Here is a 56,781-nt window from a genome sequence, read left to right as displayed (position 1 = left end):
GCGGTGGAGATCAAGGCAAAAATCCTGCAGGCAAGGGCGCGGAGCGCAAAAAGGGCGCGATTGTAGCGCTTTGTCGCGCGCCTGGCACGGCAGGATGTGTCAGGGGTAGTCGATGGCCACGATATACCAGGTGCGCAGGCCGCCCGGAGCCTGTACCTGCACTTCGGCATCCAGAGGCTTGCCGAGCAGCGAGCGGGCCAGGGGCGAGTCGATGCTGATCAGGTTGAGGCGCAGATCCAGCTCGTCAGGGCCGACGATGCGGTAGCGCTGTTGTTCACCGTCTTCGTCTTCCAGGGTTACCCAGGCACCGAAATACACCTTGCCGGTGTCGCTGGGGCGGCTGTCGACTACCTGGAGCTTTTCCAGGCGTTTGCTGAGAAAGCGCACGCGGCTGTCGATTTCCCGCAGCATCTTCTTGCCATAGGTGTATTCGGCATTTTCCGAGCGGTCGCCCTGGGCGGCGGCTTCGCTCACCGCCTGGGTGACTTGCGGACGGCGCACATGCCACAGCTCATGCAGCTCGGCACGCAGGCGCGCCTCGCCCTCAGGGGTGATCAGGGCGGTGCCGGCAGGGCGTGGTGGGCGGTAACGACTCATCGGGGGTTCACTGCTATTGGCCGCGCAATACGCTGAGCGGCGTGGCCTTGAGGGTTTCACGGGTAGCCAGGACGCCTACGCTAGCGATCAGCGCGGCGCCGAGCAAGGGCAGCAGCAACAGCCAGGGATGCGGCTGCCAGTGCAGGTCGAGCACCTGGGTGTAGAGCAGCGCGCTGACCAGCTCGCAGCCCAATGCCGCAAGCAGGCCGCTGAGTCCGCCGAGCAGGGCGAATTCGCGGCGCCGGGCCTGCAGCAGCAGGCGCCTTTCCGCGCCCAGCGCGCGCAGCAGCGCCGACTGCCGGGTGCGCTCGTCGAGGGTAGCCTGTAGTCCGGCCAGTACGACCGCCAGGCCGGCGGCGAGGACGAAGAGCAGGACGAACTCCACGGCCAGGCTGACCTGGGCAAGAATGCTGCGTAGCTGATCGAGGATTGCCTCGATGGGCAGCAGGGTAACCCCGGGGAACTGGCGGGCTAGAGGCAGTAACTGGTCAGCCTGCGCACTGGGCAGGTAGAAGCTGGTGATGTAGCTGGCGCTGTGCTGCTGCATGCCGCGCGGGTCGAAGATGACGAAGAAGTTGGGTTGGAAACTGTCCCAGTCGACCGTGCGCAGGCTGCTGACCTGCCGGGTGATCTCGCGGCCGGCCAGGTTGAAGGTCAGTTGGTCGCCCAGCGCAATGCCCAGGCTGCTGGCCAGCTCGGCTTCCAGGGATACGCCCAGGCCCTGGGTGTCGGCCTCGTCCCACCAGCTGCCCGCGGTGATCTGGTTGCCACTGGGCAGTTCGGCACTCCAGGTCAGGTTGAGATCGCGGCGGGTGGCGCGCTCACCACGGCTGTCTGCCTCGACCTGATGGGCCACCGGCTGCTGGTTGATGGCTACCAGGCGCCCCGGCAGCATCGGGTAGAGCGGACTGGATTCGGCCTTGAGTTGCTGCAGGGCATTTGCCCAGGCCTGCCGCTCGGCGGGTTGGATGTTCAGGGCAAAGTGGTTGGCGGTGCGTTCGGGTAGTTGCGCTTGCCAGGTGTCCAGCAGTTCGCCGCGTAGCAGGGCAACCAGGGCCATGACCAACAGGATCAGGCCGAAGGCGAGCATTTGTCCGGCGGCAGCCAGTGGCTGACGGAGCAGTTGGCCCAGCCCCAGGCGCCAGGCCAGGCTGGCCTTGTGCAACAGGCGCCGCAGGTTGCGCAAGCCGAGCAGCAACAGCCCGCCGAGCAGCAGGCAGGCCAACAGGCCGCCACCGAGCAGGCTGAGGGTGAGCGCCAGATCGAGGCTTAGTCGCCACATGATCAGGCCGAGTGCCAGCAGCGCGCAGGCGTATACCAGCACCGCGCGCATGGCCAGGGGTTGCAAGTCGCTGCGCAGCACGCGCAGGGGTGGCACGCGGCCCAGCGCGGCCAGCGGCGGCAGGGCAAAGCCGGCCAGGGCCACCAGCCCGGTGGCAACCCCGGCCAGCAGGGGGTGTACGCCCGCCGCCGGAAGCTCGGCCGGCAGCAGGCCGGCGAGCAGGTGCAGCAGCAGCAGATGGCCAAACCAGCCGAGCAGGGCGCCGAGTAGGCTGGCCAGCAGACCCAGTACTGCCAGCTGCATGCCATATAGGTAGAGGGTTTCCCGTGCGCTCAGGCCCAGACAACGGAGCAGGGCGCTGGCGTCGAAACGGCGCCGCGCATAGCGGTTGGCGGACAGGGCCACAGCGACTCCGGCCAAAAGTACCGCGGCCAGGCTGGACAGGTTGAGGTAGCGCTCGGCGCGTTGCAGCGCCTTGCCTACCTGGCTGTTGCCATCGCGCGCATCCAGCAGGCGCTGCTGTGGCAGTAACTGGCCCTGCAGACTGTCGCGCAGGGCGGCCAGTTGTTCAGGATTGCCCTGCCAGAGCAGGCGGTAACGTACCCGACTACCCGGCTGGATGATCTGCGTGGCGGCCAGATCATCCAGGTGCATGAGCAGGCGCGGCGTCAGGCTGTAGAAGTCGCTGGAGCGATCCGGCTCATGGGTCAGTACTCGGCTGATACGCAGGCGATGCTGGCCGAGCTCCACGCTGTCACCCACGGCCAGGCCCAGCGCGAGCAACAGGCGCGGCTCGGCCCAGGCTTCGCCGGGCAGCGGGCCGTCGCCAGGTTGCTCTTCGGCAAACGGGCTGGCGGCGCTTTTCAGCTCGCCACGCAGCGGATAGGGATTGTCCACCGCCTTGACGCTGGCCAGTTGTACGGCCTCCTCGCCGATCAGCACGCTGGCGAACTCGACGCTTTGCGCCTGGCGCAGGCCCAGCCGGACGGCGCTGTCGCGCTGTGCCTGAGTGGCCGGCAGCGAACTGTCGAGCACCAGGTCGGCGGCAAGAAATTCGCTGGCGCGCAGCAGCATGGCGTCATTCAACCGCTGGCTGAGATAGCCGATCGAACTGCTGGCCGCTACGGCGATGAGCAGGGCGATTAGCAGGGTACGCAACTCGGCAGCCCGGCGTTCACGCCACAGTTGGCGCAAGGCCAGGCGCAGCAGGCTGGACAGTGACAGGCGACGCATCAGTGAGTGTCCTGCAACAGGCGGCCATCCTGCAGGTGCAGCTGGTGCTGGCAGCGTGCGGCCAGGCGCTGGTCGTGGGTGACCAGTACCAGGGTGGTGCCGTGCTCACGGTTGAGGGCGAACATCAGCTCGCAGATATGCGCGCCGGTGTGGTCGTCGAGATTGCCGGTCGGTTCGTCGGCAAACAGGATGTCCGGCTCGGCGGCAAAGGCCCGGGCCAAGGCTACACGTTGCTGTTCGCCGCCGGAGAGTTGCCGAGGATAGTGATGCAGGCGCTGGCCCAGGCCGACTCGCTCAAGCAGTGCGCGGGCCTGCTGGCGGGGATTGGCGTGGCCTTCCAGCTCCAGGGGCAGCATGACGTTTTCCAGCGCGCTGAGGCTGTCGAGCAGCTGGAAAGACTGGAAAACGAAGCCGACGTGCTCGGCGCGCACCTTGGCCCGCTGGTCTTCGTCGAGGTGTGTCAGTTCATGGCCGGCCAGTCGTACGCTGCCGCTGCTGGGGTTGTCCAGCCCGGCCAGCAGGCCCAGCAGGGTGGACTTGCCCGAGCCGGAACGACCGAGCAGGGCCAGGCTTTCGCCGCGTGTCAGGTCCAGGTCGATGTCGTGCAGGATGGTCAGTTCACCTTCCGCGCTGCCGACCACTTTGCTAAGGTGCCGCGCACTGAGAATACTTGAGCTCATGGGGTGTCCGATGCGTGCCTGGTTGATCCGCAGTTGCCTGGTTCTGTTGCTGTGCACGGGAAATGCACTGGCCGGCACCCTGCTGGTTGTTGGCGATAGTATCAGCGCCGCTTTTGGCATGGATACCGCCGAGGGTTGGGTGGCTTTGCTGGAAAAGCGCCTGGCCGAGCAGGGCTATGTGCACCGCGTGGTGAATGCCTCGGTGAGCGGCGAGACCAGTGCTGGCGGGGCTTCGCGGCTGCCGACGCTGCTCGCCGAACACCGCCCGAGTCATGTGCTGATCGAGCTGGGAGGCAACGATGGGCTGCGTGGTCAGTCCCTCGAACAATTGCAACAGAATCTTGCCGGGATGGTCGAGAAAAGCCAGGCCGCCGGTGCCAAGGTGCTGTTGCTGGGTATGCAGTTGCCGCCCAACTACGGGCCGCGTTATACCCAGGCGTTCGCCGCCGTCTATCCGGCGCTGGGTGAGCGTTACCGCGTGCCGGTACTGCCGTTCCTGCTGGAAGGCGTGGGTGGTCAGGCCGAGCTGATGCAGGCTGATGGCATTCATCCGCGCAGCAGCGCACAGCCGCGCCTGCTGGAGAATGTCTGGCCGCTGCTGCAGCCGCTGCTGTAACGGACGGTTGTCATGTCACGTCGGGTCTGGTCGCTACACGCCTACTACCTGCTGCTACCCGGCGAGCAGCTGGATCTGTTCGCCTGCCAGGAAGTCCGTGTGCACTTGCTCGCTCGCCAGCTGGCGCTGGATAGCCAGGTCGACCATACCTTGTGCGGCGGTTTGTTGCCGGCCCAGCCCAGCTATCGTCTGCTGGATGCTGCCGATCTGCGTGATCGTCGGCTATGTCCGCTCTGCCTGCAACGCCTGCAGGCGCAGAGGCGCGGCGAGCTTCCCCTGTAGCCGGGAAGCGTTACCTGATGTGATAGCCACTGGCGTGGCGTAGAGGCACGTGTACAATTCGCCGCATCAATCTTTCTTGAGGATTCACCCGCCATGTCGCTGCGTTTGCGCGCTGTCGCCCGCTATTTGCCACTTTCCGCTCTGGCACTGAGCACATCGCTGGCAGCCCTGGAGCTGCCCTTGCCGCCCCCGGGTGAAGACATTGTCGGCCAGGTCCAGGTGATCAAGGCCAAGTACGAAGATACCTTTGCCGACCTGGGCAAGGTGCATGACCTCGGCTACCTGGAGATGGTTGCCGCCAATCCCGGGGTGGATGCCTGGTTGCCGGGCGAGGGAACCGAGATCATCCTGCCGACGCGCTACATCCTGCCGCCGGGGCCGCGTGAGGGGGTTGTCATCAACCTCGCTGAGTACCGCCTGTATTACTACCCACCGGGTGGCAAGGTAGTACACACCTTCCCGCTGGGTATCGGTCGCGAAGGCTGGGGTTCGCCGGTGGCCAACACCACCATTACCGGCAAAGTACCCAATCCCGGCTGGACACCGCCCAAGTCGATTCTGGAAGAGCATGCGGCCAACGGTGATCCGCTGCCCAGCTATGTGCCGCCGGGGCCGAACAATCCGCTGGGGCCGTTCAAGTTCAATCTTGGTGTGCCGGGTTACCTGATTCATGGTTCGAACAAGAAGTTCGGTATCGGCATGCGGGTCAGTCATGGTTGCTTCCGCATGTACAACCATAACGTGCTGAAACTGGCGGACATGGTGCCGGTAGGGACCAAGTTGCGCATCATCGATGAGCCCTACAAGTTTGGGGTAAGTGGCGGCAAGCTGTATCTCGAGGCCCATGCGCCGCTGGATGATCAGGGCGTGCCCTCGGTTGTCGACAAGCATGCTGCGGTGATCAATGCGCTGCTCAAGCGTGAAGATCTGGCGGCCAATGTGCGCATGGATTGGGAAGTGGTACGTGAGGTCGTGGCAGCCGAGGACGGCCTGCCGGTGGAAATCGCCGAGCCGCGTGAGGCGATTGCCAGCAACGATGTGCAGTTGCCTTACTGAATCCGCTGTTTAACCCGCTGTTTAACCCGCTGTCACACCCCGCCAGTGCTCACTGCGCGGGGTGTTTTTTTATCCGCAAGTAGCTGGAAAAAAGAAACCCCGCCGAAGCGGGGTTTCTTTTGCCTAACGGATGAGTCTTAGACCTGTACGCTCGGGATGATCGCTTTGGCCGCGGCGTCGCGGTACTCGGCGATCTGGTCGAAGCTCAGGTAGCGGTAAACGTCGGCAGCCATGCTGTCGATGTTCTTCGCGTACTCCATGTACTCCTCGACGGTCGGCAGCTTGCCGATGATCGAAGCGACCGCGGCCAGTTCGGCAGAAGCCAGGTACACGTTGGTGGCGTCGCCCAGACGGTTGGGGAAGTTGCGGGTCGAGGTGGAGACCACGGTCGAACCGGTCTGTACGCGAGCCTGGTTACCCATGCACAGCGAGCAGCCCGGCATTTCCATGCGCGCGCCAGCCTTGCCGTAGATGCCGTAGTAGCCTTCCTCGGTCAGTTGGTGAGCGTCCATCTTGGTCGGCGGAGCCAGCCACAGACGGGTCGGAATGCCACCCTTGACCTTGTCCAGCAGCTTACCGGCAGCGCGGAAGTGACCGATGTTGGTCATGCACGAACCGATGAACACTTCGTCGATCTTCTCACCGGCAACGGTGGACAGCAGACGGGCGTCATCCGGATCGTTCGGTGCGCAGAGTACCGGTTCCTTCACGTCGGCCAGATCGATTTCGATCACGGCGGCGTACTCGGCGTCGTTGTCGGCTTCCAGCAGTTGCGGGTTGGCCAGCCAGGCTTCCATCGCCTTGGCGCGACGCTCCAGAGTACGGGCATCGCCGTAGCCTTCGCCGATCATCCAGCGCAGCATGGTGATGTTGGACTTCAGGTACTCGGCGATGGCGCTTTCCGGCAGCTTGATGGTGCAACCGGCAGCGGAACGCTCGGCCGAGGCGTCGGACAGCTCGAAGGCCTGTTCAACGGTCAGGTCGTTCAGACCTTCGATCTCGAGGATGCGGCCGGAGAAGATGTTCTTCTTGCCTTTCTTCTCGACGGTCAGCAGGCCAGCCTGGATCGCGTAGTAAGGGATGGCATGAACCAGGTCACGCAGGGTGATGCCCGGCTGCAGTTTGCCCTTGAAGCGCACCAGTACCGACTCCGGCATGTCCAGCGGCATCACGCCGGTGGCAGCGGCGAAGGCTACCAGGCCCGAACCGGCCGGGAAGGAGATGCCCATCGGGAAGCGGGTGTGCGAGTCGCCACCGGTACCGACGGTATCCGGCAGCAGCATGCGGTTCAGCCAGCTGTGGATGATGCCGTCGCCCGGACGCAGGGATACACCGCCGCGGGTCATGATGAAGTCCGGCAGGGTGTGGTGGGTGGTGACGTCGATCGGCTTCGGATAGGCCGCGGTGTGGCAGAAGGACTGCATCACCAGATCGGCGGAGAAGCCCAGGCAAGCCAGGTCTTTCAGCTCGTCACGGGTCATCGGGCCGGTGGTGTCCTGGGAACCGACGGTGGTCATCTTCGGTTCGCAGTAGGTGCCCGGACGCACGCCTTTGCCTTCCGGCAGGCCGCAGGCGCGACCGACCATCTTCTGCGCCAGGGTGAAGCCTTTGCCGCTGTCGGCCGGAGCTTCCGGCTTCTTGAACAGGGTGGACGGAGCCAGACCCAGCTCGGCACGGGCCTTCTCGGTCAGACCACGGCCAACGATCAGCGGAATACGGCCGCCAGCGCGGACTTCGTCGAGCAGGACGTCGGTCTTCAGCTGGAAGGTGGTGACCAGCTCGTCGCTGCCGTTGCGGCGCACTTCGCCCTTGATCGGGTAGACGTCGATGACGTCGCCCATGGCCAGGTTGGTGCAGTCGAATTCGATCGGCAGGGCGCCGGCGTCTTCCATGGTGTTGTAGAAGATCGGGGCGATCTTGGTGCCGAAGCAGAAACCACCGGCGCGCTTGTTCGGCACGTTGGGGATGTCGTCGCCGAAGAACCACAGCACCGAGTTGGTGGCGGACTTACGGGAAGAACCGGTACCCACCACGTCACCCACATAGGCAACCGGGAAGCCTTTGGCTTTCAGGGCTTCCATCTGCTTGATCGGGCCGACCGAACCCGGTACGTCCGGGTTGATGCCGTCGCGGGCCATCTTCAGCATGGCCAGAGCGTGCAGCGGGATGTCCGGGCGCGACCAGGCATCGGGTGCCGGCGACAGGTCGTCGGTGTTGGTTTCACCGGTGACCTTGAACACGGTCAGGGTGACTTTTTCCGGCACGGCCGGGCGGTTGGTGAACCACTCGCCGTCAGCCCAGGACTGCATTACGGCCTTGGCGTTGGCATTGCCGGCCTTGGCTTTCTCGGCAACGTCGTGGAAGGCGTCGAACATCAGCAGGGTGTGCTTGAGTTGCGCGGCGGCCACTTCGGCCAGCTCGGCGCTGTCCAGCAGCTCGACCAGGGTGGCGATGTTGTAGCCGCCCTGCATGGTGCCCAGCAGCTCGACGGCGAGGGTCTTGCTGATCAGCGGGGAGGTCGCTTCGCCCTTGGCGACGGCGGACAGGAAGCCAGCCTTGACGTAGGCCGCTTCGTCCACGCCCGGCGGAACACGGTTGGTGATCAGATCGACCAGGAAGGCTTCTTCGCCAGCCGGCGGGTTCTTCAGCAGCTCGACCAGGCCTGCGGTTTGCTCGGCGTTCAGCGGCTGGGGAACGATCCCCAGCGCGGCGCGCTCTTCTACGTGTTTGCGATAGGCTTCAAGCACAGTTTTACCCTCATCAGTGGTCCCAACAGGTTGTCCGGGACGCTCATCCAGGAAGCCTGCACACCCTGCGCCGCAGGGAGATATGAACCCTCAGGCCAGGGTTGCGCAGGTTCCATCCAGAAGAAGCTGTTTTCAAAGTTTTACGCCGCCAGGCGGTTGATGAGGGTTGGCGAGACAGGGACACCCTGCGTCGCCAACGGACTCTGGCGAAAAACTGTGCTCGTGACGCTTTGAAAACAGCTTCGTGCGGACAATTTTGCCTGTCTGCTGCTGCGTCTACCGGCCTGGCAAAGCGAGGTTGCCGGCGTCGGCTGGTGTGTCGGCAGTCAGTCAATGGCGCAACGATTCTACTGGAATCGCCCGGCAAAGTTAAGCGTGGCGCAGGCTCTGGATGGCCGGTCGGGGGTGTCTGGCGGATTATTCCAGAGCGGCTATTCGTGGCTATCTGGAAGTCAACGGTGTTGATCGTGCAGGTTTATGGCGATGCTTGAGTAAGGGGTGTGGTGTTTGTGGCGTGGTCGTTGGCTTAGACAAAGGGCTAAGATGGCGTTTTTTGACAGCCAACCGGGGAGTGTGTGGTATGTCCAGCCTGGCGGTGAAAACACCTTGTGTCGGCCTGTGCTCCACAGTGTATGGCGACCTGGTGTGTCGAGGCTGCAAGCGTTTTTGTCATGAGATCATCGACTGGAACGGCTATCCCAACGAACGCCGCCTGGCTATTTGGCAGCGCCTGGAGCAGTTGCAGGTGCAGGTGCTGGCGAGCAAGTTGCTGATCGTCGACAGCCAGCGCTTGCGTGAGCAGTTGGAAGCGCGGCAGATTCGTTTCGTGGCCGAACAGTCGCCGTATTGCTGGGCTTATCAGTTGTTACGGCGTGGCGCCGGGCGGATGCGCAATCTGCAGGCTTATGGTTTGGCCTTGCAGCCGGCTTTTGCCGGCATGCCGCTCGCTGAGCTGCTGGAGCAGGTAGAGCAGGCATATTTTCAGGCCTCGCTGGCCTGCTACGCGGCACTGATGGAGCAGGCCTGAATATGCTGGCCGTCTATTTGCGACGCCTGCTGGGTAGTCGGCGTACCCGCAGTGGCAATCGTCAGTTGGGGCTGATCCTCGCCGGGGTGGCCGGCGCGATCAACGCCGGAGGCTTTCTGGCAGTACAGCAATACACCTCGCATATGACCGGTATCGTGTCCTCGATGGCTGACAATCTGGTGCTGGGGGCTTATTCGCTGGTGTTGTCTGGACTGGGTGGGTTGCTGTGCTTCCTGTTGGGGGCGATCTGTTCGGCGATGCTGGTGCATTACGCGCGGCGGCGCCGGCGACATAGCGAGTTTGCCTTGCCGTTGCTGCTGGAGGCACTGCTGTTGCTGGGGTTTGGTCTGCTGGGTGCGCGCCTTTCGAGTATCGAAGGGCTGTTTGTGCCGCTGACCGTGATGCTGTTGTGCTTCATCATGGGCTTGCAGAATGCGCTGATTACCAAGCTTTCGCATGCCGAGATTCGTACTACCCACATCACCGGGATCGTCACTGATATCGGTATCGAGTTGGGCAAACTGTTCTACTGGAATCGAACCCAGCTGCCGCCAGGGCGGCGGGTGCAGGCCAATCGCCAGCGGCTGCTGTTGCACAGCGCACTGGCGTTGAGCTTCTTCGTTGGTGGCGTGCTGGGTGCCCTGGGCTTCAAGCACCTGGGCTACAGTGCCACGTTACCACTGGCGCTGTTGCTGGTGATGCTGGCCAGCGTGGCGATGACGGATGACTGGCGTTCGTGGCAGCGCCGTCGCCAGCGCCGCCGTTGACAGGCTGCGTTTAGAAGCGGTCGCGGCGTACGACTTCGTCGAACGGTAGACGTCCCACGCGAGGCTTGTGTTCGACGTTGCGCTTGCCAATCGCCACCATCAGGCCGATCAGATGATTTTCTGGAAGATTGATCAGGCGACCGACAGCCTCGAAGTCAAAGCCGTCCATAGGCACTGAGTCCAGATCCTTGCCGCGGGCGGCGAGCATCAGCGTTTGTGCGACCAGGCCGCAGCTGCGCAGGGCTTCGTCGCGCTGTACTTGCGGTTTGTCGCGGTAATAGCCATCGATAGCGCCGACCATGAACTGTGCAACGTCTTCCGGGGCGCCTTCCCAGACGCGGCTGGCATTGCATTGCCAGCTGTCCACGCGGGCACAGATAACCACCAGCATCGAGGCTTCGCTGACCTGGGCCTGATCCCAGGCTACGGCACGAATTTGTGCGCGCAGTTGCGGGTCCTGGATATCGACCAGGCGGACATGTTGCAGATTGAATGCGGTGGGAGCGAGTAGGGCCAGTTCCAGCAGTTCCTGGCGATCACTGTCGCTCAGCACATACTGGCTGTCATAGCCGCGCACGGCACGGCGGCTACGAATGGCATCAAGCGTATCCATATAAATCTCCGGTAATTCGCGGTTCAGATAGACCGTTTAAGACGGTGCAGATGCTCAACGACATCGGCTGCCCCTGCCAGGCGCAGGCCTTCTCCGAGGGCATTGGCGAGTGGCTGGTTGCGAGGCAGGAGCAGGGCTTCCGGGCCGCCGCTGGCATCGCGCAGACTCAGGCGTGCATAAGGCAGGCCGGTGTCCAGCAGCAAGCCCATGAAGGCAGGGTCGCTCCAGGCTTGTGCCGGCATGGCCAGCATATGGTAATGCAGTTGCAGCTGTTCCAATGCCAGGTCGTCGATATGGTAATGCGCCAGACGCGCTGGCAGCAGTACCGGCAGTTCACGCCGGCGCGCGTAGGCCACCGCGCTAATGAAGGCCTCCAGCTGCTGCTCACCTGCCCAGAACAGCCGTTCGCCACGCCAGTCGGCGCGGAGCAGCTGGATGGGCTCGCCTTGCAGGAAGTGTGGCAAGGGCAGGCACACTGCGCGCAAGAAATCCTTGTAGCTGATGATGCGTACGTTGCGCTGCGGCTTGCTGGCCAGGTAATCCTCGAAGCTGCGTGCCTGCAGGTACACGCTTTCGGCGGCGTTGATGCCGTCGATTTGTCGCAAGTCGACTTCATCCAGGCTGTATTGCTGCAGGGTGACGATGCGGCTGAGGGCGGCGTGGGCTGCGGCCTTATCTTCTTGCACGGGGCCTGACAGGGCGCTGCGTGGCAGGTCGGCCAGGCGCTGCAAGGGCGGGCCGGCCTGCCAGCTGATGCTGTCAGGGTGGCTCGGCAGGGTTTGGAAAGGTAGTTGCAGCTGGCTGGCGCGTTGCAGGATATGCCGTGCCTGGCGCCCACCCACGCCCAAGCGTCCCAGCAGGGTGGCCAGGCGGCTGCTCAGCGGTGCGGACGGTTCGCTCAGGCTCATGGGGGTACGATCAGTGGCCGGCTGTCAGTACAGTGTGGCAGAACTTGCCGCGAGCTGTCTGGCGCTGCGCATGGCGAGTTGTATGCAAGAATGAATCGTTCACCATAAAGGATGCCTCCATGCCCAGCCTGATCCTGGATATCGCCGTGAGTTCCGACCTCTACCTGGCGGTATACCAGGGGCGTGCGAACCGGATATTGCTGCGAAGTCGCGACGGGCGCAAGGTCAGTTTGCCAGCTGCTCGCCTGCAACCCTACCTTACCCATGCCGGTATCCATGGCAGTTTCGAGCTGGAGTTCTCCAGTGACGGCAAGTTGCTGCGCCTGTCGCGTTTGACGGGAGGCTGAGCCAAGCGCGTCGCTTTCCCGGCGCATGGCAAGAAACTATACTGCCTGTCCTTTTCCCAAGCCGATGCCGACCATGTATACCCTGGCCCGTGACCTGCTGTTCAAACTTGCCCCGGAAACCTCCCATGACCTGTCCATCGACCTGATTGGCGCGGGTGGGCGGCTTGGCCTGAATGGCCTGTTGTGCAAGGCGCCGGCCAGCCTGCCGGTGCGCGTCATGGGCCTGGAATTTGCCAATCCGGTGGGGTTGGCGGCGGGCCTGGACAAAAATGGTGATGCGATTGATGGCTTTGCCCAGCTGGGCTTCGGTTTTATCGAGATCGGTACCGTTACCCCGCGAGCCCAACCGGGTAACCCCAAGCCGCGGCTGTTCCGTCTTCCGGAAGCGCAGGGCATCATCAATCGCATGGGCTTCAACAACCTGGGCGTGGATCATTTGTTGGCCAGGGTGCAGGCAGCGCGTTATCGCGGCGTGCTGGGCATCAATATCGGCAAGAACTTCGACACGCCGGTTGAGCGTGCGGTGGATGATTACCTGATCGGCCTGGACAAAGTCTATGCGCATGCCAGCTATGTGACCGTCAATGTCAGCTCGCCGAACACGCCTGGGCTGCGCTCGCTGCAGTTTGGGGATTCGCTACGGCAGCTGCTCGAGGCGCTGCGTCAGCGCCAGGAAGACCTCGCTGTGGTGCATGGCAAGCGCGTACCGCTGGCCATCAAGATTGCTCCGGACATGACCGATGAGGAAACCGTGGATGTGGCGCGCGCCTTGCTCGATACCGGCATGGATGCGGTGATTGCCACCAATACCACGCTCTCGCGGGAGGGCGTCGAGGGTTTGCAGTATGCCGACGAGGCAGGCGGGTTGTCCGGCGCGCCGGTGCGCGACAAGAGCACTCATACGGTCCGCGTGCTGGCTGGCGAGTTGCAGGGACGGCTGCCGATCATTGCCGTGGGCGGTATCACCGAAGGCCAGCATGCGGCGGACAAGATCGCCGCTGGAGCCAGCCTGGTGCAGATCTACTCCGGGTTCATCTACCAGGGGCCTGCGCTGATTCGTCAGGCCGTGGATGCCATTGCCGCCTTGCCGCGCAGCCAATAAAAAGGGCTCCCGTTGGGAGCCCCTGGGCTTGCGCCCGCCGCTCGAATGGAGCGGTCTGGAAAAAACGATGTGATCCTGAACGGTCAGCCTACGGCGTGCAGTTGATTGAGTCGATGAATGCCGGCGGTGCCGGTAAAGCCATCCCACTGGTCGCCACGACCTTCACGCCAGCCATTGAGCCAGGCCTGACGGGTGGAGGGGGTGGTAAAAGGACAGAGGTCGCGGGATTTGCCATGAATGCCGTGCTGATAACCACGCAAAAAGGCTCGTTCCATCGGATCACGCTTGAGTCTTCTCATAGGGTGTAGCCCTCACTTGTTGACTGTTATGTCCCGGTGGCCCGCTGCTGGGGCCGGGCAGAATGGTCGCTGCCCACGGAGCTCGCTGCCGGCGTGGCGAGGTTCCTGCCGTTACCTTTGCGGTTACGGTTGCTAGAGTTCTAACCAATGCGTGGCGAGCTGTGAATGACCGTTTTGTCATAAGCAGGTCATGTATGTATGGATGGGGCGATAAGCCCATGCACCTTTCTGGTTGCTGGGCCATGCCCTGGCCTTGTGTGCCGCGGATTTGCCAGCAACCCATGGCGATGAACCGGCCGTGCCGTACATCGCCATGTCTGTACTAAATTCCGACCAAGGGTGTTGTGCTCGGGTCGTTGTGTTTCGTCGAGCCTGCGGGCTCGCTTTTGGCCCTTGGGGCACTGGATGTCTGTGATGTCGCAACAGTTTGAGCTGTACCTGACTTGCCCGAAAAGCCTTGAGGGCCTGCTGCTGGAAGAGGCGCGTGGGCTCGGCCTGGAAGAGGCCCGCGAGCAGGTGGCAGCGGTGCGTGGCCAGGCCAGCATGGAAACCGCGTACCGGCTGTGTCTGTGGTCGCGTCTGGCCAACCGTGTGTTGCTGGTGATGGCGCGCTTCCCACTGAGCAACGCCGAAGAACTCTACCAGGGTGTACATGCGATTGACTGGCATGAGCATCTCTTGCCCTCCGGCAGCCTGGCGGTGGAGTTCAGTGGGCGTGGCGCGGGCATCGACAACACCCATTTCGGGGCGCTCAAGGTCAAGGATGCCATTGTCGATAAGCTGCGTACGGCGCAGGGTGAACGCCCCTCCGTGGACAAGCTGAACCCGGATTTGCGTGTGCACCTGCGCCTGGAGCGTGGTGAGGCGATTGTCTCGCTGGATCTTTCCGGGCATAGCCTGCATCAGCGTGGTTATCGCTTGCAGCAGGGCGCCGCGCCGCTCAAGGAAAACCTGGCCGCTGCGGTGCTGATCCGTGCTGGCTGGCCGCAACTGGCTGCCGAGGGCGCGGCCCTCAGTGACCCGATGTGCGGGGTCGGTACATTGCTGATCGAAGCCGGGCTGATGGCCGCCGATATAGCCCCCAATCTGCGTCGCCAGCAGTGGGGCTTTACCCACTGGCTGGGACATGTGCCGGCGCTTTGGCAAAAACTGCATGAAGAAGCGCAGGCGCGGGCCCAGGCCGGCCTGGCCAAGCCGCCGCTGTGGATTCGTGGCTATGAGGCTGACCCGCGTCTGATTACCCCGGCACGCAACAATATCGAGCGGGCCGGACTGGCTGACTGGGTGAAAATCTACCAGGGCGAGCTGGCTACCTTCGAACCGCGGCCGGATCAGGGACAGCATGGTCTGCTGGTATGCAACCCGCCCTATGGCGAGCGGTTGGGTGATGAAGCCAGCCTGCTGTACCTCTACCAGCATCTTGGCGAGCGCTTGCGCCAGTCCTGTCTGGGCTGGCAGGCGGCTATCTTTACCGGCGCACCGGAGCTGGGCAAACGCATGGGGCTGCGCAGCCACAAGCAATACGCGCTGTTCAACGGCGCCTTGCCATGCAAGCTGCTGCTGATGCGTATCGAACCGGAGCAGTTTGTCACTAGCGCACGGCCTGCCGAGAACATGCCGCCACTAGCCGGTGAAAGCAACACGGCGGCCCGTCTGGCCGAGGGTGGCCAGATGTTTGCCAACCGCTTGCAAAAGAATCTCAAGACGCTGGGCAAGTGGGCGAAGAAGGCCGGGGTCGAGTGTTATCGACTGTATGACGCCGACATGCCGGAGTACGCCCTGGCTATCGACCTGTACCGTGACTGGGTGCACGTGCAGGAATACGCGGCACCGCGTTCGATTGATCCGGAAAAGGCGCAGACGCGCCTGCTTGATGCCCTGGCGGCTATTCCGGTGGCCCTGGGGATACCCAGCGAACGGGTAGTGATCAAGCGTCGTGAGCGTCAGGCAGGCACTCGCCAGTATGAGCGGCAGGCTGCGCAAGGACAGTTCATGGAGGTGACCGAGGGGGGGGTACGCCTGCTGGTCAACCTGACCGACTACCTGGATACCGGGCTGTTCCTCGACCACCGGCCCATGCGTCTGCGTATCCAGCAGGAAGCCGCCGGCAAGCGCTTCCTCAACCTGTTCTGCTACACCGCGACAGCTACCGTGCATGCCGCCAAGGGTGGTGCGCGTAGCACCACCAGCGTAGACCTGTCGAAGACTTACCTGGACTGGGCACGGCGCAACCTGGCGCTCAACGGTTTTTCCGAGCGCCATCGTCTGGAACAGGGTGATGTCATGCACTGGCTGGCCGAGGATCGTGGCGAGTACGAGCTGATCTTCATCGACCCGCCGACCTTTTCCAACTCCAAGCGCATGGAAGGGGTGTTCGACGTGCAGCGTGACCACGTGCAATTGCTCGACCTGGCAATGGCCCGCCTGGCGGCGGGTGGCACCCTGTACTTCTCCAACAACTTCCGCAAGTTCCAGCTCGATGACAGCCTGCAGCAACGCTACGCGGTGGAGGAGATCAGTGCGCAGACCCTGGATGCCGACTTCGCGCGCAACCCGAAGATCCATCGCGCCTGGCGCCTGCGCACCCGCTAGGGGGCGGCGCCGCTCTGTACAGGGCCACGCCGATCACTGCGGGTTCTGATGGAGCTCCAGTAGCAGCTGATCGAGAATCGACGAGGCACCCCAGGGGCGCGGATGATTGATGATGGCCACCACCGCCCAGCTATGGCCGTTGCGGTCGCGGCTGTAGCCGGCGATGGCGCGCACATTGTTCAGTGTGCCGGTTTTGATGTGTGCCTGGCCGCGCATGGGTTGTGCGGTGAGGCGCCGCCGCATGGTGCCGTCGATGCCTACCAAGGGCATGGAAGCGATGAATTCTGCCGCATAGGGGCTATCCCAGGCGGCCTTGAGCAGAATGGCCAGTTCGCGGGCACTGACCCGTTCGTTGCGTGACAGCCCCGAGCCATTTTCGATGACCAGATGTGGAGCGGTAATGCCCTTGCGTGCTAGCCAGTCGCGGATGACCCGCTGGGCGGCGCGGGCATCGTCGGGGTCGGCCGTGCTGCGGAACTGCGCGCCGAGGCTGAGCAGTAACTGCTGGGCCATGGTGTTATTGCTGAATTTGTTGATGTCGCGGGCCACTTCGCTGAGGTCGGGCGAGAAGGCGCGGGCCAGCAGGGTGGCTTTGGCCGGCACGCTGTCCTGACGGTCCTGGCCGAGGATGCTGCCGCCCAGCTCTTTCCAGATGCTGCGGATGGCGCCGGCTGCATAGCCGGGGTGATCGAGCAGGGCGATGTAGTTTTGTGCGTGGCAGCCGTCGGGGAGCTGCCCGCTGACGATCAGCGTAGTGCCGTCATATTCGCTGACCGGGTTGAAGCGCACATCCGGCCAACCAGGGCACTTGCCGGCCTTGAGTACTTTCAGGCGGTTATCGATGCGTACGTTGCTCAGTGGCGGCTCCATGGCCACCAGGGCCTTGCCGTTCTGCGCGCGACTGATCATGCGTACTGCCTTGAGATTGACCAGCAGGGCGTCCGGGCCGACCAGGTAGGGCTTGCTGGCGTCGCCGCCGTCGTCATTGAAGGCCGGTAACTGCGGCTGGTTGAAGTAGTTGCGATCGAGTACCAGGTCGCCGGTGACTTTCTGCACGCCGTTGGCGCGCAGGTCGCGCAACAGCAGCCAGAGTCGTTCCATGTTGAGTTTGGGATCGCCTCCACCCTTGAGGTAGAGGTTGCCGTGCAGGGTGCCGTCGCGCAGCGGGCCGTCGCCATAGAATTCGGTGCGCCACTGGTAGTTGGGACCGAGCAGCTCCAGGGCAGCGTAGGTGGTGACCAGTTTCATGGTCGAGGCGGGGTTGACCGACAGATCGGCATTGACCAGGGTGGGACGGCCGGGGCCGTTGAGGGGCAGCAACACTACCGAGAGCGCATGGGCTTCGATCTTGTTGGCCTTGAGGGCCTGCTGCACCTTGGCGGGCAGTTGGGTGTTGACGCTGCTAGTGGCGGCCAGCGGCAGTGACAGGGGCAACAGGCACAAGGCCAGGCCGAGGCGGCGCAGGGAACTGAGCATGGGCGGCTCCGATACTGAAAAAGGCAAGCTAGGGCCGGTGGCAGGCCCTTTTAGGTGCGGCATTATGCCCGATGGCCAGGTGCTTGCCAGTCTGTCGCTGCGGCAGACGAGCAGGAAAACGCGGAAGCTGCTAGAGTGCCGCCGGTCATTTGCTTAGGAGTGCGTCACCATGGCTACCAATCGTTCGCGTCGCCTGCGGAAAAAACTGTGTGTGGATGAGTTTCAGGAGCTGGGCTGCGAGCTGACCCTGAGCTTTGTCGAGAATATCGACCAGGCAGCCATGGATGCCTTCCTCGATGCTTTCCTGCTGGACGCCATGGACGCCAACGGCCTGGGTTATGTCGGTGGTGAAGACTACGGCTTCATCTGCCTGGCCAAGCGTGGCTCGGTGAGCGCCGAGCAGCGTGCAGCGGTAGAAAGCTGGCTGAAGGGGCGCAGTGAGCTGAAGGGCTTCACCCTGAGCCCGCTGCTGGATGTGTGGTATCCGGAGAACACCGTCAACGCCTGAGGCGCTGACCGTGTGATCTGCAAAAGGGGCGCCAATGGCGCCCCTTTTGCATTCTGCTACTGCTCAGGGACTTATTAGGCCGGCGCGGGCCAGCAGGCTTTCGGGGGCTATCGCGTCGATCTGCTCGCTGCTGAGAAAGCGCCGCGCATAGTCCTCGTAGACCTGAGCCTCGATGAACAGGCGGAACAACTCCGGGTCGATATGTGCCTGGCGACACATGTCGGCCATGATCTGCAGGGCCTGGCTGAGTGTTTTGCCGACCTTGTAGGGGCGGTCGACTGCGGTGAGGGCCTCGAAGATGTCGGCAATCGCCATCATGCGTGCCGGCAGGCTCATTTGCTCGCGGCGCAGGCCGCGTGGGTAACCTGTGCCGTCCATTTTCTCATGGTGGCCACCGGCAATTTCCGGTACCTGGCGCAGGTGCGGCGGGAACGGCAGGCGTTCGAGCATGATGATGGTCTGCACGATGTGCTGGTTGATCAGGAAACGCTCTTCGCTGGTCAGTGTGCCGCGCCTAACGCTGAGGTTGTACAGTTCGCCGCGATTGAAGCGCCAGGCCGGTACTTGCAGGCGGAAGCCCCACGGATTGTCGTCGCACAGTTGTTCGCTGGGGTTATGGGCTATCAGGTGGTCGTCGCGATCGGCCAGCAGCGGCTCGCTGCAGGGTAGCGTGGCGGGCGCTGTACGTAGCTTGCGCTGGGTTTCTTCCCAGGACAGCCCGAGACGATCATCCAGGGTGCGTACCCAGCGTTGCTCGGCAATGCGCTGCAGGCGCTGCAGGTCGGCGTCGGCCATGTTCTCGCTGCCCAGGTTGCAATGTGCAACGAAGGCGAAGTCATCATCCAGTTCGGCCAGGCGGGCATCGCGTCGCGCCGCCAGCTCTGCGCTGGCGCCGCCGGCATGGCAGGCCTGCCAGTAGTCGATCCAGGCGTCGCGCTTGAGTACCTCGAAACGCATGCGGATCTCATGGATGCGGTCATAGAGGGTTTCCAGCTTGCTGGCCTTGTCCACCACATACTCGGGCGTGGTGACCTTGCCGCAATCATGCAGCCAGGCGGCGATATGCAGGGCCTCCCACTGTTCGGCATCCGGACGGAACTGGGCAAAGGCCGGCTGCTCGCTACTGGCCGCGGCGCGCGCAAGCATCAGGGTCAGCTCCGGTACCCGCTGACAATGTCCGCCGGTATAAGGACTTTTCGCATCAATGGCCCCGGCCATCAGCTGAATGAAGGCGTCGAGTAGCTGTTTCTGGCGAACCAGTAGGCGCTGGCTGTCCAGGCATAAGGCTGCAACCCCGGCCAGTGCCTGGACGAAGGCCACGCGGGCAGCTTGCCAGAGGCTCAGTTCCTGTTCGTCCAGTTGCTCCTGCTGCAACAGCACCAGCACGCCCAGTGCCTCGCCCTGACGGTTATGCAGGCCGACAGCCAACAACTGCACGCGGGGGGCCTGCAGTCGGCTGAGCAGCGGCGCATAGTCACCCGCCTGCTCGTAACTGAGGGTCTCCTGGCAAGGTGCCTGGCCGGCTTGCAGGGCTCGGTCAAGCCAGCTTGGCAGCGGCTTGTGCAGCTTGTAGTGGTCAAGTCCCAGCTCGTGGGGCTGGAACTGTTGTTTGCCAAGCTGCACGGCACTTGGGCTGAGTTGCTGGTTGTCGTCATCCAGCAGGTAGATCAGGCCGCCACTGGCTTTGCTGCTCGCCAGGGTTTCCTGCAATACGCGTTGCAGCAGGGTGTCGAAGTGTTTTTCTGCCGACAGGCTGGCGGATATTTCCATGAAGCTGGCCAGGCTGTCCTTCATCCGCGCCATGCTGCGCGCCAGTTGGTCGACTTCGAGAATCAGCGAACGCCCGCTGGCCGGGTAGTTGAAGTCGAAGCGGCGGATCGCTTCGGCTTCCCGTAGCAGGCTGTGCAGCGGCCTGACCACCAGGCGCGAAGCCATCCAGCCGAGAGGAATACACAGCAGCAGGATGAGCAGGGTTAGTACGGCACTTTGCCAGCGAATGCGGTGAGCATCGGCGAGCAGCTCGTCTTCCGGTGCCAGCAGCAACAGGCGCAAGCCACGCGGCCCGCCTTCGCTGATGCGCGAGTAGGAGAGCTGCCAGGCGCGCCCGGCCAGGGTCAGGCTTTGTTCCTGATCACGGCGTAACTGGCCGAGCTCCAGGGCCGCCAAGCTGGGGCTGAGCTGGCCGAGTTCGCTGAGTGGCTGCAGGCTACCGGCCGGCCGTGACTGCTGCAGGGTGCCCGGGTAGGCAATCACCCGGCCGTTGGGGTCGAACAGCACCACCTCGGTGGATGGTGTGATGCGGTGCCGGGCCAGGCTGTCGTTGAGCTCGGCGAGGGTCAGGTCGGCCGCGATGACCCGGTCCATGCCGCTCAGACGAGCCAGGGTCGTGCCGAGGTCGCCGCTGGAGAAAAATACATAAGGTTCGGTGGTGATCGGCATGTCGCCCGCGCGTGCGCTGCGGTACCAGCTGCGTTGGCGGGGGTCGAAGCGCTCCTGCGGGTTGTCGCGTTCGGCCAGTTTCTGCAAGCCGGCATCGTAGAACTCGTGGCGTGAGCGCAGGCCTTCGCTGTTGCGCTCGATCAGCCACAGCTGATACTGCGCTTCGGCCGGCGCGGCAAATCGCTGTCTTAACGCATCGTTGCGCAGGGCGCGCAGCATAAGAAAGTTGCCCTGGTCGTCACCGATATACAGGGCGGCCAGTTGCGGGTGTGCGCGCAGGCCCTGGGCAAGGCTGGGCAGCAGGCTATGACGCTGCTCGGCAGGGTGACGGGCGATGCGCGGGTCGAGCGCCAGTTGCGCGAGCAGGTCGCGGATTGGTTGATAGGTGTTGTGCAGATCCAGCTGCACTTCCTGGCGGAATTGCTGGAACAGCTGTTGGCTGCTGCTGAGGATGATGCGGCTGGTCTGCTGGTAGTTGAACAGTGCCAGCACGCTACCGCTGATCAGTAGCAGCAAGGTAAACAGCAGGCTGATGTGCAGGTGCAGAGGAAAGCGGCGCGTGGCCGTAGGCTGCGTCATTGATGGACTCCGGGCATTCCCTGTCATGCTGCCATCCGGGCGTAGGCAGCGTTGCGCAAGCCTAGCAGGCGGTGACCTGGCGTGATGTCAGGTCACGCAAAAAAACCTCAGACAGGGCTCGATCGACCGGTCATTTCCCTGGCCATTTCCGTGGCATAGCTGTCGGTCATGCCGCCGATAAAGTCGATCACCCGCTGGAAGGACTGGTAAAGCGACCAGCTAGGATCTGGCGCGTTGTGTCCAAGCAGGTCGAGGATGCGCCGATTCTTGAAAGAGGGGCTGTGCCCGCCGTGTTGTTCCAGGGCGGCACCACAAAAGGCGTTGAGAAGGATTTCCAGGGTGGTGTAGGCGCCGATCTCATGCAGGGTCTTGCGCTTGTCGTGGAAAATCTTCTCGCGCGCCAGGCATTTCGCCTGTTGCACGCAGCGCTTGGCCGGGCCATGCAGGTGTTCGACCAGATCACCGCTCAGCTGGCCGGCGAGCAGGGCGTGTTGCTGTGCGACAAAGGCGTCGGCGGCAGCATTGCTCAGGTGCTCGATGGCCTTGCCGCGCAGGATGGCCAGCTTGCGCCGCCGCGAGTCCTGCGGGCCGAGCTGGCGGTAGGTTTGCGGCAGGTCGTCGCCGACCAGATCGAGCAGCAGGGCCTCCACCTCGCTGTAGTCGAGCAGCTCCATTTCCAGGCCGTCTTCCAGATCGATCAGCCCATAGCAAATGTCGTCGGCCGCCTCCATCAGATAGACCAGCGGGTGACGTGCCCAGCGCTGTTCTTCCAGCTGTGGCAGGCCTAGTTGCCGAGCGATCTGTTGCAACAGTGGCAGCTCGCTCTGATAACAGCCGAACTTGTGTTTCTTGTAGCCCAGGGCGTCGGCGTGGCGGGCCGTCCAGGGGTATTTCAGGTAGCTGCCGAGGGTGGCATAAGTCAGACGCATGCCGCCGTCGAACTGGTGGTATTCCAGTTGGGTCAGTACGCGCAGGCCCTGGGCGTTGCCCTCGAAGCTGAGAAAGTCGGCACGTTCTGCCTCGCTCAGGTCATCCAGCCAGCCGCGTTGCAGGGCCTGGCCAAACCAGTGGCGAATGGCATCCTCGCCGGAATGCCCAAAGGGTGGGTTACCGATGTCATGGGCCAGACAGGCCGACTGCACGATAACGCCCAGGTCGGCGGGGCTGCACCACTCTGGCAGGGTGTCACGCAGGCGTTCGCCAACCCGCATGCCCAGCGAGCGGCCGACGCAGCCGACCTCCAGGGAGTGGGTCAGACGCGTATGGATATGGTCATTGCTGGACACCGGATGGACCTGGGTCTTGCGTCCCAGGCGGCGAAAGGCGCCGGAGAAGATCACCCGGTCATGGTCCTTGTGAAACGGGCTGCGCCCCAGCTCTTCGGGGCTTTGCGCGGCCTTACCCAGGCGTTCGCGGCTCAACAGGCTGTCCCAGTGCAAAAGCAGTCCTCGTCACAGGTGGTCAGGCGGCTTGCCTGTCAGGGCTTGTGACACTACGGCCTTGCCCATGAGCGGTGCAAGAGGGGGCGACGCGCCCAGCGCTGGCGCACAAGCTGGTACGCACCTTGCTTTGCCGTGGGGCGCGCAAGCCTTGGTGTGCGCCATTGCTGTGCTGCGGATAACCATCGAATGCCTCGCGTTCGATCTAACCTACTGAAATAAAAGAATTAAGCGCCAATCTTGCAAGCCTGGAGAAGGAGTTCGGGGATAAGAGGTGAGCGGTTTTTACGAGTCCCTGGGCTGCATGTTGGTGCGTTCTGGGTGGTGAGTGAGCTGCTTTGGTGCTTTTTCGGGAGTCTGTTTTCACCATGGATAACCTCAATGTTGCGGTGCTCAATCTGACGCACAGCGCCAACACCCTGTTCATCCTGCTGGGCGCGGTCATGGTCTTGGCCATGCATGCCGGCTTTGCCTTCCTTGAAGTGGGGACGGTGCGTCAGAAGAACCAGGTCAATGCCCTGTCGAAGATCATCAGTGATTTCGCTGTTTCGGCATTGGCTTACTTCTTTGTCGGTTACTGGCTGGCTTACGGGGTAAGTTTCTTTGATCCAGCGGCCAGTCTGGTGGAAAACCAGGGCTATGCGCTGGTCAAGTTCTTCTTCCTGTTGACCTTTGCCGCGGCTATCCCGGCCATCATTTCCGGTGGTATTGCCGAGCGCGCGCGTTTTTATCCGCAACTCTGCGCCACCTTGCTGATTGTCGCGCTGGTTTATCCCTTCTTCGAAGGGCTGGCCTGGAATGGCAATTTTGGTGTGCAAGACTGGCTCAGTGAGCGTTTTGGCCATCCTTTCCATGATTTCGCCGGATCGGTCGTCGTGCATGGCATGGGCGGCTGGTTGGCCCTCGCCGCCATTCTTCTGTTGGGGCCGCGTGATGGACGTTACCGTGATGGCCGCTTGGTGGCTTTCGCGCCCTCGAGTATTCCGTTCCTGGCGTTGGGCTCCTGGGTGCTTATCGTTGGCTGGTTCGGTTTCAACGTGATGAGTGCGCAGACCCTGGAGGGCATCAGCGGCCTGGTGGCGGTCAACTCCTTGCTGGCCATGGTCGGCGGTACATTGGCGGCACTCCTGGTGGGGCGTAATGACCCGGGCTTCCTGCATAACGGCCCGTTGGCCGGACTGGTGGCGGTATGTGCCGGCTCCGACCTGATGCACCCGCTGGGCGCACTGGCCACGGGGCTGGTGGCCGGAGCGTTGTTTGTCTGGGCGTTTACCGCGACTCAGGTGCGCTGGAAAATCGATGACGTGTTGGGCGTCTGGCCGCTGCACGGCCTGTGCGGGTTGTGGGGTGGTATCGCCTGCGGCGTATTTGGCCAGCAGGCGCTGGGTGGGCTGGGTGGCGTGAGCCTGGCGAGCCAGTTGCTGGGCAGTCTGGCCGGGTTGCTGATCGCCCTGGGCGGTGGCCTGCTGGTCTATGGCCTGCTCAAGGTGAGCATGGGGCTGCGCCTCAGTCAGGAAGAGGAGTATTACGGCGCCGACCTGTCGATCCACAAAATCGGCGCCAACGGTCACGACTGAGTAGTGCTGGGGCCGCCTACTTGTCGCTGGGCGGCTCGACGCTGGTCGGGGTGAACACCATCACCTGCAGCACCTTGGAATGGAACTCGCGACGGTAGAGCACCAGTACCACGCCGGTGGTTGTCAGCATGAACAGCCAGGGATTGATGAACCAGGCCAGCATGGCCAGGCCGAAGTAGTAACTGCGCAGGCCCTGGTTGAACTGGTGCGCCGCCAGGGAGATGACCTGTGCGGCGCGCTCGGCGAAATGCTTGCGCTCGATTTCGCTGACGTTGCGCTCGCCCATCATCGGCGCGGCACCGATCAGAACCGAGGCGAAGTTGTACTGGCGCATGCACCAGCTGAAGGTGAAGAAGGCGTAGACAAAGATGGTCGCCATGCCAAGCAGCTTGAGCTCGGAAATACTGCGTGTGGCCGGCTGGACCAGTGGCAGGTCGGCGAGCACCGAGACCGCGCGATCGGTGGCGCCGAGTACGGTGAGGATACCGGCCAGGATCAGCAGCGTGCTGGAGGCAAAAAACGAGGCATTGCGCTCCAGATTGCCGATCACGCTGGCATCGGCAATGCGGTTTTCCCGCAGCAGCAAGCGACGCATCCAGTCCTGACGATACAGGTGCAGCACCGAGGCCAGGCAGGCGGTATCGCGCCCGCGCCATTCGGCGTAGTAGCTGTAGCCGATCCAGCAGGCGAGGAACCAGCCTAGGGCAAGAAAATGCGCGGCGTGTGAGGGCAGGGTCAGCATGCGAACTCCTTGGTCAGACAAGGCGCCAGTATACCCCTGCGCCCCTTGTAGAGTTCAGCCGGGTGCGCTGGCAGGCTATGATGCGCGCCTTTTCCGCAATCGCCAGGAGTAACGACGATGAGCGAGCAGGATATGCGCGCCCGCGCCGAGCGTTTTTTGGGTGCGCTGCGCCATTGCCAGGTGCTGGGTATGCGTGTGCATGAGGTCAGGGCGAGCGGCCTGACCCTGTTGTTGCCGTATAGCCCGCATATCGTAGGCAACCCGGAAACCGGGGTGATTCATGGGGGGGCCTTGAGCGCGCTGCTGGATACCACCTGCGGTATTTCCACCGTCTGTGTGCTGCCAGAGTTCGAGATCTGTCCGACCCTGGACCTGCGTATCGATCATATGCATGCCGCCGAACCGGGTAAGGACGTCTACGGTTTTGCCGAGTGTTACCGGGTGACGCCCAACGTGATCTTTACCCGTGGCTATGCCTATCAGGATGATCCGGCACAGCCCATTGCTCACGTGGTCGGGGCTTTCATGCGCATGGGCAAGGGGGCGCAGGGTGATGGCCTGCTCAAGCAACAGATCCAGGGAGGTGGCCAATGACGCCGCTGGAACTCAACGCGCTGGTGCGCCAGGCGCATACCGACAACAACTACGACAGCCTGATCAGCATGATTCCCTATGCCCGGCTGATCGGTATCCAGTGCCTGCGCCTGGGGGACGACATGGTGTTCCGCCTGCCGGCCAGCCAGGACAATATCGGTAATCCGATCCTGCCGGCCATCCATGGCGGGGTCATCGCCGGGTTCATGGAACACTCCGCCATGCTGCACCTGGTGATGTTCATGGAAATTCCACATTTACCGAAAATCATCGACTTCTCGATAGATTACCTGCGCGCCGGCCATTATCGTGACACCTATGTGCAATGCCAGGTGTGGCGCCAGGGCCGCCGTGTGGCCAATGTCGCCATCACCGCCTGGCAGACTACCCAGAGTGAACCGATTGCCACGGCACGGGCGCACTTCAAGGTGGACGAACCCTGATCACGACCTAGGACCGAATGGATGGATGCCCTGCTGATTCTCGCTGGCCTGATGCTCATGTTGCTCGGGTTGATCTGGCTGATACGCATGGCATTCTCCACCAGCCTGTTCTGGGGGCTGGGTAGCCTGCTGCCGCCGATTACCCTGATCTATCTGCTGCGCTACTGGCGGCAAGCCCGCAAGGCTGTGCTGCTTGGCGCGCTGGGGATTATCCCGTTGATTGTCGGCGTGACCCTGCTGGCCAGCCAGGATGCCGAGCGCCTGCAGGCCATCCTCAGCCTGCAGTGGATGGAAGCGGAGCAACAGGCACCTGGCAGCCTGGATATCCGCCTGAACGGCGAGCTTAATGGTCAGCCGTTCCGTCCCCAGCATGCCGAACTGATCGATGGTGTGCTCAGCCTGCGCGAAGGCGGGGATTTCTTCGCCCGTCGTGAGGTGCAGATTCGTCTGGATGGCCAGCCTGGCCCGCAGCTTAAGCTGAGCCTGCTGCCGGATGACCCTGCGCCTCGGCCGCTGGTGGAAATCAGCTGGCTGCTGCCCGAACAGGACCTGCCCGAAGCGCGCATGTTGCAACGCGGCTACACCCTGCACCTGGACTTGCAGGCGCAGGCACCCAATCGCTACGTTGGCGACTTCCATCTGGTCTTGCCGAGGTCGCTGGCTACCAATCTCAGCGGGCGGATCGAGCTGTACAGCGATCGGCTGCGTTACCGGGATGGCCGGGTTGATCTTAGCCATGACAGCGAAGACACCCTGGCCTATGTGCTGCGTGATTACCTGCAGCGCCGCTTTGCCACGCGTGCGGTGAGCCTGGCCGACCTGAATGTCAGCGATTTCTCTGCGGGCAAGCTCGATCTGCCGGTAACCGCCCTGGTCGACGGGCAAAGCCAGCAGCTGCAGGTGCAGCTAAGCAAGCAGGCGCGCGGCTGGCAGGTGCTCGATGACCATTACCCGGCGCTGCCGGCGGCACAGGTAACACCCACAGCGCCAGCGGCTGCACAGCTGCAGGTCGCGCCACGGGTACAGCGCTCGGTCGATCGGCGCCTGCGTTTCACCCTGCAGCGTCTGCTGCTCAACCCCAATCACTACCACAACCTGCAGGTGCGGGCGCGGACGCTTACCGGTCGTCAGGCGCAGGGGCGCTTCGATGGCGTCAATACGCGCGGTGAGGTGGTGATTCGCCAGACCCTCAGCGGTACCGATGAGGCGACTTTCCAGTTGCGTCCGGAAGACATCCGCAGCATCGAATTGCTCGAGCCCTGAGCCTTGAAAAAACTCGGCTAGCCCCCATTTGCATGACATCCGCCGCAGAAGCGGCTTTGTCATCGTGGAGTTAGACGAGCATGAGTGTGGAAACTCAAAAAGAGACCCTGGGCTTCCAGACCGAGGTGAAGCAGCTGCTGCACCTGATGATCCATTCGCTGTACTCGAACAAGGAAATCTTCCTCCGTGAGCTGATTTCCAATGCCTCCGATGCGGCCGACAAATTGCGCTTCGAAGCGCTGGCCAAGCCTGAGCTGCTCGAAGGCGGTGATCCGCTGAAGATTCGCCTGTCCTTCGATAAAGAGGCCAAGACCGTCACCCTCGAAGACAACGGTATTGGCATGAATCGCGAGGAGGTGATCGCCCACCTCGGCACCATCGCCAAGTCGGGTACCGCCGACTTCATGAAGAACCTTACCGGCGACCAGAAGAAGGACTCGCAGCTGATCGGCCAGTTCGGCGTGGGCTTCTATTCGGCGTTCATCGTTGCCGAGCAGGTCGATGTGTACAGCCGGCGTGCCGGCAGTCCGGCCAGCGAGGGTGTGCACTGGTCGAGCAAGGGGGAAGGGGATTTCCAGGTTGCGACCATCGACAAGCCCGAGCGTGGCACGCGCATCGTCCTGCACCTGAAAAGTGGCGAGGAAGAGTTCGCCGACGGCTGGCGCCTGCGCAATATCGTCAAGAAGTATTCCGATCACATTGCCCTGCCCATCGAGTTGCCGAAAGAGCACTACGGCGAGGAGAAGGACAAGCCGGCTGAGCCGGAGTGGGAAACCGTCAACCGTGCCAGCGCGCTGTGGACGCGTCCGCGCAGCGAGGTCAAGGACGAGGAGTACCAGGAGTTCTACAAGCATGTCGGCCATGACTTCGAGAACCCGCTGAGCTGGAGCCACAACAAGGTCGAGGGCAAGCTGGAGTACACCTCGCTGCTCTACGTGCCGGCCCGCGCACCGTTCGACCTGTACCACCGCGAAGCGCCCAAGGGCCTCAAGCTGTATGTGCAGCGCGTGTTCATCATGGACCAGGCCGACCAGTTCCTGCCGCTGTACCTGCGCTTCATCAAGGGCGTGGTCGACTCCAACGACCTGTCGCTGAACGTCTCGCGGGAAATTCTGCAGAAGGACCCGGTGATCGACTCGATGAAGTCGGCGCTGACCAAGCGCGTGCTGGACATGCTGGAGAAGCTCGCCAAGGACAAGCCCGACGATTACAAGACCTTCTGGAAGGCCTTTGGCCAGGTGCTCAAGGAAGGCCCGGCGGAAGACTTCGCCAACAAGGAAAAGATCGCCGGCCTGTTGCGTTTCGCCTCCACCGCCGGCGACGGCGAGGAGCAGTGTGTGGCGCTGGCCGACTATGTGGCGCGCCTCAAGGATGGTCAGGACAAGCTCTACTACCTGACCGGCGAAAGCTACGCACAGATCAAGAACAGCCCGCACCTGGAAGTGTTCCGCAAGAAAGGTATCGAGGTGCTGCTGCTCACCGACCGCATCGACGAGTGGCTGATGAGCTACCTGACTGAGTTCGACGGTAAGCAGTTCGTCGATGTGGCGCGTGGTGATCTGGACCTCGGCTCGCTGGACTCGGAAGAGGACAAGAAAGCCCAGGAAGAGATCGCCAAGGCCAAGGAAGGACTGATCGAGCGCCTCAAGGGGGTGCTGGGTGAGCAGGTCGCCGAGGTGCGTGTGTCGCATCGCCTGACCGATTCGCCGGCCATCCTGGCCATTGGTGAGCAGGACCTGGGCTTGCAGATGCGCCAGATCCTCGAGGCCAGCGGGCAGAAGGTGCCCGAGTCCAAGCCGATCTTCGAGTTCAACCCGGGGCATCCGTTGATCGAGAAACTGGATGGTGAACCGGACGAGGATCGCTTTGCCGACCTTTCGCACATCCTCTTCGATCAGGCAGCGCTGGCGGCGGGCGATAGCCTGAAGGACCCGGCCAGCTACGTGCGTCGCCTCAACAAGCTGCTGGTCGAGTTGTCCGCCTGACCGTCAGCCTGTACGAGAAAGCCCGCTTCGGCGGGCTTTTTCATGCCCGGCGGCTGGCGCCAGGGCGCTGGCGTGCGGACTGCTCGCGCTGGTAACGCCGCGGCGCCAGGCCTTTCCAGCGCTTGAAGGCATGGATGAAGTTGGATACCTCGCCGTAGCCCAGGCGTTCGGCAATCTCTTCCAGCGTCAGCCCGCCGGTGGCGAGCAGTTCTTCGGCGAGGGTCTGGCGCACTTCGTCGAGCAACAGGCGGAAATGGCAGCCTTCTTCGTCCAGACGACGGCGCAGGGTGCGTGAGCTGATGTGCAGGGTGGCGGCCAGCTGCTCCATGCTCGGCAGGCGTCCGGGGCGCTCCAGCAGCAGGCGGCGGATCTGCCCGGCCAGTCCGCTGTGCTGGCTGCGTTTGGCCAGCAGGCGCTGACAATGTTCTTCGCAGAGCTGCACGGTGTGCGGGTTGGCGGCGGCCAGCGGACGGTCGAGCAGGGCGCGCGGAAACACGCAGCGGTTTTCGGCCTGGGCAAACAGCGGCAGCAGGCCCAGTTCATGGCGATAGCGCTCCGCGTTGTCCGATGCCGGCAGGCGCAATTCGATGCGCAGCAGGGGTGGCTCCCCACCCAGTACCTCGCGCAGCACCTGGAGCATGCCGGCCAGGTCGCGCTCCAGTAAAAAACCGCGCAACGCTGCGGGAATATCCCGGTCATCGAGCAGCAGGTGCGCTTCATCGCCGTGCACCTCCAGCTGCATGGCATGGAAGGCGTAGGTCAGGTCCAGGTAACGCAGCCCCAGGCGGGCAGCGTCGCCATAGGTGGGGCTGGAGAGCAGGGCAAAGCCCCAGATGCCATAGCTGTTCAGCGGATAGCGGCGGCCCAGCGGCAAACCAAAACCAGGCCCGGCCTGGCACCCCTTCAGCAGGTTGGCGACCAGCTGCAACTCCTGCTCGGCCTCGACTTCCGCAGAGGGGTCGGCCAGTTGCTGCCAGTCCAGGCCGGTTCCCTGCAGGCAGGCTTCAAGAGGCAAACCGTGGTCCAGGCCATACTGGATGAGCAACTGCACGCTGACGGCACTGCGGCGAGGGCGGGGCATAGGCTGTCCGAAAGTCACAATCTGGTGGCCGACTATGCCATAAACCACTGCCCGGGAAAGCCCTAGCATGTGTTGACCATGCATGGAGAAAACAATGAACAACAAGACTCCTGAGCAGACCCCCTGGCGCGTGCTGATTATCGGCGCCGGTTTTGCGGGTCTTGGTCTGGCGATGCAGTTGCGCCGCCAGGGCCATGACGACTTCCTGATCCTCGAACAGGCTGATGAGCCTGGCGGTACCTGGCGGGATAACCATTACCCGGGTGCGGCCTGTGATGTGCCCTCGCACCTGTATTCCTTTTCCTTCGAGCCCAAGCTCGACTGGAGCCGGCGTTTTGCAGCGCAGGCGGAAATCTTTGCCTATGTGCGCCAGTGCATCGAGCGCTACCAGCTGGCAGAGCGCATCCGCTGCCGCAGCGAAGTGGCCGAGGCGAGCTTCGATGAAGCCGCTGCGCTGTGGCGGGTCACCACCCGTGATGGCGCGCAGTTCACGGCACGGGCGCTGGTCAGTGCCTGTGGTCAGCTGAATCGCCCGCTGTATCCGCAGTTGCCGGGGCTGGAGCGTTTTGCCGGTGAGCAGTTTCACTCAGCCCGCTGGCGACACGATGTGGCGCTGAGTGGCAAGCGGGTAGCGGTGATCGGCACCGGAGCCAGTGCCATCCAGTTCGTGCCACAGATCGTCCCCCAGGTGGCGCGCCTGCACCTGTTCCAGCGCACCCCGGCCTATGTGATGAGCAAGCCGGACCGTGCCTACAGCCGTTTCGAGCTGGCGCTGATGCGTCGCTGGCCCTGGACGCAGAAGCTGGACCGGGCCTGGCAATACCTGTTCCACGAGGTGCGTGGGGTGGCCTTCTTCCTCTGGCCGGCGCTGATGAAGCTGCAGCGCCAGCGCGTGCTGCGCCAACTGGCCCGGCAGGTGCCGGAGCCGGCCTTGCGGGCGCGGCTCACCCCGGATTATCCGCTGGGCTGCAAACGCATTCTGATCAGCAATGACTACTACCCGGCGCTGCGCCAACCGCAGGTGGAAGTGGTCGACACGGCGATCCGTGAGGTGACCGAGCAGGGCATCATCACGGCCGACGGCCAGCTGCGCGAGGTCGATGTGCTGATCTATGGCACCGGGTTTGCCGCCAGTGATTTCCTGGCGCCCATGCGCATTCGCGGCCTGGGCGGGCTGGAGCTGAACCAGGCCTGGCGGGAGGGTGCCGAGGCGTACAAGGGGATCAGCGTCAACGGCTTTCCCAACCTGTTCATCCTCTACGGGCCGAACACCAACCTGGGGCACAACTCGATCATCTACATGCTGGAAAGCCAGTTTCCCTATGTGCTGGCCTGCCTGGACAAGCTCGATCAGGGCGTCCGTTATCTGGATGTACGCAAGCCGGCGCAGGACGCCTGGAACCGTCAGGTGCAGCAGGCAATCAGCCAATCGGTATGGGAGCAGGGTTGTAGCAGCTGGTACAAGAATGCCGCCGGCAAGCACACCAACAACTGGTCCGGCTTTACCTTCAGTTATCGCCGGCAGACGCGCCGGCCGCAGTGGGCTGACTATGAACTGGTGCGTTGAGCTGCCGCCGGCCAGTCGGGCTCAGCGCCTGCTCAGCGGGCTGTTGCGTGGCGTGACCCGTGTGCTGTTCCGTGGCCTCATGCGGCCCGCTGTGCCGTTGCTGATGCAGCGTGCGCTATTGCGCCTGGCCACCCTGTTGCCGCCCCGTGCGCGCGGCGTGGCTATTCGCCCGGGCAGGCTTGGCGAGGTGCCCTGTGAGTGGCTGCAGGGGGCGCGCGACAATGGCTGGGTAGTGCTTTACCTGCACGGCGGTGCCTTCGTACTCGGCTCGCCGCGCACTCACCGGGCGATCACCAGCCACTTGGCCAGCCTCAGCGGGGCGCGGGTCTGTGCGGTGGATTACCGTCTGGCACCGGAGCACCCCTGGCCGGCCGCGGTCGATGATGCGTTGAGTGCCTATCGCGCCCTGCTGGCGCAGGGGCGGCCGGCTGACCAGCTGGTGATCGCCGGTGATTCGGCGGGTGGCCAGCTGACCCTGAGTCTGGCGCTGCGCCTGCGTGAGGCGGGCCTGCCGCTGCCGGCCGCGCTGGTGTGTTTCTCGCCGGTCAGCGACCTCAGTGGTGCAACCTGGCATGAGCCGCCGGCGGGAGACCCGCTGCTCGGGCGTGCGTGGCTGGAGCAGGGCGTACGCAGTTACTGTGCGGGGCAGCCCGACCTGTGTGCAGCGTGGCTTTCTCCACGCTATGCCAGCCTGCACGACCTGCCACCTCTGCTGGTGCAGGTCGGTAGCGACGAGCACCTGTTGACCCAGAGTCTGGCCTTACAGGAGCACGCTGAGCTGGCCCTGCGTCTGGAGGTTTATCCCGGGCAGTGGCATGTCTTTCAGATCAACTGCGGATTGCTGCAGGTCGCCAGGCTGGCCATGCAGCGTGTCGCTGCCTTCCTCAAGGAACAGGGTTGCCAATGAAACATATTCTGATCACCGGGGCTGCGTCGGGAATCGGTGCGGCCAGCGCTCGGTTGTTTCATGCGCGGGGCTGGCGGGTGGGTCTGCTGGGCCGCGATGCCGAGTCGCTGGCCGCTCTGGCCGGGCAACTGCACGGCGCCTGGCAGCGGGCGCTGGATGTCACCGACGAACAGGCGGTAGCTCAGGCATTGCAGGGCTTCTGTGGCGAGGCTGGTGCGTTGCATGTGCTGTTCAACTGTGCGGGACTGCTGCGTTTTGGTTACTTCGAGGCCATCTCCACGCAGGAGCATGCGCAGATTCTCCAGGTCAATGTGCTGGGCTTGCTGCAAGTCACCCATGCTGCCTTTCCTTACCTGAAGGCCGCGCAAGGCCAGGTCATCAACATGGGCTCGGCGTCCGGGCTGTATGGCACGCCGCACATGGTCAGTTACTCGGCTTCGAAGTTTGCCGTGCGCGGATTCACCGAGGCGCTGGAGCTGGAATGGCGGCGCCATGGCATCCGCGTCGGTGACCTGATGCCGCCATTCGTGGCCACGCCGATGGTCGACAGCCAGAGGTTCACACCGCCCACCCTGCGTCGCCTGGGCGTGGCGCTGCGTGCCGAGGACATCGCCCGGGCGGCCTGGCGGCAGGTGCATGCGCCCCGTGTGCACCGGGTCATTCATTGGCTGTTCACGCTGATGTACTGGGCCGGGCAGCTGTCGCCACCGCAGGCCAATCGTATGCTGATGGCCTGGCTGTCGCGTGAATGACCGCCTGCCGTGGCAGGCATGTCAGACAATGCCCGGGCATGCCGCCGGGCGGTCGCGCTGGCCGCTGCGCAGGTATGGCTTGACGCTATCACGGCGGGTGTATTTAGTGAGGGACTTGGTCGCTTACTGATCCCTGTCGAGTCGCTGCATGTCCGTGTTTTCCCGCTTCTTTGTCGATCCCCAGCAGACTGCCGAGCTGCTGTCGATGCAGCACAGCCATGCTTTGGTGCTGGTGTCCATGCTGGTGGCCGTGCTGACCTCGTGCATGGCACTGCAGATTGCCGGCATGGCGCGCCTGAGCCGCTCGCCGGCTTCACGGCAACTGGCCATCGCTACTGGCGCACTGGCTCTGGGCGGTGGCGTCTGGGCGATGCACTTCATCGGTATGCTGGCTATATCATTGCCGGTCAAGGTCAGCTACGACCCCTTGCTGACTGGCTTGTCCATGCTGCCCAGCCTGGCGGCCTCCTGGGTGGCCCTGGGCTTGCTGGCACGCCGCCAGATCAGTCGCTGGCAATTGGTCAGTGGCGGCGTATTGGTGGGCGCAGGTATCGGCCTCATGCACTACAGCGGCATGGCGGCCATCCAGATGCAGCCATTGCTGCGCTATGACCCCTGGCTGTTTGCCCTGTCCATTGTGGTGGCGGTGTTGCTGGCAATCATCGCTTTGTGGGTGCGCTATGGCCTGCGTGGGCGTATGACCAGCCTGGCGGCCATTGCGGCCGGCGGCACGGTGATGGGCCTGGCCATCAGCGGCATGCACTACACCGGAATGGCCGCCGCCCGTGTGTTGGGTAAGGTCGAGTTTGCCGTACCACAGCCCATGGAAGGCAGCTTTTACCTGGCCAGCATGATTGCCATGGCCACCCTTAGCCTCAGCGTGCTGGTTGGCGCGGTCAACGGCCTGCTGCGTTATCGCGATCTGTACCGTCAGCGCCTTGCCGGCCAGACGCGCATGGCCGCGGTGCTCAATACCGCGGTCGACAGCATCATCATCATTGACCAGTACGGCGTGATCCAGGGCGTAAACCCCTCGGTGGAAAAGCTCTTTGGCTGGCGTGAGGATGAGTTGCTCGGCGAGAACATCCGCCTGTTGATGCCTGAACCACACCGTGGCCAGCATGATGACTATTTGCGCCGCTTCCGCCAGGGCGGACAGGCCAAGATCATCGGTGTGGGGCGCGAGGTCGAAGGCTTGCACAAGGATGGCCGGCTCTTGCCGATTCGCCTGGCCATTGGCCGCGCAGAGATTCCCGGGCAGGTCATGTATGTCGGCTTCATCAGCGATATCAGTGAACGCAAGGCCATGGAGCAAGCCCTGCGTGACAGCGAGCGGCAATATCGCTCGCTGATCAGCAACATCCCGGGTGTGTCGTTCCGCTGCCTGCTGGATGAAAACTGGAGCATGCTGTTTATCAGCGACGCGGTAGAAAGCCTGACGGGTTGGCCGGCCAGTGACTTCATTGAGCGGCGACGTTCGATTGCCGATCTCTATCACCCGGCTGACTTGCAGCCGGTCGCCGAGCAGGTGGCGGCAGCCATTAGCGAAGGGCGTCAGTACGTCGTGGAGTACCGCCTGTTCGACCGCGAGGGCGGTGAACACTGGATCTGGGAAAGTGGTTGCGCGGTATGCGATGAAGCCGGAAAGCCGCGCTGGATCGATGGTGTATTGTTCGACCAGACGGAAACCAAGCTGCGCAATGCCGAGTATGCCAGCAAGATAACGGCCATCAGCAAGGCGGTGCTGTTGGTTGAGTTCGACATGCGGGGGCGGATTCTCACGGTCAATGACAACTTTGTCGATTTGTTTGGCTATGAGCGTGAAGCCTTGTGCGGTCTGCCGCATGGCGTGCTCTGTTCTGCCGAGCAGCGTGCCAGCGCGGAGTATGCGGCGTTCTGGGAGGCCCTGCGCCAGGGCGAGTTTCGCTCGGGCGAGTTCTGCCGCTACGCCCGTGACGGCCGAGAGGTATGGCTGCAGGCGACCTACAATCCAATCCTGGACGCCGACGGCAAGCCCTGCAAGGTACTCAAGCTGGCTACTGACATGACCCCGCGACGGCTGATGGAGCAGGAGTTGCGCAATGCCCGTGACCGGGCCGAACAGGCGGCCGCGGCGCGCAGCAGCTTCCTGGCCAATATGAGCCATGAGATTCGCACGCCGATGAATGCCATCATCGGCTTTACCGAGCTGTTGCTCGACGGTCCGCTGGACGCACAGCAGCGCCGTCATCTGCAAACTGTGCAGCACTCCTCGCGCGCCTTGCTGGGCCTGCTCAACGATATCCTCGATACCGCCAAGCTGGATCGTGGGGCAGTTGAGCTGGAAAATCTGGATTTCTCCCTGCGCGAGTTGTGCGAGCAGGTCTGCGATAGTCAGCGCCTGGCGGCGGAAGCCAAGGGCTTGCAGTTGCAGCTGAACTACCCGGGGGAGTTGGGCGACTATTTCAAAGGTGACGCCCTGCGTTTGCGTCAGGTGCTCACTAACCTGTTGGGCAATGCAGTCAAGTTCACCGAGCGGGGGCAGGTTTGCCTGCGTGTTGCCGGGGTGGCAGGCGCGTTGCGTCTGCAGGTCGAAGACTCTGGTATCGGCATTGCCGCGGATCGCCTGGAGCGTATTTTCGACCCCTTTGCCCAGGCAGACGCCTCGATGAGCCGGCGCTTTGGCGGTACCGGGTTGGGTACCACCATTTCGCGGCAGCTGGTGGAGTTGATGGGCGGGCGGCTTACGGTAATCAGTCAGTTGGGTGAGGGCAGTTGCTTTACTGTCGAGCTGCCCTTACCGGTCGGCTCGCAGCAGCTGGCCCGGGCCTTGCCGCAGCGCCTGCCGCAGTTGCCTAGCCTGCGCATCCTGGCTGCGGATGATGTGCCGCAGAATCTGGAGCTGTTACAGCTCAATCTGCAGCGTCTCGGGCACCAGGTACGAGGTGTCAGCGAAGGGGCGGCTGCGGTAGCTGCCTGTGCCGCAGAACCGGTCGACCTGATTCTCATGGATGTCCAGATGCCCGGTATGGACGGCTTGCAGGCCACCCGGCAGATTCGCGCCCGTGAACAGGCCGAGGGCCGCCGGCCTGTACCGATCATCGCCTTGACCGCCAGTGTGCTGGATCGTGATCGCCAGGCTGCGCTGGATGCCGGTATGCAGGGTTTTGCCAGCAAACCGCTGGATATGCCGGCCTTGCTGACGGAAATGGCGCGTTTGCTGGGGCAGTCCAGTGAGTACCTGCCACAGGCTGATGATCCGGCCATGCAGGGGTTGTTCGACTGGCGTCGTGGGGCCGCGCTGTGGGGCAGTCCGTTGGCCATGGCCGCTGCAGTGGCTCGCTTCCTGGCTGAACAGACGGAAATTCCGGCGCAATGGCGTACCTACTGCATAGCGGCACAGTGGCCGTCCCTCGCCAGTGAAGCGCACCGCCTGCGTGGCCTGGCCGGCAACCTTGGCTTGCCGGCTCTGCACGCGTTGCTGACTGAGCTTGAGCAGGCGGCGAATACTGCGCAGGCGACGCGATGCCAGCAATTGCTCGATGAACTGCCGCGCTTGCTGGCGCTGCTGGCCAACAACTTGCCACAACAGCCACAGCAGCCGCAGGCCTGCGCGCCGACGGTATCGGCACAGGGTGCACTGGATCATGCGGCGCTACTGAACGATCTGCACAGGCTGCAGCAGGCGTTGCAGCGTGGTGCCCTGGACGAGCCAGCACTGCAGCGCCTGATGGTGTTGGGCGCGCCGGCTGAGGCACTGCGTGCGGCGCTTGATGAATTTGATTTCGAGCGGGCCCTGGCCCTGCTCGCCACCCTGCAGGCTGAGCTCCAGCTTGCGGCCACGGAGTAGAGACATGTCCGACGATAGCCGCCGCCAGCTGTTGCTGGTCGATGACGAAGCCAGCAACCTGCAGGTGTTGCGGCATATCCTGCAGGATGATTACCGCCTGCTGTTTGCCAAAGAAGGTGCCAAGGCTCTGGAACTGGCGCATCGCGAGCAGCCGGAGCTGATCCTGCTGGATGTGATGATGCCGGGGATGACCGGCTTCGAGGTCTGTGCGCAGCTCAAGGCCGATCCCCGAACGGCGATGATCCCAGTGATCTTCGTGACGGCCCTGGCGGATGTCGCCGATGAGGCGCGCGGCTTTGCCCTGGGGGCGGTGGACTACATAACCAAGCCGGTCAGCCCGCCGATCGTCAAGGCGCGGGTACGTACCCACCTGTCACTGGTGCGCGTTGAAGAACTGTTACAGTCCCGTCTGCAGATCGTCCAGCGTCTGGGCCTGGCTGCCGAGTACAAGGACAACGAAACGGGGTTGCACGTCATTCGTATGAGCCACTATGCCCAGATACTGGCCCGCGCGGCCGGCTTCAGCGAGGTGCAGGCTGAACAGTTGCTGCATGCCGCGCCGATGCATGATGTGGGCAAGATCGGCATTCCCGATGCGATCCTGCGCAAGCCCGGCAAGCTCGATGCAGCGGAGTGGCAGGTCATGCAGCAGCATGCCGAGATCGGGGCGCGGATCATCGGCGAGCATGCGACTGGATTGCTACGCATGGCCCACGACATTGCCCTGAGTCATCACGAAAAGTGGGATGGCAGTGGCTATCCCCATGGCCTGCAGGGCGAGGCGATTCCTATCGAGGGGCGTATCGTGGCAATTGCCGATGTGTTCGATGCCTTGACCAGCGAGCGTCCCTACAAGAAAGCCTGGACGGTAGAAGCAGCCATCGAGTTGCTGCGTGCGGAAAGTGGTCGGCATTTCGATGCGCACCTGGTCGAGCTGTTCATCGCCGAGTTGCCGCAGATCCTGCAGATCAAGGCGCGCTGGGCGGAAGAGCAAGGCACGGCAAGTCGCTGAAGCGGCTGTCATGATGCTGTCATCGTTACGTCATTACCCTCTGCGCAACAAACGGAGGGATGTCATGAAACGCATATTGATGGGCATGGCGCTGTGCGCCCAGGCGGGCTTGCTGCAGGCCGAGGTACAGGTGGTTGGTGCGGTCGAGTACGGTCTGTTCGAAACTCGCCATCAACACTTTGAGCCGGGACAACGGGTGCTGACGCGGCAGAATCAACGCATCATTCCCGGCCAGGAGATTCCCGCCCGACTGGGCAGCAAGTTCGGCCTGCGCTACCAGTTGAGCGGCAAGCAGGCTGGCGAGCAGCCGCTGACCTTGCTGTATCTGACGCCAGGTGTGGTGACGCCGGATGGCCAGCGGCACGACAAGTTTGTGGTGACCCAGGCACTGAGTGCTGCAGGGCAGCCGGACCTGATGGCCTTCGAGTTCAGCGAGCCGCATGAGGTGGTACCCGGCGAGTGGCACTTCATGGTGTTCCAGGGCGATCGCAAGCTGCTCGAACAGCGTTTTCAGGTCCGTTGAGAGTGCTGCTGCTTTTCAGGCTAGCCGGCTGACCAGGCGAGTACCATGCGCCAGGTTGTCGGCCACTGGGCAGCGCTGCTCGATGAGCGCCAGCAGGTCAGCCTTGCCGGCCTGGTCCAGGTCGGCATCGATATCCACGATGACACGCAGCTCCTGGAAGCCCGGGCGTACTTCACTGTTACGCCCTAGCAGGCCATCCGGATCGTAGTCGGCCTCCAGCTCGAAGCGCATGCCGCGCAGATTGATCTTTTGCTGATGCGCGATGAATCGGCCAATCGTGCCGAAGCAGCCTGCCACGGCAGCAAGAATGGCTTCCAGTGGCGTCGGACCAAGGTCCTGTCCGCCAGCATTCTTCGGTTGATCCATGGTGAGCGTTTGCTGACCACACTGTACGTGGATGGCCATGCCGGCATTGAGCTGGCCAGTGGCACGGATGGTTTTCATCGCCATGAACGTTTCCTTCTGCCTGTGTAGATGAATCGGGATGAATTACCTGGCCAGCGTAGTGCGCCTTGGAGAAACCACCATGATTTGGATCAATACCCTGTGGGGTATTTGGGCGGTGGCTATATAGTGGTTATCGGGGCGTGGCGAACGGTTCTGCGCCTGGAGACAGACAGGCAGCGCATAAAGGAGAATTGCTAGGCGGCTTGCAGTTGTCGAGGAGGGCAGCCAGGCGTATTGACCCGCCTGGCTGTGCTGCACAATGGCCGACTGAAAGGTTTGCCTCTGTCGAAATGACTCAGAAGCCGAGTTTGTCGCGCAGGCTGTAGTAGGTAGCGCCGAGCGCGGTCAATGGCACTCGCAGCAAGCGACCGCCCGGGAAGGGGTAGTGCGGCAGGCTGGCAAAGGCATCGAAGCGTTCAGCCTGGCCGCGCAGTGCTTCGGCGAGCACCTTGCCGGCAACATGGGTATAGGTCACTCCGTGTCCGCTGCAGCCTTGCGAGTAGTAGATGTTGTCAGCGAGGCGTCCGACCTGTGGCAGGCGCGAGAGGGTCAGCAGGAAGTTACCCGTCCAGGCATAGTCGATCTTCACATTCTGCAGTTGCGGAAAGGTCTTGAGCATCTTCGGCCGGATGATGGCTTCGATATTCGCCGGATCACGCGCCCCATAGACCACTCCGCCACCATAGATCAGGCGTTTGTCGGCCGACAGGCGGAAGTAGTCGAGCAGGTAGTTGCAATCTTCCACACAGTAGTCCTGCGGCAGCAGGCTGGCGGCCTGCTCGGCGCTGAGTGGCTCGGTGGCGATCACCTGGCTGCCACACGGCATCGACTTGGCGGCCAGCTCCGGCAGCAGGTTGCCCAGGTAGGCGTTGCCGGCCACCACGACAAAACGTGCCTTGATGCTGCCCTGTGCCGTATGCACGCGAGGCTGGTTGCCGCGTTCGATCCTGGTCGCCGGGCTTTGTTCATAGATCGCCCCGCCGAGGGCCTCTACCGCGGCGGCTTCGCCCAGGGCCAGGTTAAGCGGGTGAATGTGTCCGCCGCTCATGTCGAGCATGCCGCCTACATAGTTGTCGCAGGCGACGACCTGGCGAATCTGCTGCTGATCGAGGATTTCCAGTTGTTGATGCCCGAAACGCTGCCACAGACGCTTTTGGGCTTCCAGGTGCTTCATTTGCTTGGCATTGAAAGCGGCGAACACCCCACCATCCTTGAGGTCGCAAGCGATCTGATAGCGCTGCACACGATCACGAATGATGCGCCCGCCTTCGAAGGCCATCTCGCCCATCAGTTGGGCCTTCTTGGGGTCGACGCTACGCTCGATCACATCGATATCGCGGCTGTAGCTGTTGACGATCTGCCCACCGTTGCGGCCAGATGCGCCAAAACCGACCTTGGCCGCTTCCAGAATGCAGACCTTGAAGCCATGCTCAAGGAGGAACAGGGCAGTGGACAGTCCGGTATAGCCGGCGCCGATTACGCACACATCGGTTTCTACCTCACCGTGCAGGGCGGGACGTTGCGGACTTACGTTGGCCGAAGCAGCGTAAAAAGAAGGGGGATAGGCGATGTGCGTCATATTGCAACCTCTGTTTATTATTCTTTACAGATGGGCTGATGCTAACCGAGCCGTGAGCGGCCGGCTAGCCCCTGTATGAAATACTTTACAGTTCGCCGCACTTTCTTTTGGGATGTAAAAAATGCCTTTTTTCAGCAGGTTAGCGTAATTGCTTGTTGACAGGCAGGTTGATGCAGGTAGAATGCGCGCCAACACAGGCACATAGCTCAGTTGGTTAGAGCACCACCTTGACATGGTGGGGGTCGTTGGTTCGAGTCCAATTGTGCCTACCAAACAAAACCCGTCTAGCGCGGGGCTTAGAAGGGCGATCCGTAAGGGTCGCCCTTTTTGCTTTGCATGGCCTGGAAAAACCTCATCTGCTGTGGGCGTTACGCTTTGCTGAGTGTATGTGCAGCTGCGCGCCGCGTGTGACGGGCGCGCAGGGTGGCGTGTTGCATGGCAGTGGCTGCGGCGTCCATCAAGGCTTCATGTCCGTCCTTGGTGAGCAATCTGCTCGGCTCTGCGCGCCTCGCGTTTCTCCACAAAGGCGCGAATCAGCACGTAGAACACCGGGGTCAGCAGTAGGCCGAAGAAGGTCACACCGATCATCCCGCTGAACACCGCCACGCCCATGGCATGGCGCATTTCGGCACCCGCGCCGGACGACAGCACCAGCGGCACCACGCCCATGATGAAGGCGATGGAGGTCATCAGGATCGGACGCAGACGCAGGCGGCAGGCTTCCAGCACGGCGCTGACGCGGTCCAGGCCTTCTTCCTGCTTCTCCTTGGCGAACTCGACGATGAGGATGGCGTTCTTGCACGCCAGGCCCACCAGCACGATCAGGCCGATCTGGGTGAACACGTTGTTGTCGCCGCCGGCCAGGATCACCCCGGTGATGGCGGAGAACAGCACGGTCGGCACGATCAGGATCACCGCCAGCGGCAGGCTCCAGCTCTCGTACTGGGCGGCCAGCACCAGGAAGGCCAGCAGCACGCAGAGCGGGAAGATGAAGATCGCGGTGTTGCCGGCGAGGATCTGCTGGTAGGTCAGCTCGGTCCACTCGTAGGTCATGCCGTTGGGCAGTTCCTCGTCGAGCAGCTTGGCGATGGCCGCCTCGGCCTGGCCGGAGCTGTAGCCGGGCGCCGCCGCACCGTTGATCTCGGCGGTGAGGAAGCCGTTGTAGTGCATCACCCGGTCCGGGCCCGAGGCGCTATCGACCTTGACGAAGGTGGACAGCGGGATCATCTCGCCACGGTTGTTGCGCACCTTGAGCTGGCCGATCTGCTCCGGCTCCAGGCGGAACTGCTGGTCGGCCTGGACGTTGACCTGATAAGTGCGACCGAAACGGTTGAAGTCGTTGGCGTACAGCGAGCCCAGGTACACCTGCAGGGTGTCGAAGATGTCGCTGATGGCCACGCCGTGGGTCTTGGCCTTCTCGCGGTCGATGTTGGCATCGATCTGCGGCACATTGACCTGGTAGCTGGTGAACACCGACATCGGGTCCAGTTCCGGCAATGCACGGGCCTTGGCCAGGATGTTCTGGGTCTGCTTGTACAACTCCTCATAACCCAGGCTGCCGCGATCCTCCACCTGCAGGCGGAAGCCACCGATGGTGCCCAGGCCCTGCACGGGCGGCGGCGGGAAGATGGCGATGTAGGCGTCCTGGATACCCGCGAACTGGGCATTCAGCTCGGCGGCGATCGCCCCGGCGGACATGCTCGGGTCCTTGCGCTCATCAAACGGCTTGAGCGGGGTGAACACGATGCCGCTGTTCGGGCTGTTGGTGAAGCCATTGATCGACAGGCCCGGGAAGGCCACGGTGTTCTCCACGCCCGGGTGCTTGCCGGCGATTTCCGACATGCGCTTGATCACCGCCTCGGTGCGGTCGAGGGTGGCGGCGTCCGGCAGCTGGGCGAAGGCGACCAGGTACTGCTTGTCCTGCTGCGGCACGAAACCGGTCGGCGTGCTGGAGAACCCCAGGTAGCCGAGCACCAGCAGGCCGCCGTAGACCAGCAGGGCGATTCCGCTTCCGCGCAGCACGCGCTTCACGGTGCTGACGTAGCCATGGCTGGCGCGGTCGAAGAAGCGGTTGAACGGGTTGAACAGCCAGCCACCGAACAGCTTGTCCAGCACGCGGGAGAAGCGGTCCTTGGGCGCGTGGTGATCCTTCAGCAGCACGGCGGCCAGGGCCGGCGACAAGGTCAGCGAGTTGAACGCCGAGATCACCGTGGAGATGGCGATGGTCAGGGCGAACTGCTGGTAGAACTGTCCGGTGAGGCCGGAGATAAAGGCGGTCGGCACGAACACGGCGCACAGCACCAGGGCCGTTGCGACGATCGGGCCGGTCACTTCCTTCATGGCCTGGCGGGTAGCTTCCACCGGCGACTTGCCGAGGCCGATGTTCCTCTCGACGTTCTCCACCACCACGATGGCGTCGTCCACCACGATGCCGATGGCCAGCACCAGGCCGAACAGCGACAGGGCGTTGAGCGAGAAGCCGAACAGGTGCATCACCGCGAAGGTGCCAATCAGCGACACCGGCACGGCGGCCAGCGGGATGATCGAGGCGCGCCAGGTCTGCAGGAACAGCACCACCACCAGCACCACCAGCACGATGGCTTCGAGCAGGGTATGCACCACCGCCTCGATGGAACCGCGCACGAAGATGGTCGGGTCGTAGACGATCTCGTAGTCCACGCCCTGCGGGAAGCTTTGCTTCAACTCGGCCATGCGTGCACGCACCGAGTCGGAGATCTCGATGGCATTCGAGCCGGGGCGCTGGAACACCGGGATGGCCACGGCCGGCTGGTTGTTCAGTAGCGAGCGCAGGGCGTACTGGCTGGAGCCCAGCTCGATGCGGGCGATGTCCTTGAGGCGGGTGATCTCGCCGTCGTCGCCGGCGCGGATGATGATGTTCTCGAACTCTTCCTCGCTGACCAGACGGCCCTGGGTGTTGATCGACAGCTGGAAGCTGTTGCCGGCATCCGAGGGCGGCGCGCCGAGGGCACCGGCGGCGACCTGGCGGTTCTGCTCGCGAATGGCGTTGACTACATCGGTGGCGGTGAGGTTGCGTGAGGCCACCTTGTTCGGGTCGAGCCACACGCGCAGTGAGTAGTTGCCCATGCCGAACAGCTGCACGTCGCCCACGCCGTCCAGACGCGCCAGCTCGTCCTTGACGTTGAGCGCGGCGTAGTTGGACAGGTAGAGCATGTCGTAGCGCTGATCCGGCGAGGTCAGGTGCACCACCATGGTCAGGTCGGGGGAGGCCTTGTCCACGGTTACGCCCAGGCGCTGCACCTCGGTGGGCAGGGTCGGCATGGTACGGGTCACGCGGTTCTGCACCTGTACCTGGGCATTGTCCAGGTCGGTGCCGAGGGCGAAGGTGATGGTCAGGGTCAGCTTGCCGTCGGCGGTGGACTGCGACGACATGTAGAGCATGCCTTCCACGCCGGTGATGGCCTGCTCCAGCGGCGAGGCGACGGTCTCGCCGATCACCTTGGGGTTGGCGCCGGGGAAGTTGGCGCGCACCACTACGGTGGGCGGCACCACTTCCGGGTATTCGCTGATCGGCAGCTGGAACAGCGAGATCGCTCCGGCGATCAGCACCAGCAGGGACAGCACGGCGGCAAAGATCGGCCGCTGGATAAAGAATTGCGAGAAATTCATCGTCTTCTACCTGTTAGCCGCGCGGCGCAGTGGCAGGCTTGGCGGTTTTCTCGGCCACGCGCGGAGCGGCGCGGCCATCCACGGCCTGGCGCAGGCGCGCCAGCTGGGCGAGGGTGGCTTCGTCGGCCATCGGCACGGATTGCGGATCGACGGTGGCGCCAGGCATGGCGCGCTGCAGGCCGTTGACCACGATCTTCTCGCCCTTGGCCAGGCCCTGGCGCACGATGCGCAGGCCTTCCAGCTTCGGACCGAGCTCGATGGCGCGGTACTGCACGGCGTTGTCCTTGTCGAGGACCAGGACGAACTTCTTGCCCAGATCGGTACCGACCGCATCGTCCTTGATCAGTGCGGCCGGGTAGGTGGCGCTGCCGACCAGCTTGAGGCGCGCATAGAGACCGGGGGTGAAGCGGCCGTCGCGGTTGTCGAACACGGCGCGGCCACGGATGGTGCCGGTGCGCGGATTGACCTGGTTGTCGAGGAAGTCCAGCTGGCCTTCGTGCGGGTGGCCAGCTTCGCTGGACAGGCCGAGGTACACCGGGCTGGCGCCACGGGCATCGCTGCCGGCCTGGCGCGCCAGCTCGATGTACTTGAGAAATACGCGCTCGTCGGCGTCGAAGTAGGCGTAGACCTTGTCGGTGGAAACCACGCTGGTCAGCAGCGACTGGCCGGCACCGACCAGGTTGCCTTCGGTGATCTCGGCGCGGCTGACGCGGCCGTCGATCGGCGAGGTGATGCGGGTGAAGCTGAGGTTGAGCCGCGCGTTGTCCAGTTCGGCCTGGATCGCGGCGACTACGGCCTGGGCCTCGGTGGCGGCGCTGGCGCGGGCGTCGGCCAGTTCAGCGGAGATGGCGTTGCTCTGGCGCAGGCGCTCGCCGCGGCGCGCTTCGTTGGCGGCACGTGTCTGGCTGGCGCGGGCCTGTTGCAGCTGGGCCTGCAAGCGCTTGACCTCGGCTTGAAACGGGCGCGGGTCAATCTGGAACAGCAGGTCGCCTTTCTTCACCAGGCTGCCTTCGTCGAAGGCCACCTTGTCGATGTAGCCGGAGACGCGTGGGCGCACCTCGACCGACTCGGGCGCCTCCAGGCGTCCGGTGAACTCGTCCCATTCATTGATCGGCTGTTCGATCACCTCGGCCACGCTGACCTGGGCTGCGCTAGCTGCTGAAGGAGTCGGTGGCGCCTCGCCACATCCGCTCAATAACAAACTGCCGAGTAACACAGCTAGCCAGTGATGAACAGGATGGAGGACAGGTTGCATGAAGGACTCCGCAGGGCAAGGGGCTGGGGGGCGGAGTCTGCGTGGAGAGCTGTAGGACGACGAATCGAATGTAGCGAAGGTGTTTATCAGTCTGAATGATGTTGTCGACTGATCGCAGGCAGGCGTTCAGCCAAGACTGTCGGGATCGGCACAGAACATCTGGATGCGCGAGCGTAGCCAGCGCTCCGCCGGGTCGGTGTCTTGTACGCCGGGCCAGACCATATGCAGCTCGAAGCTGGGGGCAGGCAGTGGCAGGTTTTCCACGCGCAGGCCGCCGCCGGCCTGTAGAACGCTGGCCGTGTAGTCGGGAATGCTGGCCAGCAGGTCGGTGCCGGCCAGCAACGCTCCCAGGCCGCTGAACTGGGGTACGGCGAGAACTACGCGACGTTTGCGCCCCAGCTTATGTAGTTCTTCATCGATAAAACCACTGAGATCGCCAGCGAAGGAGACCAGGGCATGGGGGCGGTTGCAGTAGTCATCCAGCGACAGGTTGCCAGGTATGCTGTCGGCTCTCAGCAGACGGGGCACGCTGCGACGTAGTACTTTGCGTTTGGCATTGGCGGGTAATTCCTCGGTGTAGCTGACGCCTACGCTGATCTCACCGGAAGCGAGCAAACCCGGCATCAACAGATAGTTGGCGCGACGTACCACCAGGGTAACGCCGGGTGCTTCCGCGCGTAGTCGGCGTAGCAAGGGCGGTAGTAGGGCGAACTCAACATCGTCGGACAAGCCCAGTCGAAATACTGCCTGGCTAGTAGCAGGGTTGAAGTCTGTTGCCCGGCTTACGGCGCTGGAGATCGAATCGAGGGCGGGCGTCAACAGCGCGAAGATTTCCCTCGCCCGTGCCGTGGGTTCCATGCTGCGCCCGCTGCGCACGAACAGAGGGTCGTTGAACAGGTTGCGCAGCCGTCCTAGTGCGGCGCTGATGGCTGGTTGCCCCAGAAACAGCTTTTCGGCAGCGCGAGTGACACTGCGCTCATGCATGAGGGTCTCGAAGACGATCAGCATGTTCAGGTCGACGCGACGCAGGTCGTTGCGGTTCATGACGGGTTTTCCCCTAGGTAGAGAACGAAAGGTGCGGCCTGGCATGGACGTCGTCAAGCCTGCCTGGAGGTCCTAATCATCGACAGACATGGTGATTATCAATGCGGGCTGCTGGTGGTCAGTGGGCCGGGCAGATAGAGTTGAAAACTCCGCACAACATGACGAGGTTGGCAATGTCCCGCATGATCCGCTTCCACCAGTTCGGTGATGCCAGCGTGTTGCGCCTTGAACACATGAATACGCCGCAGCCTGGGCCGGGGGAAGTGCTGGTGCGCAATCAGGCGCTCGGGGTGGGCTGGTATGACATGCTCTGGCGACAGAACCTGGTGCCGGATCAGGTGGCAAAGCTACCTTGCGGCATGGGCGTAGAGATGGCGGGTGTGGTCGAGGCCGTTGGTGAAGGGGTCAGTGAGCTGTCTCCGGGCATGGCGGTGGCCAGTTTTCCCACGTTTAGTCCAAACCAGTATCCCGCCTGGGGCGATTGGGTGCTGCGTCCGGCCAGTGCACTGACTCGCTACCCTGCGCTACTCAGCCCTGAGGAGGCGTCTGTGCACTATGCCTCCTACATGCTCGCGTACTTTGCCTTGGTCGAACTGGCTGGGCTGCAGCCTGGACAGCGCGTGCTGATTACTGAGGCGGCGCATTGTCTGGCTCCTCAGGCGGTGCAAATGGCCGTAGCACTCGGTGCAGAGGTGATCGCCGCGACGCGTGAGGGGTGTTTTGCTGGCTACTTGCACAGCCTGGGGGCGGCCAAGGTCATCGACACCGAACAGCAGGATCTGGTGATGGAGGTCGAGCGCTATACCGCTGGGGAAGGTGTCGAGGTGGTCCTTGACCAGTGTGCTGGCCCGCAGATGAAATTGCTGGGTGATGTCGCGGCCATTCGCGGCAAGCTGATTCTGTACGGTGTTTACGGCGGTAACGACGCCAGTTTCCCGGCTTGTGCGGCCTTCAAGAAACACCTGAAATTCTTTCGCCACTGCGTGCTGGACTTTACCGGTCAGCCCGAGCTGGGCTTGCCGAGGGATGAGGCGGCGGTGCGGCGAGCCCTGGCTTGTATCAATCAGCTGACCGAGCAGGGTTTGCTGAGGCCCAGCGTTGCGCGGGTATTCGATTTCGAGGATTTCATTGAGGCCTGCCGCTTCATGGAGACCTGTCCAGCCGGCGGACGGGTGGTGATGCGCCTGGCATGAAAATGAGGGGCTGTGCTAGGATCGCCGGCTTTATCGCGCGGCGGCTGAATGGCTGTCTGCGGCTTTCTATATTTTCCAGTGACTCTGGTTTGGTACTGCCTGGCCCTAGGGCTCCTGTCATGGTTGGACAGGTGTGCGGCTGAATCGCTTCCTGGCTCATCCCAACCCATGTGACCTTTGGTAGGGGTCACCACTAGGAGAGGAGGCGCCATGCCCATCATTACTCTTCCCGACGGCAGTCAGCGTACATTCGACAAGCCGGTCAGCGTTCTCGAAGTTGCCCAGTCCATCGGTGCCGGCCTGGCCAAGGCGACTATCGCCGGCAAGGTCAATGGCCGCCAGGTCGATGCCTGCGACCTGATCAGCGAAGACGCCACGCTGCAGATACTGACAGCTAAGGACGAGGAGGGCGTGGAGATCATTCGTCACTCCTGTGCGCACTTGGTCGGCCATGCGGTCAAGCAGCTGTACCCCAGTGCGCGGATGGTCATCGGCCCGGTGATCGAGGAAGGCTTCTACTACGATATCGCCACCGACACGCCCTTCACCCCCGACGATCTGGCTGCCATCGAGAAACGCATGGTCGAGCTGATCGACAAGGACTACGACGTCATCAAGAAGATGACCCCGCGGGCCGAGGTGATCGAGCTGTTCAAGGCGCGTGGCGAGGACTACAAGCTGCGCCTGATCGAGGACATGCCCGACGAGACGCAGATGGGCCTGTACTTCCATGAAGAATACGTCGACATGTGCCGCGGTCCGCACGTGCCGAATACCCGCTTCCTCAAGGCCTTCAAGCTGACCCGTATCTCTGGTGCCTACTGGCGTGGCGACTCGAAGAACGAGCAGTTGCAGCGCATTTATGGCACCGCCTGGGCCGACAAGAAACAGCTGGCGGCGTATATCCAGCGTATCGAGGAAGCCGAGAAACGCGACCATCGGCGCATCGGCAAGCAGCTCGACCTGTTCCATACCCAGGAAGAAGCGCCGGGCATGGTCTTCTGGCACCCGACTGGCTGGACCCTGTACCAGAATCTTGAGCAGTACATGCGCCAGGTGCAGCGCGAGAACGGCTACGTCGAGGTGCGCACGCCCCAGGTCGTCGACCGCATCCTCTGGGAGAAGTCCGGCCACTGGTCGAATTACGCCGAGAACATGTTCACCACCTCATCGGAGAACCGCGACTACGCGGTCAAGCCGATGAACTGCCCGTGCCACGTGCAGATCTTCAATCAGGGCCTGAAGTCCTACCGCGACCTGCCGCTGCGCATGGCTGAGTTTGGTGCCTGCCACCGTAACGAACCGTCCGGCGCGCTGCACGGCATCATGCGCGTGCGTGGCTTCACCCAGGACGATGCGCACATCTTCTGCACCGAAGAGCAGGTGAAGAAGGAAGCGGCGGATTTCATCAAGCTGACCCTCAAGGTCTATGGTGATTTCGGCTTTACCGACATCGCTATGAAGCTGTCTACCCGACCGGCCAAGCGCGTGGGTTCCGACGAGTTGTGGGATCGTGCCGAAGGTGCGCTGGCCGAGGCGCTCAACGAGTCCGGCCTGGCCTGGGAATACCAGCCGGGCGAGGGTGCTTTCTACGGTCCGAAGATCGAGTTCACCCTGCGTGACTGCCTGGGGCGCAACTGGCAGTGCGGCACCCTGCAGTACGATCCGAACCTGCCTGAGCGTCTGGATGCCAGTTTTGTCGCTGAAGATAACAGTCGCCAGCGTCCGGTGATGCTGCACCGCGCCATCCTCGGTTCCTTTGAGCGTTTCATCGGTATGCTCATCGAGCATTACGCCGGTGCATTCCCTGCCTGGCTGGCGCCCACCCAGGCGGTGGTCATGAATATCACCGACAAACAGGCGGAATTTGCTCTGGAAGTCGAGAAAACTCTCAACGGAAGCGGGTTCCGTGCCAAAGCTGACTTGAGAAACGAAAAAATCGGCTTTAAAATCCGCGAGCACACTTTGCTCAAGGTTCCCTATCTTCTGGTTATTGGAGATCGGGAAGTTGAGACACGATCCGTTGCTGTGCGTACTCGTGAAGGCGTAGACCTCGGCAGCCTGCCGTTGGAAACCTTCGTGGCGCAATTGCAGCAAGCGGTTTCCCGGCGTGGTCGCCAAGATTCGGAGTAATCATTATTAAGCGTGAAATGAGACAGGACAGAAGAGCTGCACCCAAGGCGCCGATCAATGAAAATATCACGGCGCGTGAAGTTCGACTGATTGGTGCCGATGGTCAACAGATTGGCGTCGTATCCATCGACGAAGCGCTGCGCGCTGCCGACGAAGCCAAGCTTGACCTGGTTGAAATTTCTGCCGACGCCGTGCCGCCGGTATGCCGGATCATGGACTATGGCAAGCATCTCTTCGAGAAGAAGAAGCAAGCTGCCATTGCCAAGAAGAACCAGCACCAGCAACAGATTAAAGAAATCAAGTTTCGTCCAGGGACGGAAGAAGGGGATTACCAGGTAAAACTACGCAACCTGGTACGTTTCCTTGAAGATGGGGACAAGGCCAAGGTATCTCTGCGATTCCGCGGCCGTGAGATGGCTCACCAGGAACTGGGCATGGAACTGTTGAAGCGGGTCGAAGCTGACCTCGCTGAACTCGGTACCGTTGAACAGCATCCTAAGCTGGAAGGACGCCAGCTGATGATGGTCATCGCTCCCAAGAAGCGTAAATAACCTCCCGGGCACTGGCAGGCCTGATGGTTATCAGTTGTTAATGAATGCGGAGTACTAAACATGCCAAAGATGAAAACCAAGAGTGGCGCTGCAAAGCGCTTCCTGAAGACTGCTGCGGGCTACAAGCACAAGCACGCCTTCAAGAGCCACATCCTGACCAAGATGTCCACCAAGCGTAAGCGTCAACTGCGCGGTAGCGAGCTGATGCATCCGTCGGACAAGGCAAAAGTCGAGCGCATGCTGCGCGTTCGTTAATCGGTCAAGATTTTAGAGGAAGTTACTCATGGCTCGTGTTAAGCGTGGCGTTATTGCCCGTGCTCGTCACAAGAAAATTCTGAAACTCGCCAAGGGCTACTACGGCGCGCGCTCCCGCGTGTTCCGCGTTGCCAAGCAGGCGGTGATCAAGGCCGGCCAATATGCCTACCGTGACCGTCGTCAGCGCAAGCGTCAGTTCCGTGCTCTGTGGATCGCTCGTATCAACGCCGGTGCTCGTCAGAACGGTCTGTCCTACAGCCGCCTGATTGCCGGCCTGAAGAAGGCGACCGTGGAGATCGATCGTAAGGTTCTGGCTGATCTGGCAGTGAACGAAAAAGCGGCGTTTGCTGCGATTGTCGAAAAGGCCAAAGCCGCTCTGGCTTGATCCCTACGACAATCACCGGGCTTGCCCGGTGCACAACGTCATCAATAGGGGAAGAGCCTTGGGCTCTTCCCCTATTTCGTATCTGGAGTCCCCTCGATGGAAAACCTCGATGCACTGGTCGCGCAAGCGCTTGAGGCCGTGCAACACAGCGAAGATGTGAATGCCCTGGAACAGCTCCGGGTTCAATACCTGGGCAAGAAAGGCGAGCTGACAGTCCTGATGCAGACGCTTGGCAAACTGTCGGCTGAAGAGCGCCCGCAGGCTGGTGCACTGATCAATGCGGCAAAAAGCCAGGTGCAGGATGCTCTTAACAGTCGCAAGGATTCCCTTGAGCAGGCTGCGCTGACTGCCAAGCTGGCTGCCGAGAAGATCGACGTGACCCTGCCGGGCCGCGGCCAGATGTCGGGTGGTCTGCACCCTGTTACGCGCACGCTGGAGCGTGTCGAGCAGTTTTTCACGCGCATTGGTTACAGCGTCGCAGAGGGGCCGGAAGTCGAGGACGACTACCATAACTTCGAAGCACTCAATATTCCCGGCCATCATCCGGCGCGGGCGATGCACGATACCTTTTATTTCAATGCCAACATGCTGCTGCGTACCCATACCTCGCCCGTGCAGGTACGTACCATGGAAAGCCAGCAACCGCCGATCCGCATTGTCTGCCCGGGGCGTGTCTATCGCTGCGACTCCGATATCACTCATTCGCCGATGTTCCATCAGGTAGAAGGCCTGCTGATCGATCAGGACATTAGCTTTGCCGATCTCAAGGGCACCATCGAAGAGTTTCTCCGGGTGTTCTTCGAGAAACCGCTGGGCGTGCGCTTCCGCCCCTCGTTCTTCCCTTTCACGGAGCCGTCGGCCGAGGTCGATATGCAGTGCGTGATGTGTTCTGGGCATGGCTGCCGGGTCTGCAAACAGACCGGCTGGCTGGAAGTCATGGGCTGCGGCATGGTGCATCCGAACGTGTTGCGCATGAGCGGCATTGATCCGGAGAAGTACTCCGGCTTTGCCTTCGGCATGGGTGTTGAGCGCCTGGCCATGCTGCGTTACGGCGTGAACGACCTGCGCCTGTTCTTCGATAACGACCTGCGATTCCTGGCGCAATTCCGCTAGGCCGCCTGCTTGTTACCGAATCGTTGAAGGAGAACAGACAAGATGAAATTCAGTGAACAATGGTTGCGCAGCTGGGTAAATCCCTCGGTGTCGCGTGACGAACTGGTAGCCCGCCTGTCCATGGTCGGCCTGGAAGTGGACGCGGTGATCTCGGTTGCCGGCCAGTTCAGCGGCGTAGTGGTAGGCGAGATCCTCAGTGCCGAACAGCACCCGGACGCCGACAAGCTGCGCGTGTGCCAGGTCAGCAATGGTGGCGAGACCTTTCAGGTGGTGTGCGGTGCGCCCAATGCGCGTGCCGGTATCAAGATTCCCTTCGCGATGATCGGCGCCGAGTTGCCGGGTGACTTCAAGATTAAGAAGGCCAAGCTGCGCGGTGTCGAATCGCAGGGCATGCTCTGCTCGGCCTCGGAGTTGCAGATCAGCGACGACAACAGCGGCCTGATGGAGCTGGCGGCGGACGCCCCAGTCGGTCAGGATATCCGCAGCTACCTGGGGCTGGACGATGCCAGCATCGAGATTGGCCTGACCCCAAACCGTGGCGACTGCCTGTCGCTGGCCGGCTTGGCCCGCGAAGTCGGTGCTATTTACGGCGCGCAGGTCACAGCGGTGCCCGTTGCGCCCGTTGCGCCCGTCCATGATGAAGTCCGTTCCGTCGACGTGCTGGCCCCTAAAGCCTGCCCACGCTACCTTGGGCGCATCATTCGTAACGTCGACCTGTCCAGGCCTACTCCGTTGTGGATGGTTGAGCGCCTGCGTCGATCCGATATCCGCAGCATCGATGCGGCCGTTGACATCACCAACTACGTGATGCTCGAGCTCGGCCAGCCGATGCACGCCTTCGACCTCGCCGAGATCAATGGCGGCATCCGTGTGCGTATGGCGGAGGAGGGCGAGAAGCTGGTTCTGCTGGACGGCCAGGAAGTCAGCTTGCGCGCCGATACGTTGGTGATCGCCGATCATCAGCGTGCCTTGGCCATTGCAGGCGTGATGGGTGGTGAACACAGTGGCGTGAGTGACAAAACCCGTGACCTGTTCCTGGAAAGCGCTTTCTTCGACACCATCGCAGTAGCCGGTAAGGCTCGTTCCTACGGTCTGCATACCGATTCATCGCACCGCTTTGAGCGTGGTGTGGACTCGCAGCTGGCGCGCCAGGCGATGGAACGTGCCACTGCGCTGCTGCTGGAAATCGTTGGTGGTGAGGCCGGTCCGATCATCGAAGTGGCCAGCGCTGCCGATCTGCCGAATGTCGCGCCGATCACCCTGCGTGCCGACCGCATCAGCCAGATGCTCGGCATGGAGATGGACGGCACCGAGGTCGAGCGCCTGCTTACTGCGTTGGGCCTCGGGGTGGTCGCACAGGACGCCGCTCAGTGGCTGGTCAGCGTGCCGAGTCACCGCTTTGACATCAGCCTTGAAGTAGATCTGATCGAAGAGCTTGGTCGGCTTTATGGCTACAACCGCCTGCCCGTGCGCTATCCGCAAGCCCGCCTGGCTCCGCAAAGCAAGGCTGAAGCTCGCGCCGAACTGCCAGTGTTGCGCCGCTTGCTGGTGGCGCGCGGCTATCAGGAAGCCATCACCTACAGCTTCATCGATCCGAAGTTGTTCGAACTCTTCAATCCGGGCGTGGTGCCGCTGCAGCTGGCTAACCCCATCTCGGCGGACATGGCTGCCATGCGTGTTTCGCTGTGGCCAGGGCTGATCAAGGTGGTGCAACACAACCTCAATCGCCAGCAAAACCGCGTTCGCCTGTTCGAGAGCGGTCTGCGCTTTGTCGGTCAACTCGGCGAGCTGAAGCAAGAGGCCATGCTGGCAGGTGCGATTACTGGAGCGCGCCTGCCGGAAGCCTGGGCGCACGGTAAGGAAACGGTTGATTTCTTCGATGCCAAGGCTGACGTCGAAGCATTGCTGGGTAGTGCGGGCGCGGCGGGTGCTTTCCGTTTCGTACCGGGTGAGCACCCTGCGTTACATCCTGGGCAGACCGCGCGTATTGAGCGTGAAGGACAGTTGGTGGGCTATCTGGGGGCCTTGCACCCGGAGCTGGCACGTCGTCTGGATATCGAACAGCCGGTCTTTCTTTTTGAGCTGCTGCTAAGCCAGGTCATCGAAGGTCGCATGCCGGCCTTCCGCGAATTGTCGCGTTTCCCGGAAGTGCGGCGTGATCTGGCGCTGCTGGTAGACAAGGATATCCCGGCCGATGCTGTGTTAACGGTAATCCGTGAAGCCGCAGGCGATTGTCTGACCGACCTCAGACTGTTTGACGTCTATCACGGTAAAGGTATTGATCCACAAAGAAAAAGCCTTGCCGTTGGCTTGACCTGGCAGCATCCATCGCGCACTCTTAACGACGATGAGGTGAACACTACAACGCAAAATATCCTCACCTCGCTCGAACAAAGGTTCAACGCCACGTTAAGGAAGTAGCGTATGGGGGCTCTGACGAAAGCTGAAATGGCTGAACGTCTTTATGAAGAGCTTGGCCTGAATAAGCGGGAAGCCAAGGAACTGGTAGAACTGTTCTTTGAGGAAATCCGCCAGGCCCTGGAGCATAACGAGCAGGTCAAATTGTCCGGTTTCGGCAATTTTGACCTGCGCGACAAGCGTCAGCGGCCAGGTCGAAATCCCAAGACCGGTGAAGAAATCCCGATAACGGCTCGCCGTGTGGTCACCTTTCGTCCAGGGCAAAAATTGAAAGCCAGAGTTGAGGCGTATGCTGGAACCAAGTCATAACGACGAGCTGCCGCCCATACCCGGCAAACGTTACTTCACGATTGGTGAAGTCAGCGAACTTTGTGCCGTAAAACCCCACGTTCTGCGTTATTGGGAGCAGGAGTTTCCTCAGCTCAATCCGGTCAAGCGCCGTGGTAACAGGCGTTACTATCAGCGCCAGGACGTGCTGATGATTCGCCAGATTCGTGCGCTGTTATACGATCAAGGCTTTACCATCGGCGGCGCTCGCCAGCGACTGTCGGGAGATGAGGCGAAGGATGACACCACGCAGTACAAACAGATGCTGCGTCAGATGATAGTAGAACTGGAAGACTTGCTTAACGTGCTTCGTAAAGCCTGAAAAAATCTTCCACTTTTCAGCAGCTTAATGTATAGTTCGCCTCGCTTCAGCAAGAACGAAGCACAGTCGGGGCGTAGCGCAGCCCGGTAGCGCACTTGCATGGGGTGCAAGGGGTCGAGTGTTCGAATCACTCCGTCCCGACCAAAAAACCCTAGAAAATCCAGTCACTTAGCGGTGACTGGATTTTTTTATGCCTGATGGTTTTCTGTCTCGCTCGAATTTTGTGCCACTTTTTGTGCCACTGGGCTTTCGAGGCTCCAGATGGCTCATCTGGAGGGTTGTTTCGGGAGATACAGCTCGTGCTGTTCCTCGCCTAGGATAAGCATCTCCAAGACCTTGGTTCTGGAGAGCTCGTGCTCTTCAGCAAGCTTGTCCAGGACTGCGTTGACGCTCAGGGGGAGCACAAAGTTGTATTGCTTCTTCTCGACAGCCTTCTCGCGCGTTTTTTGCGTGCTCCAGCGCCTCTTAATTTTGTCGACGTAGAGTTCCTTTTCCTCGTCGGAGGCTCCGCTATGGTCGAAGAACTCCAGCAGCTCAGTGAGCTTTGTAAAGGGCTCGGCGCGCCACGTTAGCCTGGGCTTGTTTTTCTCAAGCCAACTCCATGCCAGAGCACATTTTGTGCGTTCGTCCTTGTCTTTGAACCAGCTGAAGATCCTGTCTGACCGTGCGTGCTCGGTCCAGGCGTCTGATAGGCGCCTCAATGCACTCTCTTTCTGGCCGAAATCTCTGTCCCAGAGATCGAACAGTGCAATCAGTTGCTCCTTGTCAGTGAGTGTGCGGAAGACACTGCTGCGTATTCGCAGTCCTGTTTTATTCCCTGCTTGAGCTGCTAGCCATTTTGGTTGTCGTCCGCTTTTTTCGACCCAGCTGAATGCCTCCTCCGGTAGCAGCTCTCTATCCCGCGCTCGTACTAAGTCCATCGTGACGCGAGGGTTCCTTCTGAGTGCTCCAGCAATTTGGTCTCGCATGGTTTGGCTGTTGAGCTGGCACTCATCCATCTGAATGCGTTCCCTGCCTTCCAGAACAAGCCATAGCCACGTTACCTCCCGTTCAGTCAGACCCCATCCGGGAAGCACTTTAGAAAGCGAATCAGTCCTATTCATAGTCGTTTATCAGCTTATTTCTAGAACATAAAAAGTACAATTTAAGTAAATCAATAGATAGGGAATAGTCAATGGAATGAATCACACAAGAACATCCCTAGGACATTTATAGATGTATGAATTCGGCGATTTTCAAGGTAGTTG

The 56,781-nt window shown here is 62.2% G+C and carries 48 protein-coding genes and 2 tRNA genes (1 of these 50 only partly in view); 31 read left to right on the top strand and 19 right to left on the bottom strand.

Annotated elements, in window-relative coordinates:
• From CFY91_RS05135 to CFY91_RS05120, 4 genes are all read right to left on the bottom strand, one after another.
• A protein-coding gene (locus CFY91_RS05135; protein WP_093985280.1) for an ABC-F family ATPase crosses the window boundary here: on the bottom strand, positions 1-14 show its 5' end (the start). The gene continues 1,570 nt to the left of window position 1, outside the view; only the first 14 of its 1,584 coding nucleotides appear in the window; its start codon is at positions 12-14; the stop codon falls past the left edge of the window.
• 85 nt (positions 15-99) lie between these two features.
• A complete protein-coding gene (greB, locus tag CFY91_RS05130) occupies positions 100-597 on the bottom strand; it encodes a transcription elongation factor GreB (RefSeq protein ID WP_093985279.1) in 498 nt (165 codons plus the stop codon).
• A 13-nt stretch (positions 598-610) separates the two neighbouring features.
• Positions 611-3,112 carry an ABC transporter permease gene (locus CFY91_RS05125; protein ID WP_093985278.1) on the bottom strand — a complete coding sequence of 834 codons (2,502 nt, stop codon included), beginning with the start codon at positions 3,110-3,112 and terminating at the stop codon, positions 611-613.
• Positions 3,112-3,792 (bottom strand): ABC transporter ATP-binding protein, encoded by a 681-nt coding sequence (locus tag CFY91_RS05120; RefSeq protein ID WP_093985277.1) that lies wholly within the window; start codon positions 3,790-3,792, stop codon positions 3,112-3,114. Before CFY91_RS05120 ends, CFY91_RS05125 begins: the two co-directional genes overlap by 1 nt.
• A gap of 10 nt (positions 3,793-3,802) precedes the next feature.
• On the opposite strand from CFY91_RS05120, the gene CFY91_RS05115 reads away from it, so the two are divergent.
• The 3 genes from CFY91_RS05115 to CFY91_RS05105 all read left to right on the top strand — a co-directional run bounded on the left by CFY91_RS05115 (position 3,803) and on the right by CFY91_RS05105 (position 5,746).
• Positions 3,803-4,408, top strand: coding sequence for an arylesterase (locus tag CFY91_RS05115; RefSeq protein WP_093985276.1), 606 nt, complete (start codon positions 3,803-3,805; stop codon positions 4,406-4,408).
• A gap of 12 nt (positions 4,409-4,420) precedes the next feature.
• Positions 4,421-4,690 carry a hypothetical protein gene (locus tag CFY91_RS05110; RefSeq protein ID WP_093985275.1) on the top strand — a complete coding sequence of 90 codons (270 nt, stop codon included), beginning with the start codon at positions 4,421-4,423 and terminating at the stop codon, positions 4,688-4,690.
• 93 nt (positions 4,691-4,783) lie between these two features.
• Entirely contained in the window at positions 4,784-5,746 is a 963-nt protein-coding gene (locus CFY91_RS05105) for a L,D-transpeptidase family protein (RefSeq protein WP_093985274.1), read from the top strand.
• Between the two features lie 137 nt (positions 5,747-5,883).
• Here the strand turns inward: CFY91_RS05105 and acnB are convergent, their stop codons facing one another.
• The gene (acnB, locus tag CFY91_RS05100) at positions 5,884-8,493 is read right to left on the bottom strand and encodes a bifunctional aconitate hydratase 2/2-methylisocitrate dehydratase (RefSeq protein ID WP_093985273.1); all 2,610 of its coding nucleotides are present in this window, start codon (positions 8,491-8,493) and stop codon (positions 5,884-5,886) included.
• Between the two features lie 580 nt (positions 8,494-9,073).
• Here acnB and CFY91_RS05095 point away from each other — a divergent pair.
• On the top strand, positions 9,074-9,520 hold the full coding sequence (locus CFY91_RS05095; RefSeq protein ID WP_093985272.1) for a DUF1289 domain-containing protein: 447 nt from the start codon (positions 9,074-9,076) through the stop codon (positions 9,518-9,520).
• Positions 9,521-9,522: 2 nt separating this feature from the next.
• A complete protein-coding gene (locus tag CFY91_RS05090) occupies positions 9,523-10,287 on the top strand; it encodes a YoaK family protein (protein ID WP_093985271.1) in 765 nt (254 codons plus the stop codon).
• 10 nt (positions 10,288-10,297) lie between these two features.
• On the opposite strand, the gene CFY91_RS05085 is transcribed toward CFY91_RS05090, so the two are convergent.
• Together CFY91_RS05085 and CFY91_RS05080 are read right to left on the bottom strand one after the other, a co-directional pair.
• A complete protein-coding gene (locus CFY91_RS05085) occupies positions 10,298-10,900 on the bottom strand; it encodes a nitroreductase family protein (protein ID WP_093985270.1) in 603 nt (200 codons plus the stop codon).
• Positions 10,901-10,923: 23 nt separating this feature from the next.
• Entirely contained in the window at positions 10,924-11,808 is an 885-nt protein-coding gene (locus CFY91_RS05080; RefSeq protein WP_093985269.1) for a DUF6685 family protein, read from the bottom strand.
• Between the two features lie 119 nt (positions 11,809-11,927).
• Here CFY91_RS05080 and CFY91_RS05075 point away from each other — a divergent pair, with 119 nt between their 5' ends.
• The gene (locus CFY91_RS05075; protein WP_093985268.1) at positions 11,928-12,155 is read left to right on the top strand and encodes a DUF2835 domain-containing protein; all 228 of its coding nucleotides are present in this window, start codon (positions 11,928-11,930) and stop codon (positions 12,153-12,155) included.
• A 73-nt stretch (positions 12,156-12,228) separates the two neighbouring features.
• Complete coding sequence (locus tag CFY91_RS05070; protein WP_093985267.1) at positions 12,229-13,257, top strand: quinone-dependent dihydroorotate dehydrogenase; 1,029 nt, start codon at positions 12,229-12,231, stop codon at positions 13,255-13,257.
• 83 nt (positions 13,258-13,340) lie between these two features.
• On the opposite strand, the gene rmf is transcribed toward CFY91_RS05070, so the two are convergent.
• On the bottom strand, positions 13,341-13,556 hold the full coding sequence (gene rmf / locus CFY91_RS05065; protein ID WP_093985266.1) for a ribosome modulation factor: 216 nt from the start codon (positions 13,554-13,556) through the stop codon (positions 13,341-13,343).
• Positions 13,557-13,970: 414 nt separating this feature from the next.
• Here rmf and rlmKL point away from each other — a divergent pair, with 414 nt between their 5' ends.
• Complete coding sequence (gene rlmKL / locus CFY91_RS05060) at positions 13,971-16,148, top strand: bifunctional 23S rRNA (guanine(2069)-N(7))-methyltransferase RlmK/23S rRNA (guanine(2445)-N(2))-methyltransferase RlmL (RefSeq protein ID WP_093985265.1); 2,178 nt, start codon at positions 13,971-13,973, stop codon at positions 16,146-16,148.
• Positions 16,149-16,181: 33 nt separating this feature from the next.
• On the opposite strand, the gene dacB is transcribed toward rlmKL, so the two are convergent.
• A complete protein-coding gene (gene dacB / locus CFY91_RS05055; protein ID WP_093985264.1) occupies positions 16,182-17,624 on the bottom strand; it encodes a D-alanyl-D-alanine carboxypeptidase/D-alanyl-D-alanine endopeptidase in 1,443 nt (480 codons plus the stop codon).
• Between the two features lie 169 nt (positions 17,625-17,793).
• On the opposite strand from dacB, the gene CFY91_RS05050 reads away from it, so the two are divergent.
• The gene (locus CFY91_RS05050) at positions 17,794-18,132 is read left to right on the top strand and encodes a 50S ribosome-binding protein YggL (RefSeq protein WP_093985263.1); all 339 of its coding nucleotides are present in this window, start codon (positions 17,794-17,796) and stop codon (positions 18,130-18,132) included.
• Between the two features lie 63 nt (positions 18,133-18,195).
• Here the strand turns inward: CFY91_RS05050 and CFY91_RS05045 are convergent, their stop codons facing one another.
• Both CFY91_RS05045 and CFY91_RS05040 read right to left on the bottom strand, forming a co-directional pair.
• Positions 18,196-21,150 (bottom strand): HD domain-containing phosphohydrolase, encoded by a 2,955-nt coding sequence (locus tag CFY91_RS05045; RefSeq protein ID WP_093985262.1) that lies wholly within the window; start codon positions 21,148-21,150, stop codon positions 18,196-18,198.
• 107 nt (positions 21,151-21,257) lie between these two features.
• Positions 21,258-22,589, bottom strand: a complete 1,332-nt coding sequence (locus CFY91_RS05040; RefSeq protein WP_093985261.1) for a deoxyguanosinetriphosphate triphosphohydrolase — start codon at positions 22,587-22,589, stop codon at positions 21,258-21,260.
• 368 nt (positions 22,590-22,957) lie between these two features.
• On the opposite strand from CFY91_RS05040, the gene CFY91_RS05035 reads away from it, so the two are divergent.
• Positions 22,958-24,166 (top strand): ammonium transporter, encoded by a 1,209-nt coding sequence (locus tag CFY91_RS05035; protein ID WP_093985260.1) that lies wholly within the window; start codon positions 22,958-22,960, stop codon positions 24,164-24,166.
• Between the two features lie 16 nt (positions 24,167-24,182).
• Here the strand turns inward: CFY91_RS05035 and CFY91_RS05030 are convergent, their stop codons facing one another.
• Positions 24,183-24,908 carry a DUF599 domain-containing protein gene (locus tag CFY91_RS05030; RefSeq protein WP_093985259.1) on the bottom strand — a complete coding sequence of 242 codons (726 nt, stop codon included), beginning with the start codon at positions 24,906-24,908 and terminating at the stop codon, positions 24,183-24,185.
• A gap of 117 nt (positions 24,909-25,025) precedes the next feature.
• Here CFY91_RS05030 and CFY91_RS05025 point away from each other — a divergent pair, with 117 nt between their 5' ends.
• The 4 genes from CFY91_RS05025 to htpG all read left to right on the top strand — a co-directional run bounded on the left by CFY91_RS05025 (position 25,026) and on the right by htpG (position 29,193).
• Positions 25,026-25,502, top strand: coding sequence for a PaaI family thioesterase (locus CFY91_RS05025; protein ID WP_093985258.1), 477 nt, complete (start codon positions 25,026-25,028; stop codon positions 25,500-25,502).
• The gene (locus tag CFY91_RS05020) at positions 25,499-25,945 is read left to right on the top strand and encodes a PaaI family thioesterase (protein WP_093985257.1); all 447 of its coding nucleotides are present in this window, start codon (positions 25,499-25,501) and stop codon (positions 25,943-25,945) included. The genes CFY91_RS05025 and CFY91_RS05020 overlap by 4 nt, the downstream gene beginning before the upstream one ends.
• Before the next feature lie 21 nt (positions 25,946-25,966).
• Positions 25,967-27,208, top strand: a complete 1,242-nt coding sequence (locus CFY91_RS05015; RefSeq protein ID WP_093985256.1) for an MFS transporter — start codon at positions 25,967-25,969, stop codon at positions 27,206-27,208.
• Between the two features lie 80 nt (positions 27,209-27,288).
• The gene (gene htpG, locus CFY91_RS05010) at positions 27,289-29,193 is read left to right on the top strand and encodes a molecular chaperone HtpG (protein ID WP_093985255.1); all 1,905 of its coding nucleotides are present in this window, start codon (positions 27,289-27,291) and stop codon (positions 29,191-29,193) included.
• A gap of 40 nt (positions 29,194-29,233) precedes the next feature.
• Here htpG and CFY91_RS05005 read toward each other — a convergent pair whose 3' ends face one another.
• A complete protein-coding gene (locus tag CFY91_RS05005) occupies positions 29,234-30,274 on the bottom strand; it encodes an AraC family transcriptional regulator (RefSeq protein ID WP_093985254.1) in 1,041 nt (346 codons plus the stop codon).
• Positions 30,275-30,368: 94 nt separating this feature from the next.
• On the opposite strand from CFY91_RS05005, the gene CFY91_RS05000 reads away from it, so the two are divergent.
• The 6 genes from CFY91_RS05000 to CFY91_RS04975 all read left to right on the top strand — a co-directional run bounded on the left by CFY91_RS05000 (position 30,369) and on the right by CFY91_RS04975 (position 38,864).
• Positions 30,369-31,841 carry a flavin-containing monooxygenase gene (locus CFY91_RS05000; RefSeq protein ID WP_093985253.1) on the top strand — a complete coding sequence of 491 codons (1,473 nt, stop codon included), beginning with the start codon at positions 30,369-30,371 and terminating at the stop codon, positions 31,839-31,841.
• On the top strand, positions 31,825-32,748 hold the full coding sequence (locus tag CFY91_RS04995; RefSeq protein WP_093985252.1) for an alpha/beta hydrolase: 924 nt from the start codon (positions 31,825-31,827) through the stop codon (positions 32,746-32,748). Before CFY91_RS05000 ends, CFY91_RS04995 begins: the two co-directional genes overlap by 17 nt.
• Positions 32,745-33,500 carry an SDR family oxidoreductase gene (locus tag CFY91_RS04990; protein ID WP_093985251.1) on the top strand — a complete coding sequence of 252 codons (756 nt, stop codon included), beginning with the start codon at positions 32,745-32,747 and terminating at the stop codon, positions 33,498-33,500. Before CFY91_RS04995 ends, CFY91_RS04990 begins: the two co-directional genes overlap by 4 nt.
• A gap of 148 nt (positions 33,501-33,648) precedes the next feature.
• Positions 33,649-37,329 (top strand): PAS domain S-box protein, encoded by a 3,681-nt coding sequence (locus CFY91_RS04985; RefSeq protein ID WP_093985250.1) that lies wholly within the window; start codon positions 33,649-33,651, stop codon positions 37,327-37,329.
• A 4-nt stretch (positions 37,330-37,333) separates the two neighbouring features.
• A complete protein-coding gene (locus tag CFY91_RS04980; RefSeq protein WP_093985249.1) occupies positions 37,334-38,341 on the top strand; it encodes a response regulator in 1,008 nt (335 codons plus the stop codon).
• 64 nt (positions 38,342-38,405) lie between these two features.
• A complete protein-coding gene (locus tag CFY91_RS04975) occupies positions 38,406-38,864 on the top strand; it encodes a DUF3859 domain-containing protein (RefSeq protein ID WP_093985248.1) in 459 nt (152 codons plus the stop codon).
• Between the two features lie 15 nt (positions 38,865-38,879).
• On the opposite strand, the gene CFY91_RS04970 is transcribed toward CFY91_RS04975, so the two are convergent.
• On the bottom strand, positions 38,880-39,314 hold the full coding sequence (locus tag CFY91_RS04970) for an OsmC family protein (RefSeq protein ID WP_093985247.1): 435 nt from the start codon (positions 39,312-39,314) through the stop codon (positions 38,880-38,882).
• 292 nt (positions 39,315-39,606) lie between these two features.
• Entirely contained in the window at positions 39,607-40,890 is a 1,284-nt protein-coding gene (locus tag CFY91_RS04965; RefSeq protein ID WP_093985246.1) for an NAD(P)/FAD-dependent oxidoreductase, read from the bottom strand.
• Positions 40,891-41,085: 195 nt separating this feature from the next.
• Between CFY91_RS04965 and CFY91_RS04960 the strand changes: the two genes are divergently transcribed.
• Positions 41,086-41,162 (top strand) — tRNA-Val (locus CFY91_RS04960).
• Between the two features lie 193 nt (positions 41,163-41,355).
• Here CFY91_RS04960 and CFY91_RS04955 read toward each other — a convergent pair.
• The 3 genes from CFY91_RS04955 to CFY91_RS04945 all read right to left on the bottom strand — a co-directional run bounded on the left by CFY91_RS04955 (position 41,356) and on the right by CFY91_RS04945 (position 46,837).
• Positions 41,356-44,538, bottom strand: a complete 3,183-nt coding sequence (locus CFY91_RS04955; protein ID WP_093985245.1) for an efflux RND transporter permease subunit — start codon at positions 44,536-44,538, stop codon at positions 41,356-41,358.
• Positions 44,539-44,551: 13 nt separating this feature from the next.
• Positions 44,552-45,793 (bottom strand): multidrug efflux RND transporter periplasmic adaptor subunit MexE, encoded by a 1,242-nt coding sequence (mexE, locus tag CFY91_RS04950; RefSeq protein WP_093985244.1) that lies wholly within the window; start codon positions 45,791-45,793, stop codon positions 44,552-44,554.
• A gap of 126 nt (positions 45,794-45,919) precedes the next feature.
• Positions 45,920-46,837 carry a LysR family transcriptional regulator gene (locus CFY91_RS04945; protein WP_093985243.1) on the bottom strand — a complete coding sequence of 306 codons (918 nt, stop codon included), beginning with the start codon at positions 46,835-46,837 and terminating at the stop codon, positions 45,920-45,922.
• Positions 46,838-47,010: 173 nt separating this feature from the next.
• Between CFY91_RS04945 and CFY91_RS04940 the strand changes: the two genes are divergently transcribed.
• From CFY91_RS04940 to CFY91_RS04895, 10 genes are all read left to right on the top strand, one after another.
• The gene (locus CFY91_RS04940) at positions 47,011-48,030 is read left to right on the top strand and encodes a zinc-dependent alcohol dehydrogenase family protein (protein ID WP_093985242.1); all 1,020 of its coding nucleotides are present in this window, start codon (positions 47,011-47,013) and stop codon (positions 48,028-48,030) included.
• Between the two features lie 210 nt (positions 48,031-48,240).
• Positions 48,241-50,163: a threonine--tRNA ligase gene (gene thrS / locus CFY91_RS04935; RefSeq protein ID WP_093985241.1), complete on the top strand. Its 1,923-nt coding sequence runs from the start codon at positions 48,241-48,243 to the stop codon at positions 50,161-50,163.
• Entirely contained in the window at positions 50,163-50,714 is a 552-nt protein-coding gene (gene infC, locus CFY91_RS04930) for a translation initiation factor IF-3 (protein WP_170307351.1), read from the top strand. Before thrS ends, infC begins: the two co-directional genes overlap by 1 nt.
• A gap of 60 nt (positions 50,715-50,774) precedes the next feature.
• Positions 50,775-50,969 (top strand): 50S ribosomal protein L35, encoded by a 195-nt coding sequence (gene rpmI / locus CFY91_RS04925; RefSeq protein WP_021701550.1) that lies wholly within the window; start codon positions 50,775-50,777, stop codon positions 50,967-50,969.
• A 28-nt stretch (positions 50,970-50,997) separates the two neighbouring features.
• The gene (gene rplT / locus CFY91_RS04920) at positions 50,998-51,354 is read left to right on the top strand and encodes a 50S ribosomal protein L20 (RefSeq protein ID WP_093985239.1); all 357 of its coding nucleotides are present in this window, start codon (positions 50,998-51,000) and stop codon (positions 51,352-51,354) included.
• Between the two features lie 96 nt (positions 51,355-51,450).
• Positions 51,451-52,467 (top strand): phenylalanine--tRNA ligase subunit alpha, encoded by a 1,017-nt coding sequence (gene pheS, locus CFY91_RS04915; protein WP_093985238.1) that lies wholly within the window; start codon positions 51,451-51,453, stop codon positions 52,465-52,467.
• A 42-nt stretch (positions 52,468-52,509) separates the two neighbouring features.
• Complete coding sequence (gene pheT, locus CFY91_RS04910; protein ID WP_093985237.1) at positions 52,510-54,888, top strand: phenylalanine--tRNA ligase subunit beta; 2,379 nt, start codon at positions 52,510-52,512, stop codon at positions 54,886-54,888.
• Positions 54,889-54,891: 3 nt separating this feature from the next.
• On the top strand, positions 54,892-55,194 hold the full coding sequence (gene ihfA, locus CFY91_RS04905; RefSeq protein WP_003282572.1) for an integration host factor subunit alpha: 303 nt from the start codon (positions 54,892-54,894) through the stop codon (positions 55,192-55,194).
• Positions 55,175-55,534, top strand: coding sequence for a MerR family transcriptional regulator (locus CFY91_RS04900; RefSeq protein WP_093985236.1), 360 nt, complete (start codon positions 55,175-55,177; stop codon positions 55,532-55,534). Before ihfA ends, CFY91_RS04900 begins: the two co-directional genes overlap by 20 nt.
• A gap of 67 nt (positions 55,535-55,601) precedes the next feature.
• Positions 55,602-55,678: transfer RNA gene (locus tag CFY91_RS04895), tRNA-Pro, on the top strand.
• Between the two features lie 122 nt (positions 55,679-55,800).
• Here the strand turns inward: CFY91_RS04895 and CFY91_RS04890 are convergent.
• Complete coding sequence (locus tag CFY91_RS04890) at positions 55,801-56,532, bottom strand: hypothetical protein (RefSeq protein WP_093985235.1); 732 nt, start codon at positions 56,530-56,532, stop codon at positions 55,801-55,803.
• Between the last annotated feature and the right edge of the window lie 249 nt (positions 56,533-56,781).

It is taken from the genome of Pseudomonas fluvialis (genome assembly GCF_002234375.1).
GTDB classification, from domain to species: domain Bacteria; phylum Pseudomonadota; class Gammaproteobacteria; order Pseudomonadales; family Pseudomonadaceae; genus Aquipseudomonas; species Aquipseudomonas fluvialis.
The sequence above is the reverse complement of the archived record's forward strand: the minus strand, read 5'-3'. Positions and strand labels throughout refer to the sequence as shown.

Coding starts and splice junctions, on each gene's coding strand:
- greB (WP_093985279.1), bottom strand. CDS start 597: ATGAGTCGTTACCGCCCACCACGCCCTGCCGGCACCGCCCTGATCACC.
- CFY91_RS05125 (WP_093985278.1), bottom strand. CDS start 3,112: ATGCGTCGCCTGTCACTGTCCAGCCTGCTGCGCCTGGCCTTGCGCCAA.
- CFY91_RS05120 (WP_093985277.1), bottom strand. CDS start 3,792: ATGAGCTCAAGTATTCTCAGTGCGCGGCACCTTAGCAAAGTGGTCGGC.
- CFY91_RS05115 (WP_093985276.1), top strand. CDS start 3,803: ATGCGTGCCTGGTTGATCCGCAGTTGCCTGGTTCTGTTGCTGTGCACG.
- CFY91_RS05110 (WP_093985275.1), top strand. CDS start 4,421: ATGTCACGTCGGGTCTGGTCGCTACACGCCTACTACCTGCTGCTACCC.
- CFY91_RS05105 (WP_093985274.1), top strand. CDS start 4,784: ATGTCGCTGCGTTTGCGCGCTGTCGCCCGCTATTTGCCACTTTCCGCT.
- CFY91_RS05095 (WP_093985272.1), top strand. CDS start 9,074: ATGTCCAGCCTGGCGGTGAAAACACCTTGTGTCGGCCTGTGCTCCACA.
- CFY91_RS05090 (WP_093985271.1), top strand. CDS start 9,523: ATGCTGGCCGTCTATTTGCGACGCCTGCTGGGTAGTCGGCGTACCCGC.
- CFY91_RS05085 (WP_093985270.1), bottom strand. CDS start 10,900: ATGGATACGCTTGATGCCATTCGTAGCCGCCGTGCCGTGCGCGGCTAT.
- CFY91_RS05080 (WP_093985269.1), bottom strand. CDS start 11,808: ATGAGCCTGAGCGAACCGTCCGCACCGCTGAGCAGCCGCCTGGCCACC.
- CFY91_RS05075 (WP_093985268.1), top strand. CDS start 11,928: ATGCCCAGCCTGATCCTGGATATCGCCGTGAGTTCCGACCTCTACCTG.
- CFY91_RS05070 (WP_093985267.1), top strand. CDS start 12,229: ATGTATACCCTGGCCCGTGACCTGCTGTTCAAACTTGCCCCGGAAACC.
- rmf (WP_093985266.1), bottom strand. CDS start 13,556: ATGAGAAGACTCAAGCGTGATCCGATGGAACGAGCCTTTTTGCGTGGT.
- rlmKL (WP_093985265.1), top strand. CDS start 13,971: ATGTCGCAACAGTTTGAGCTGTACCTGACTTGCCCGAAAAGCCTTGAG.
- dacB (WP_093985264.1), bottom strand. CDS start 17,624: ATGCTCAGTTCCCTGCGCCGCCTCGGCCTGGCCTTGTGCCTGTTGCCC.
- CFY91_RS05050 (WP_093985263.1), top strand. CDS start 17,794: ATGGCTACCAATCGTTCGCGTCGCCTGCGGAAAAAACTGTGTGTGGAT.
- CFY91_RS05045 (WP_093985262.1), bottom strand. CDS start 21,150: ATGACGCAGCCTACGGCCACGCGCCGCTTTCCTCTGCACCTGCACATC.
- CFY91_RS05035 (WP_093985260.1), top strand. CDS start 22,958: ATGGATAACCTCAATGTTGCGGTGCTCAATCTGACGCACAGCGCCAAC.
- CFY91_RS05030 (WP_093985259.1), bottom strand. CDS start 24,908: ATGCTGACCCTGCCCTCACACGCCGCGCATTTTCTTGCCCTAGGCTGG.
- CFY91_RS05025 (WP_093985258.1), top strand. CDS start 25,026: ATGAGCGAGCAGGATATGCGCGCCCGCGCCGAGCGTTTTTTGGGTGCG.
- CFY91_RS05020 (WP_093985257.1), top strand. CDS start 25,499: ATGACGCCGCTGGAACTCAACGCGCTGGTGCGCCAGGCGCATACCGAC.
- CFY91_RS05015 (WP_093985256.1), top strand. CDS start 25,967: ATGGATGCCCTGCTGATTCTCGCTGGCCTGATGCTCATGTTGCTCGGG.
- htpG (WP_093985255.1), top strand. CDS start 27,289: ATGAGTGTGGAAACTCAAAAAGAGACCCTGGGCTTCCAGACCGAGGTG.
- CFY91_RS05005 (WP_093985254.1), bottom strand. CDS start 30,274: ATGCCCCGCCCTCGCCGCAGTGCCGTCAGCGTGCAGTTGCTCATCCAG.
- CFY91_RS05000 (WP_093985253.1), top strand. CDS start 30,369: ATGAACAACAAGACTCCTGAGCAGACCCCCTGGCGCGTGCTGATTATC.
- CFY91_RS04995 (WP_093985252.1), top strand. CDS start 31,825: ATGAACTGGTGCGTTGAGCTGCCGCCGGCCAGTCGGGCTCAGCGCCTG.
- CFY91_RS04990 (WP_093985251.1), top strand. CDS start 32,745: ATGAAACATATTCTGATCACCGGGGCTGCGTCGGGAATCGGTGCGGCC.
- CFY91_RS04985 (WP_093985250.1), top strand. CDS start 33,649: ATGTCCGTGTTTTCCCGCTTCTTTGTCGATCCCCAGCAGACTGCCGAG.
- CFY91_RS04980 (WP_093985249.1), top strand. CDS start 37,334: ATGTCCGACGATAGCCGCCGCCAGCTGTTGCTGGTCGATGACGAAGCC.
- CFY91_RS04975 (WP_093985248.1), top strand. CDS start 38,406: ATGAAACGCATATTGATGGGCATGGCGCTGTGCGCCCAGGCGGGCTTG.
- CFY91_RS04970 (WP_093985247.1), bottom strand. CDS start 39,314: ATGGCGATGAAAACCATCCGTGCCACTGGCCAGCTCAATGCCGGCATG.
- CFY91_RS04965 (WP_093985246.1), bottom strand. CDS start 40,890: ATGACGCACATCGCCTATCCCCCTTCTTTTTACGCTGCTTCGGCCAAC.
- CFY91_RS04955 (WP_093985245.1), bottom strand. CDS start 44,538: ATGAATTTCTCGCAATTCTTTATCCAGCGGCCGATCTTTGCCGCCGTG.
- mexE (WP_093985244.1), bottom strand. CDS start 45,793: ATGCAACCTGTCCTCCATCCTGTTCATCACTGGCTAGCTGTGTTACTC.
- CFY91_RS04945 (WP_093985243.1), bottom strand. CDS start 46,837: ATGAACCGCAACGACCTGCGTCGCGTCGACCTGAACATGCTGATCGTC.
- CFY91_RS04940 (WP_093985242.1), top strand. CDS start 47,011: ATGTCCCGCATGATCCGCTTCCACCAGTTCGGTGATGCCAGCGTGTTG.
- thrS (WP_093985241.1), top strand. CDS start 48,241: ATGCCCATCATTACTCTTCCCGACGGCAGTCAGCGTACATTCGACAAG.
- rpmI (WP_021701550.1), top strand. CDS start 50,775: ATGCCAAAGATGAAAACCAAGAGTGGCGCTGCAAAGCGCTTCCTGAAG.
- rplT (WP_093985239.1), top strand. CDS start 50,998: ATGGCTCGTGTTAAGCGTGGCGTTATTGCCCGTGCTCGTCACAAGAAA.
- pheS (WP_093985238.1), top strand. CDS start 51,451: ATGGAAAACCTCGATGCACTGGTCGCGCAAGCGCTTGAGGCCGTGCAA.
- pheT (WP_093985237.1), top strand. CDS start 52,510: ATGAAATTCAGTGAACAATGGTTGCGCAGCTGGGTAAATCCCTCGGTG.
- ihfA (WP_003282572.1), top strand. CDS start 54,892: ATGGGGGCTCTGACGAAAGCTGAAATGGCTGAACGTCTTTATGAAGAG.
- CFY91_RS04900 (WP_093985236.1), top strand. CDS start 55,175: ATGCTGGAACCAAGTCATAACGACGAGCTGCCGCCCATACCCGGCAAA.
- CFY91_RS04890 (WP_093985235.1), bottom strand. CDS start 56,532: ATGGATGAGTGCCAGCTCAACAGCCAAACCATGCGAGACCAAATTGCT.